The organism is Syntrophorhabdaceae bacterium (assembly GCA_028713955.1).
Classification (GTDB): domain Bacteria; phylum Desulfobacterota; class Syntrophorhabdia; order Syntrophorhabdales; family Syntrophorhabdaceae; genus UBA5609.
The window spans coordinates 311-42,835 of sequence record JAQTNJ010000006.1 but is presented as its reverse complement, the minus strand read 5'-3'; the positions used below and the strand labels follow the sequence as shown (position 1 = coordinate 42,835).

At 50.5% G+C, this 42,525-nt stretch carries 29 protein-coding genes; 22 read left to right on the top strand and 7 right to left on the bottom strand.

All coding sequences use genetic code 11. From position 1 onward, the window contains the following. Window positions 1-283 precede the first annotated feature (283 nt). The 4 genes from PHU49_01350 to PHU49_01335 form a co-directional block, all read right to left on the bottom strand. Window positions 284-916 (bottom strand): NYN domain-containing protein, encoded by a 633-nt coding sequence (locus PHU49_01350; GenBank protein ID MDD5242637.1) that lies wholly within the window; start codon window positions 914-916, stop codon window positions 284-286. A 121-nt stretch (window positions 917-1,037) separates the two neighbouring features. Further along, the gene (locus PHU49_01345) at window positions 1,038-4,472 is read right to left on the bottom strand and encodes a helicase-related protein (protein MDD5242636.1); all 3,435 of its coding nucleotides are present in this window, start codon (window positions 4,470-4,472) and stop codon (window positions 1,038-1,040) included. Continuing rightward, window positions 4,469-5,002, bottom strand: coding sequence for a DNA-deoxyinosine glycosylase (locus tag PHU49_01340; protein ID MDD5242635.1), 534 nt, complete (start codon window positions 5,000-5,002; stop codon window positions 4,469-4,471). The genes PHU49_01345 and PHU49_01340 overlap by 4 nt, the downstream gene beginning before the upstream one ends. A 441-nt stretch (window positions 5,003-5,443) precedes the next feature. Next, on the bottom strand, window positions 5,444-5,758 hold the full coding sequence (locus PHU49_01335) for a putative toxin-antitoxin system toxin component, PIN family (protein ID MDD5242634.1): 315 nt from the start codon (window positions 5,756-5,758) through the stop codon (window positions 5,444-5,446). A gap of 731 nt (window positions 5,759-6,489) precedes the next feature. On the opposite strand from PHU49_01335, the gene PHU49_01330 reads away from it, so the two are divergent. The 3 genes from PHU49_01330 to PHU49_01320 are packed head-to-tail and all read left to right on the top strand — an operon-like array spanning window position 6,490 to window position 13,699. Then, window positions 6,490-7,914, top strand: a complete 1,425-nt coding sequence (locus PHU49_01330; protein ID MDD5242633.1) for a conjugal transfer protein TraH — start codon at window positions 6,490-6,492, stop codon at window positions 7,912-7,914. Window positions 7,915-7,941: 27 nt separating this feature from the next. Next, entirely contained in the window at window positions 7,942-13,248 is a 5,307-nt protein-coding gene (locus PHU49_01325) for a conjugal transfer protein TraG N-terminal domain-containing protein (GenBank protein MDD5242632.1), read from the top strand. Between the two features lie 46 nt (window positions 13,249-13,294). Further along, window positions 13,295-13,699 (top strand): hypothetical protein, encoded by a 405-nt coding sequence (locus PHU49_01320; protein ID MDD5242631.1) that lies wholly within the window; start codon window positions 13,295-13,297, stop codon window positions 13,697-13,699. A 13-nt stretch (window positions 13,700-13,712) separates the two neighbouring features. Here PHU49_01320 and PHU49_01315 read toward each other — a convergent pair whose 3' ends face one another. Then, window positions 13,713-14,561, bottom strand: a complete 849-nt coding sequence (locus PHU49_01315; protein MDD5242630.1) for a PIN domain-containing protein — start codon at window positions 14,559-14,561, stop codon at window positions 13,713-13,715. A 214-nt stretch (window positions 14,562-14,775) separates the two neighbouring features. Here PHU49_01315 and PHU49_01310 point away from each other — a divergent pair, with 214 nt between their 5' ends. Together PHU49_01310 and PHU49_01305 are read left to right on the top strand one after the other, a co-directional pair. Beyond that, window positions 14,776-15,570: a PH domain-containing protein gene (locus PHU49_01310; GenBank protein MDD5242629.1), complete on the top strand. Its 795-nt coding sequence runs from the start codon at window positions 14,776-14,778 to the stop codon at window positions 15,568-15,570. A 78-nt stretch (window positions 15,571-15,648) separates the two neighbouring features. Next, window positions 15,649-16,092: a gamma-glutamylcyclotransferase gene (locus tag PHU49_01305; GenBank protein ID MDD5242628.1), complete on the top strand. Its 444-nt coding sequence runs from the start codon at window positions 15,649-15,651 to the stop codon at window positions 16,090-16,092. Between the two features lie 86 nt (window positions 16,093-16,178). Here the strand turns inward: PHU49_01305 and PHU49_01300 are convergent, their stop codons facing one another. Beyond that, complete coding sequence (locus tag PHU49_01300; GenBank protein MDD5242627.1) at window positions 16,179-17,114, bottom strand: ParM/StbA family protein; 936 nt, start codon at window positions 17,112-17,114, stop codon at window positions 16,179-16,181. A 12-nt stretch (window positions 17,115-17,126) separates the two neighbouring features. Then, complete coding sequence (locus tag PHU49_01295; protein ID MDD5242626.1) at window positions 17,127-17,390, bottom strand: hypothetical protein; 264 nt, start codon at window positions 17,388-17,390, stop codon at window positions 17,127-17,129. Between the two features lie 1,926 nt (window positions 17,391-19,316). On the opposite strand from PHU49_01295, the gene PHU49_01290 reads away from it, so the two are divergent. The 17 genes from PHU49_01290 (at window position 19,317) to PHU49_01210 (ending at window position 42,005) form a co-directional block, all read left to right on the top strand. Further along, window positions 19,317-20,462 (top strand): HNH endonuclease signature motif containing protein, encoded by a 1,146-nt coding sequence (locus tag PHU49_01290; protein ID MDD5242625.1) that lies wholly within the window; start codon window positions 19,317-19,319, stop codon window positions 20,460-20,462. Window positions 20,463-20,580: 118 nt separating this feature from the next. Continuing rightward, the gene (locus PHU49_01285; protein MDD5242624.1) at window positions 20,581-21,855 is read left to right on the top strand and encodes an Hsp70 family protein; all 1,275 of its coding nucleotides are present in this window, start codon (window positions 20,581-20,583) and stop codon (window positions 21,853-21,855) included. Between the two features lie 155 nt (window positions 21,856-22,010). Further along, complete coding sequence (locus PHU49_01280) at window positions 22,011-23,147, top strand: IS91 family transposase (protein ID MDD5242623.1); 1,137 nt, start codon at window positions 22,011-22,013, stop codon at window positions 23,145-23,147. A 303-nt stretch (window positions 23,148-23,450) separates the two neighbouring features. Then, window positions 23,451-24,179 (top strand): hypothetical protein, encoded by a 729-nt coding sequence (locus PHU49_01275; protein ID MDD5242622.1) that lies wholly within the window; start codon window positions 23,451-23,453, stop codon window positions 24,177-24,179. Window positions 24,180-24,243: 64 nt separating this feature from the next. Then, window positions 24,244-25,125 carry a hypothetical protein gene (locus tag PHU49_01270; GenBank protein MDD5242621.1) on the top strand — a complete coding sequence of 294 codons (882 nt, stop codon included), beginning with the start codon at window positions 24,244-24,246 and terminating at the stop codon, window positions 25,123-25,125. Next, complete coding sequence (locus PHU49_01265; GenBank protein MDD5242620.1) at window positions 25,103-25,684, top strand: SLATT domain-containing protein; 582 nt, start codon at window positions 25,103-25,105, stop codon at window positions 25,682-25,684. The genes PHU49_01270 and PHU49_01265 overlap by 23 nt, the downstream gene beginning before the upstream one ends. Window positions 25,685-25,770: 86 nt before the next feature. Next, window positions 25,771-26,724 carry a hypothetical protein gene (locus PHU49_01260; GenBank protein MDD5242619.1) on the top strand — a complete coding sequence of 318 codons (954 nt, stop codon included), beginning with the start codon at window positions 25,771-25,773 and terminating at the stop codon, window positions 26,722-26,724. Window positions 26,725-26,749: 25 nt separating this feature from the next. After that, on the top strand, window positions 26,750-27,415 hold the full coding sequence (locus PHU49_01255; protein ID MDD5242618.1) for a hypothetical protein: 666 nt from the start codon (window positions 26,750-26,752) through the stop codon (window positions 27,413-27,415). Between the two features lie 141 nt (window positions 27,416-27,556). After that, the gene (locus PHU49_01250; GenBank protein ID MDD5242617.1) at window positions 27,557-28,369 is read left to right on the top strand and encodes a hypothetical protein; all 813 of its coding nucleotides are present in this window, start codon (window positions 27,557-27,559) and stop codon (window positions 28,367-28,369) included. Between the two features lie 37 nt (window positions 28,370-28,406). Continuing rightward, window positions 28,407-29,114, top strand: coding sequence for a hypothetical protein (locus PHU49_01245; protein MDD5242616.1), 708 nt, complete (start codon window positions 28,407-28,409; stop codon window positions 29,112-29,114). A gap of 55 nt (window positions 29,115-29,169) precedes the next feature. Continuing rightward, window positions 29,170-29,829, top strand: coding sequence for a hypothetical protein (locus tag PHU49_01240; protein ID MDD5242615.1), 660 nt, complete (start codon window positions 29,170-29,172; stop codon window positions 29,827-29,829). A 204-nt stretch (window positions 29,830-30,033) separates the two neighbouring features. Further along, on the top strand, window positions 30,034-31,560 hold the full coding sequence (locus PHU49_01235; protein ID MDD5242614.1) for a transposase: 1,527 nt from the start codon (window positions 30,034-30,036) through the stop codon (window positions 31,558-31,560). 152 nt (window positions 31,561-31,712) lie between these two features. Continuing rightward, window positions 31,713-32,765, top strand: coding sequence for a hypothetical protein (locus PHU49_01230; GenBank protein MDD5242613.1), 1,053 nt, complete (start codon window positions 31,713-31,715; stop codon window positions 32,763-32,765). An 84-nt stretch (window positions 32,766-32,849) separates the two neighbouring features. Further along, window positions 32,850-33,629, top strand: a complete 780-nt coding sequence (locus PHU49_01225) for a DUF2971 domain-containing protein (GenBank protein ID MDD5242612.1) — start codon at window positions 32,850-32,852, stop codon at window positions 33,627-33,629. Between the two features lie 161 nt (window positions 33,630-33,790). Further along, window positions 33,791-34,447 carry a nucleoside deaminase gene (locus tag PHU49_01220; GenBank protein MDD5242611.1) on the top strand — a complete coding sequence of 219 codons (657 nt, stop codon included), beginning with the start codon at window positions 33,791-33,793 and terminating at the stop codon, window positions 34,445-34,447. A gap of 147 nt (window positions 34,448-34,594) precedes the next feature. Continuing rightward, the gene (locus PHU49_01215; GenBank protein MDD5242610.1) at window positions 34,595-35,020 is read left to right on the top strand and encodes a GNAT family N-acetyltransferase; all 426 of its coding nucleotides are present in this window, start codon (window positions 34,595-34,597) and stop codon (window positions 35,018-35,020) included. Window positions 35,021-35,342: 322 nt separating this feature from the next. After that, entirely contained in the window at window positions 35,343-42,005 is a 6,663-nt protein-coding gene (locus tag PHU49_01210; GenBank protein MDD5242609.1) for a DUF6531 domain-containing protein, read from the top strand. Window positions 42,006-42,525: the final 520 nt, after the last annotated feature.

Below are 42,525 nucleotides of genomic sequence, written 5' to 3'. Positions count from 1 at the left end.
TGCTCTGATATCTGATTTCCTGAGTTCTGCTGTCATTGAATCTTTATCTTTCATTTGCTTTCTCCTTCCCGCCCTTAGAGTCTAAACTATTGGGTAGAAAGTGTCTCACTTATATTGGCACAGAGGGTGATTTCCACTGTGAGCGGCGGCTATTCTTTGCTCAGGTAGTAAATTGTCATCCCACGGCATTGCTATTCCTACTCAAGTTGGAATTAGTCTTCTGTAATCGTTACTTTCTTGTTTACCTTCCTCTAACGTTATTACTCTCTTTTTCTAACAGCTTTCAAGCTGTTTTCGGTCGATAATCTCTCCTATCAATACACTGGTCGTATGCGGTTCGATTTATCTTTACCCAGTCTGTTTTATCAATCCCCCGTTTATTCTTAGATGCAGGGCTGTATGGAAAGGCGCATATGACCTTAATCCATCTGTCAGTTTCGGCTGCTATCCGTTTAACTTCATCCACGGCTTCCGTTAAGTCCTGATCCTGACTAAATATTACGCATATGTCATAGAGATTTTTCCGAGCCAGTCTCACAACGTCAAGTGCCAGTCTAACGTCTACGCCCTTTTCCTGGCCAACAAGAAATGTATAGGGAGACCTGTCCGATAGGCGCACCGTCTGGTTTCGGTATCTTAATGGCCTGGAATATACCTTTACCCCTGTACGTCCCATTTGCGCGAGCTTAGCAGCCCAGAAATGATTCCAAAATGCGTCATCTTGGGGATCCGGGACGCCGGTGTAAAAGTAGACATCATGTAAGGTGCAGTTTAATTGATTACAAACGGCTTTTGACAAGAGAAGCGGGTCATAATTTGGAAAAGAATAACCAAATGCCTCTTTGACAGCATAAAAAAGATTTTGGCCATCAATAAACGAAATAGTTCGAAGAACACTTGGTTGTAACGGCATCATCCCCCCTAAAATAAATAACCCCGCTCGAGTCCTTTCGGCGTGTCGAACGGGGAGCAGATACTTAATTCAAACTTAGTGATATTATAGTCCCTCATATTTGCCGAGTCAATAGAAATTTTTCTCACGAATTTCCCCCATAAGGATTTGCGGGTTCATGAACTTTCATAGGCTGGGTTAAAGCATTTACCGAAAGCGTGTAATGGGCTACTTTAACGACCTCGTGCCATTCAAGTCGTGCCGGGTCTTTTATTGGCTCCTGGAGCTTTGGTTCATTCTTGCAGTCAGTGACAACATAGAGCCAATAGCAGTCCCTGCGGTCTTCGGCAACGCGGCGCTCATTTGGTGTAAGCAAAACGCTTCCCGTCGAACCCCCGATTCCTTTGACCTCAATCAGGCGGAGCTCACCGGAATTGATGTCGAGGCTTGTTATATCATAGCCGAGGTTCTTCTCGTGGACATCAAAGACCTGGCGGCCAAGGTTACCCTCATGTTCCATCACTACACGCATTGCCGTCGCCTCTGTCTCAGGGTCGGGTCTCAGGCTGCGTACATCAGGAGCTTCCTTCTGCGGATGAGAAAGAATGACGATGCTCGTGATCCTCTCTAATGCCTGAAGCGTGAGGGATCGCTGGCGCTGTAATTCATCCCGACGTTTTTCTCTCCTTGCCAGGAGCCTGGCGTGCCGCTCCTCCGCCATTGCAAAACGGCCTTCAGCTCCCTGGGCTTTCCGTTCGATCTCCATGGCTGCATTGCCGATCTCTTCATCCGCCTTTTGGATGAGCTCTGTGAGAGAAATCTCTATATGCTCTGCTATTCTGTCGATCTCGGCAACCCGCTCGTTGCGCACCTCTTCAAGGAAGGGCGTGAACGCGTTCTCATTCACCCAGTCATAGACCTCCGGGAACGCTGCAACGGGGGGTACGGTCTCTGTGACCTTTGCAGGGATCAGATTCCCAAGCATATCAGGCCCCCTCAAGATGGGTTCCCTGTTCTCTCCGATCTCAACGGCGAATAATCGTTCGTGGATCGCCTGACCAAGACCATCGACCACTCGGGCACGGTAAAAATCGATCCTTGCGGGTTCGTCATGCTGGAGAGAATAGAAGCACGCACCTGCGTTGATCGATTCCATTGCTGTCTCGCCGGCATGATGCCGCAGCGCCTCGAACAGGGGATGTCCGGGGGTGATCCATTCGAGGTTGTGTTCTTCTGCAATAGTCCGGTCCGTTGAGCATTTAGGATATTTGTTTGCAAGTGATGGGAGCTTCCAGTCTTCCCTGCCCTCATACTGTTTAAGGGTATGGGGTGTCCTGCCGGGCTCAAAGGTATGGGGCAGACGCGGGACCTCTTTAATACTCAGGTGAGCGTGTTTTGCGGCCTCTTTCATGAAACGAGCGATGGTCTCCGGCACAACGCGCCTCTCCTGGGCCTTCGCGCGCCTTTCGATGAGCATCGCGAGGTTCAGCTTCTTTGTGGCAAGCCCCTCAAGGGCGTTCCTGCATATCTCACGGAACTGCTGTTCGTTCACATTCTTCAATAGCCGTTCCTCGAGGTCGGCATCGCCAAGCTGTCCCGCATAGTATTCACGGAGAACCCCTTCGATCCGGGCGGAGGGAAGTATCTCGCCCACAACATTAAAGACTGCATCATCGTCAAGGGCGTCGCGAATCTCCTGTAGCTTTTCGAGAAGGCGCTGAAGGACCCTCCCCTCGATGGTATTCGTCGCCACAAAATTGAAGATGAGGCAGTTCTTCCGTTGCCCGTACCTGTGTATACGGCCCATCCGCTGCTCAAGGCGGTTCGGGTTCCAGGGTATGTCGTAATTAAAAAGGATGTTGCAGCACTGAAGGTTTATGCCTTCGCCTGCCGCCTCTGTAGCAACAAGCACCTGTATGTCGCCATCTTTGAACTGCTGCTCCACGAAGAGGCGCGTGCCGGGGTCGTTGCGCGATCCAGATTTCATCCCGCCGTGGATGAACCCTACACGGAATCCAAGAGAGGTAATACAGTTTACGAGATATTCAAGCGTATCCTTGAATTCCGTGAAGATCAGGAGCCTCTTCTCTTTGTCGTCATAAAACCCTTCGCTCTGAAGAAGGTCCTTTAGTCTGGACAGCTTTGACTCTGTACCTGATTCCTCTACCTCTTTTGCCTGTCGCGCAAGGGCTTTCAGCTCGTCGATCTCTTCCCTGACCTGTTCCTCGTTGCCAGCGAGCGTTATCGCCTCAAGGATCTGCTCGAGACGGTCCCGTTCCGCCTCCTCCATTTCCTCAAGTTCTTCTTCGGTGGGAAGATCCGGAGGTGCTTGTTTGATCAACTCCTGCGCCCTTTTCAGACCTTCTTCGAGGCGACGTATGCGGTTCTCAAGGGAGTGCCTCATTGCATAGGTGCTTGAGGCAAGCCGTCTCTGGTAGAGGGACATGAGAAAACCGATCGCACGGGCCCTGGGGTCTTCTCCTCTTGCGGCGGCCTTTGCGCTCTGTTGCTTTACGAAACGGGTGATGTCGCGGTAAAGATCGAACTCCAATCCGTCTATCGCAAAATCCACCGTGTGAGGGATACGCTTCGTAAATATCTTCTCTGCGATCCATGAGCCGTCCGGTTGAGGCTCCGGAAAATATACCATTGCCTCTTTTGTACGCCGGAGATAAAACGGGGCACGGCGGCGCTCCATTGCTTCGCGGATCGATCTCACGTCGGCATAGGCATCTTCGTCAAGGAGCTGAAGGAAAAGGCTGAAGTTAATGGGGTCGCCTTTGTGCGGCGTGGCGGTAAGCAAGAGGATGTGGTCAGAGGTATCACGGAGCAGTTCCCCTAAGCGGTATCGCGCGGTTTTATGGGTCTCATCTGATGCCGACATGCGGTGCGCCTCATCGACGATCGCAAGGTCCCAGGGCACCTGACGGAGGCCGGGCAGTATCTCTGTCCTCTTCGCGAGATCAAGGGAGGTTATAACGCGTTTCTGTTCCATCCACTGGTTCATGCCGAACTGGTCCCGGATGTCCTGTCCCCTCATGACGACAAATTGTTCATCAAACTTCTCTTTCAGCTCTCTTTGCCATTGGAAGGCAAGATTCGCAGGACAGACGATGATGATCCTCTCGGCAAGGCCCCTCAGCTTCAGCTCACGGATAAGAAGCCCGGCCATGATGGTCTTGCCTGCTCCTGCATCATCGGCGAGGAGGAAACGGACGCGGGCAAGTTTGAGAAGGAAATCGTAGACTGCTTCGAGCTGGTGCGGAAGGGGGTCAACCCTGGAGATCGAAAGCCCGAAGTATGGATCAAACTCATAGGCGATGCCAAGGGAATATGCCTGGAGGCCAAGACGAAGCAACTCCCCATCACCATCGTACGTAAAACCCTGCTGGATAATCGTGATCGATGCAAGCTCGTTCTCCGTAAGGGTAACCCTCCTGAAACGTTCCGAGTCTTTCCCGACAAGCCCGAGCGTCCATCTGCCGGAACCGTCACAAGAGACCGTCTCGATCCGCATTTGTTCATTGAAAAACGGACCTACAATTATTTGTCCCACTGAAAGGGCTCTATCGTCCTTCATGATCTCTTTTCTCGCTTGCAAGTGAGTTGCTTAATAATCATCCATCGTTCCAGTTTTTCTTCATACGTTAATCGAGTGTTGGCTGAACTTGTGGATGGCAAACGATGATATTGAAGGTTTTCACATCTTTCGCAATGCTTATCGAATAACGTTTGAGATTTTTTTCCGTTAAAAATAATTGATTTTATGTTTGGGCCTTTTTTGTACAATACTTTGCAGTTGTTTGGGATCGCATTTTTAATTTTAGAATCAGTACTGCCCTCTCTGTCACAAGATTTCAGTATGTCCCAAAGTGCTATACAATGTTTTTTAATAAATTTAATTCTGTTTTCGTAGCGGTCTTCTATTTTCTTTCCGAATACATCGTAAAGAATCTTCCAAAATTGATTCCTGGGATTTGCGTAATACTGTCCTTTTTGTAACGCAATTTCACTAGGCATGGTGCCAAGTATCAATATTTTAGCATTCCCAGCGATGATAGGCTTTAAAGATTTTATTTTACTTGGTATGCGAATTGTTCTCCGTTGCAAGTAGTCATTCCTTTACCAAAGCGGCTCATGTCTTATAGCAACTGCAAAAATAATGAGAAACTCAAAAAATGCAATAAATCCATTAAACCCTACTAAAAATCAGCGAAGAGTTAATCGGTTCATCTGGTTTTTCCGGTCTGTCTGGTCACAACAAAAGAGACAAGAGAAACTCAATGAACCAGAGGAACCGTTTTAACCCCTTAAAACCATTCTATATCTATGAAATGAAAAATACAAATAATTTTTTCAGCTTACAGCGGTCAGCAATGATCAAAAGCTATTATACCAAGCAGGACTGACAACAGGGTGTCAGACATGGCAACGGCCGTTCAACGTTCTATGTTCAACGTTCAAAGTTGGCACCGGAGAAACTAAAGGCGGGAGGACCGAGGAGCGGGGTACGAGGCAAAAGGGGCAAGGAGATAAAAATAGTAGGAACTTTTATCCGGCTTTTATAAAGTCGCGTGGTCTCAATATTCTCAATGCAAAGGGCAGGTCCCTTATGTCGAGGAGATCTTTGTCGCCGGTTATGAGAATATCCGCCTTTGCCGCATAGCAGCAATCGAGAACCATATTATCTGCCGGGTCTCTACAAATGACGAACTTCTTCTGCGGGGCAATGAGCTTCGCTTTTGTTACAAGGGCCGCGATCCCTGCAATCAACGCCTTGAACCCAAGTTGATCGATTTTTCCTTTACGAAATAATTCGAGGGGTGTATCGCGATACTCCCGAAGAAGTGCGGGCGATAAATATATATCTGCTTCTGAAAATGCCTTTTTTATTGCCTGTTCCGGGACCCCCCCTGAAAATAAATGCAGAGATTAAGATGCTGGTATCGATGACTACCCTATTTCTTCTTTGCGTATGCCTTTCTCCTCACTATTTTTACCGCATTATCAATATCCCTGATTGTTAACCTTGATCTTTTGAATGCCTCTCCTGCAACCTTGAAAGCTGCGTCAAGTCTATCCTCGGGAGAAAGGATTGACAGGATATAATCTTCAGGGTCAATCTTTTTGGCGACACCTTTGATTTTTTATCACCCCTTAAGGTCTATCTGTAGTTATTCTACATCAAAATATCTTTTTTGCTATATTGGATTTTAACTCCACGACAAGAAAAATACAATCTTTTTAGGAAACGGCAAGCAGGGAAGACTGACAACAGGGTGGCAGAGGAACGAGGGATAAACCGGCTCATGGCAGAACACTCGTAAGGCGTGAGGCGTTAGAGGAAAAAAGCTAAGCTTTCCAAGGGCACGCGTCCACGTCATGGACACGTTCTCAATACGTGTCCAGCAAACTGTATTTTATCGACATGTTATTTTCTCGTGTCGATGATATCGACATGTTATCGCGACGGCAAACTATACAGCGCCGTATTTAAGTAGAGGATTTCTTTGCCTAACACCTCACCGCCGCCCTCCGGAAGTAATACCAATAAGTAATATACGTAGAGACATAAATCCCGTCCGGAGGTGCCTGCCGTGAAGAACGTCATATCAAGAACAGCCATTGTTTTGCCCCTTGTCCTCTTCTGCCTTGCTCCCTGCCTCAGCAATGCCGGCTTCGTCGATGACTGGATCACCCAGAAGACGGAGACCGACGCGGGCTACTTCGAGGGCCAGAAGAGAGGGTACTACACGGGAGGGTCTTTTTCAGCGCGCTGGCCCGTGCAGAACGACTACCCTGTCACCTTCGAGCCTCCCAGGCTGAAGTTCGGCTGCGGAGGCATAGACGCCTTCATGGGGGGCTTCAGCTTCCTCAACTTCGAGTACCTCGTCCAGAAGCTCCAGAGGATAATGACCGCGGCCCCCGCCGCCGCCTTCGACATGGCGCTGAACACGCTGTGCCCCCAGTGCTCGAACACCATAAAGAGCCTTGAAGAGATCGCCAACGCCTTGAACTCGATCCAGCTTAACGACTGCCAGGCCGGGAAAACAATCGCCGCCAAGATCTTAAGCGGCGTCTCCACCGACCCGAGCATAAAGGCCGAGGCCGACAAAGGATACAACATCCTCAAGGGCCTCCATGACCTGCCCCACAAGGTAAGCGAGATATGGACGTCCACGAACAACCAGCCGATAACGCCGACGGCAAGCATGATAGCGGAATGCCCATCCGAGCTTCTCAGGCTCGCGGACCCGGCAAAAAGCATACTCCAGATAGCCGCGGAGGGCAGCAACCTCACCGGCGACACGATAGCGATGCTCAGGGGCATGTTCGGGGACGCGATCTACACCGTCACGAACGGGGACGGCAACTGGAAGTCCATTCCCCCCTGCGAGCAGAACGACCTCTCCTCACTGAACCAGCTTTACACGGGCAACGTCTACAAAAGGACGGACCCCCACGGGGAGTGCAGTCTGATAACCGATGAGAAAAGGAATATCTTCCAGTGGGCGGGCGCCATGGTGGAGGGCATAGCGAACAAGATAGAGGCGAAGGGCGCCCTGACCGCCGGCGAAGAAGAATTCATACGCCACCTCCCTGCCCCCGTCTACAGCACGCTGAAAACCGCCATCGTGACAAACCAGCTTGGCTCGGCATACACGGAACTGAAGGATATCTCCGCACGCGGGTACGCGTACCAGATATTCTCCGACATAACAGGCAGGGTCGCGGGCCTTTTCCGCAGGGTAAAGGTGATAGTGGACAGGCAGGGCGGCAAGGAACTGTCGGGATGCAAACCCGACCTGCTTACCGTCGCAGCCGATGCGTTTTCCCAAAGGGGGATGGAGTACATGTTCAGGTACGCTGCGCTGCTCAAGAGCGACTACAGCAGGGCGCTCAGCGAGAATGTGACGATCAAGGAGATGGGGAGGTTCCATGAAAACTTCGAGAAGATCGCCTACAGGAAGCTCTCGGGTGCGTTTTCTCCGGGAATCGCAAGGAAGGCGCTGGGGAAATAGGGAGATCATCGCGGTCAGAGGGAAGATATGAATGACAGAAGCATAAAGCGAAAAAGCTTAAAGCAGGAAAGCATAGAGCATAAAAGCATAAGGCGGAGAAGCGTTATCAACAGGAAGGGCATCCTGAAGGCCATCCTGATCGCAGCCGTCCTGGCGGTATCCCTCTTCTCGCTGCCCCTGCCGGCAGACGCCTCCGAACAGGAATACTACGTGTACAACGGGTTCGATGCGGTCCTCGGCGCGTTCCAGAAGGTGGCGCTCATATTCGGGGACAACGGGTACAAGACCCTGTTCTTCTCGGTGGTGGTGCTGGGCATCCTCTTCGGCGGCATAGCCGCCATGGCGAGGGCCGCAGGCGGCACGAGGTATTCCCCCTTCGCCTGGGCCTTGCCCGTAGGCATAGGGGTTGTCATATTCCTCGCCCTTATAGTGCCGAAAGGGACGATACACCTCTATGACCCCGTGAAGAACCGGTACCAGGCGGTAGGCGGCGTCCCGGAAGGGATCGTGGTCCTCTCGGGGATCCTCAACAAGGTGGAGAGGGGGCTTGTGGACATCGTCTCCACGGCGGGGGACCCCATGAGCTACCAGGACCATGCGGGGGGCATAGGGTTCGACATGTTCTACAACCTGGGGACGCGCGGCGTTGCGCTCGCCAACAGGAACCTCACGAACAACCTCAAAAACTACATACACGACTGCGTGTTTTTTGAACGCCAGAGGCCAGGGACGGCCCTCACCGTCAACGACATCATGAACAATACGGACTACCTGCCGCTGTTTGAACAGGCCCAGAACCCGTCCATATTCACGGTCTACCACTCCGATGCCGCGCCGGAAGGCCAGACCGTCTCCTGCACGGCGGCATGGACGGCCATATCAGCGGAACTGAACCAGCAGGCGACCTTTGAGAACGCCACCAAAGCGGCGTGTGCGAACATCGGGTTCGACCCCACGATCCCCTCGGAATACACCCGCTGCCAAGAGATAATGACAAACACCGCAAGCTACCTCTGGGGGGCGGCCTACGACGTAACCAGCATCGAGAGGCAGGTCGCGATCACCGAGGCCATCAACGACGTCGTGATATCCGCAAGCCCCGACACCGTGGCGGGCCTCATTGCGTCGAGGGACACGGGCACGTCGTGGCTTGCGGGCGGCATGATGGCCAACGAATACGTTCCCATCCTGAGGGCTGTGCTCACCGCGGTGATGCTCGGGCTCATACCCTTTTACGTCCTTCTGGTCCCCACCCCTATCGGGAACAAGGTATTGACCCTCGTCGCGGGGAGCTTCGTCTGGCTCACCTCGTGGGGAGTCACCGACGCGGTGGTGCACCAGTTCGCCGTGGACTATGCGAAAAAGGCTTACTACGAGGTCGCGAACAACAACCTCGGCATGATGGCGGTGAACGGCTTCGCAACCGCCTCGATGAAGACGCTCGCGGTCTTCGCCGGCATGAGGTGGTCGGGGCTTATGCTTGCGACTATCCTGACGGGCATGATTATACGGTTCGGCGGCCACGCCCTGGCTATGATGGCGGGGCATGTCACGGGCGGGGTATCGGCTGCCGCGTCCGGTGCGGGGGCCGTCGCCGTGAAACCTGAGGCAGGGGCGCAGACGCTGAACGCCCTGGAGACGTCCCAGGCGTCGTTTGCCAATGCAGGCAGCTTCGGCTACCGGCTGAGGTCGGGAATAGCCGCATCGGCCCGCAAGGGATACACGCAAAGGGATGCAGGACTGGTGGGGGAGCACGGTTTCGGGGGATTCCAGAAGATGACCGCCGAAACGGGCCGGTTCGGGATGGAAAGGAACTATTCCTCGATACAAGCGCTGGGCGGAGTGGAGAACGCCTCCCATGTGGGAAGAATGGAAGGCGTGCAGACCCTGGGGAATATCGAACGCACCGTGGGCGCAGCAGGCCAGGCCGGAGGAATTGATAAATTCATTACCATGATGGGGTCGAGGGGCGCCTCCGATGCGGCCGAATTCCTGAAAACCGCGAAGGCGGTGGGAAAAGAGCACGGATACGACACAGACACGCCTGAGGGTCTGACTAAGGCCGCGGTGAAGACCGCCGAGACGAGGGCGGACCTGTCTGCGGGCAGTCTTGTCACCGAGATGCGCAACATGGGGCTTTCAGGACAGGCGAACATGCTGGAGTATTCCGTTGCGAAGAAAATGGGGGAGATGAACGAGATCGGCCCTCTTGCCGATTCGGGTGGCGTAAGGAAGATGCTCGGCAGGTCCGGCATAAAGGGCTCGGGGATCGACGACGGATGGCTGGTATCGCTGAGACGCGATGGCGCCGGGAACATCGTTCAGTACACAGCGAGGTCGCAGGACGGGAAGACGCTTGAGAAATTCGATGGCGGAGTGATCACCTCTAAAACCGCCGTTGATTCAAAAGCAGGCACGTTTGATCTGGAACAGACGGCAAGCAAGGAGGGCAACATCATTGACACCCGTATGCGCGGACTCGTGAAGGAAGGGACGGTCCTCGGCGCGTCTTCAGGTGGGAAGCTGGTCGCCGGCAAGGGTACACAGGTGGAAACCCACGGCGGGCAGATAACGTTCACCGGCGACATGCGGCAGGGCAACAGGACCTTCTATGGAAGGGTGCAGGGAAACCTTCCTGAACAGATAGACCGCGACAACTCCGCCAGGATCATGGATACGATGGCGGAGAAAGGCTCGGGGATCATCTTTACGAACATCGAGAGGGGAACAAGCAGGCAGGATGGAACATTTGTAAAAGAAGGGGTACAGAAGACAACCTATAACGAACATACGGAGACAGGCATATTCAAGGATACAGACCCCAAGACAGGAAAGGAGACACTGTTCTATGGGGTGCGCCACATCAATCCGTCCACAGGCAAGGTGATAGCATCCCAGGCGTCGAACATCCACGACAAGCGCGTGTATACCTCCTACACGGATGAAAACGGCAACAGGCAGTACGGTGTCATGCACTCGGAAGGAAGCGGAGATCATCGCGGCCACGTGTACAGCTTCAAGGCGCTGAGCACCCAGGATATACAGAAAGGCAACTACGCTTCGAGAATGACCCTCTCCCCGCACGGGGAGGTGCTCCATACGGAAGGGAAGTCCGGGCAGGACTTTGCGCATTTCCACAGGACAAAATTCCTTCATGACTCCGAGGCGAGGATGACCTACTCGCAGGGGCTGGCTCTGATAGAAGACGAAAAAGACTTGAGTAACATTGCTGACTGGAAAAGGGCGACGCTATATGGCGCGGAAGGAGCAGATAAACTCATAGGAACAGCAGGGAAGGCAATAGGGGCGACAAGGGCCTTGAAAAACCAGTATCCCGCCCTGCAAAAACTTGACCGCACGCTGTATCAGCGCTCCGATATCCCGTCCGGTGCCGGACCGGCGCCTCTCTTCAAGGGCAAGGGCGGCGGCGGTACACCGCCAGGTGGCGATGCCCCTTCGCCTCCGGCTGCTCCCAGCGGGGTAATCACTTCTCAGGGGACAAGAGGATCTGCGTCGAACATGCCGGCGGGACAGCCGGATTATGTGACCAGGCGATCCGGCTGGCTGAATAACGATAAACCAATGGGCAACCAGCCAATGGGCAACAAACCTTCAGGGAACCAGCCATTAGGCGATAAACCCTCTGGCCCTATGCCTTCCGGCACACAGCCTTCCGTCACACAGCCGTTAGGCAATTCTCCGTTAGGAAGCGGTATTCCCGCAGGAAGCGGCGTAAGAGGCGGATCTCCGTCAGGAGGTAGTATTCCCGCAGGCAGCGGCCCAAACGTAAACAAACCACTTGCACCCGCAGACGGCAAGCCCGGCGCTGTCCGCTCGGGGATACTGCCTGAGACGGGACACAAGCCCGCAACGGGCGTACCTGGTACTGACCGGAACATGAATCTCCTTATGACATCGTCCCTGGCAGCGGGCCAAATGCACGTTCCTTTTACAGGAACAGGAAGCAAAGCAGGTAGCGAAGCAGGAAGCGAAGCAGGAAGCAAAGCAGGTAGCGAAGCAGGTAACAAAGCAGGTAACGAAGCAGGTAACGAAGCAGGTAACGGCAATGCCGATACAGCATCCGGTGCGACTCCTGCGGACAAATCCGTTCTTACGGACAAATCCGTCCCTGCGGACAAACCTGCGGGTAGATCTGTGGACAAGACAGATAAGGTAAACAATCATGCAGATAAAGTAAAAGACCTGTCGCCTGACAGTTATGCGGATAAGCCCGTGAGACCGGTTGTCCGTGAAGCATCCCTCATGCAGGAGGGGCCTGCGCAGGCACAAGCAGAAGAGCCTGTAATAACACCTGCATGGGGAGACAGCAAGGCCAGTACGACGCAAGAGCCTTTTATGCAGGTCGAAGCAAACACCATAACAGCAGCCAAGCCGCAGGATGAACAGGAGCAGCCTGAGCCAACTGATACTACCCATGCAAAACCATTGAACGGAAAACCAGGTATGCAGGAAAGCCATGTTGCGGGTGTATCAGTCGGCAGTGACTATGTTGCAGGCAATGTTCCTCTTGTCGGGGAACCCTTGCGGGAAGAACCCTTATGGGAAAGACCCGTAGAGGAAAGACCTGAAATAGAAATGCCTAGCGACAGGGGCAATGTTCCAAACGATGAACCTGATATCCAGCAGGAAGAACCTGTGGCGGAAGCACCAAACGACAAGACCGGTATTCCTCATAGAGAACCATCGGCAGAGAAACCGATTATCAGGCAGAAGGAACAGAAAGACTCCGACCTGGAAGGATCAGTTAAAAGCTCACCCTTGCAGGAGGTTATACATACGGCACAGGAAAACCCCGTAGCAGCGATACCAAACAACAGGAACAATCTCCCTGATGAAAGACCTAACACCCCGGCAAAGGAAAGAATCACACAACAGGAACCGGTGAAAGAACCAGTGAAGGAAGCTCCACAAAGAAAATCGGCGGTAGCAGCCCAACCGCAAAGCGAACAGAAGCAGCCAACGCAGGCCGTTCATACCACAGGCACGCAAAAAGATATGCCAGCGCAGCAAAAAGACTCATCAGCTTTTCAGAGAGATCCCCAAAGGGCGGGTACGGGTTCCCTTAAAACAGGTCCGGCGGCATCAAGGGGAACAGCCCCTCCGCACATCACATATGTTCCACAGGAAACACGTGGAAGCAGTTCCTCAACGGGCGGCTCCCCCTACCCTGAATACAGCGAGGACTCGCTCTATGTCCGTGGGACATCGCATCAGGACAAAAAAGGTGAACCACGGGATGGGCAGGATCAGCCGGCGCCGGCAGAATACGGAACAGGCGGGGTAAAGACCGTAAAGCCTGGTCCGACAGGATAACTGAATGCAAACGACTGATACGAAAAAACGCTCAAAGGAGGCGAACATGACATACGCGTTGAAAGCCCTTTTTGTCAAGGGCGGGTTGATCTGTATGGTGGACAAAAACTACGCCGACTGGCTTGAAAACATCACACCGGATGACACGCTCGTTAACCTGGCGGACGACGGGCTCGCCGTGATAATAGAAAACCGGGAAAAGCCTGAGAACAACATAATCATCCCGCTGCCTGATGAATTGCTCGACTATTTGATAGACAACAGAGAATTGACAGTATACACGTTCAGCGAAAATTATATTGAAAAACCAGCCAGCAGGACGTTTGAAATCTCCAGGGATCTCCTGTTGGAAGGAAGAGCCATATACAGATACAATAAAATTCAGCAGCGCCAGGAGGGCAGCCGGCAGCAGCCGCTGGAAACCTCGCGCCCGGAGGAGAAACTCTCCTGACAAGTTTCTGAAGTTAACTCTTTTTGCCGTGCCAGACGTTGATGTCGAACTCATTAAACACCGGGTTGAACATCATGTTGTTCAGCATCTTATCGTCTGTCTTGACGTCTTCAGTAGCCTCATTGGGCAGAACATCGCACACCCAGTTCATCACAAGCCCTACGACGAAGACCGTGGGGAGGGCCAACGCAGAACCAATCCCCACATAAGGCTCAGTTTCTTTGGTCAAGAAACCGTTGATAGTCCAGATGTGGCTTACAGCATTCGCCACGAGAAATCCCAATGCTATGAACGGGATCGCAATTATGCTCCAGTACAGAGCAGGCTGGCGATACCAGGGCCTCGGGATGCGGTTCATTATCCCGCACGCCCTCGCCACTATCTTCATATTCCTGTCCGCAGTGACCAGGGTGGTGTCGATACCCTGTCTTTTCATCCACGTGGCAGTGCCTATGACCATGTTGTCCCCTGCGCTGTTAAGCACCTGAAGACGGTCCATCTGCCTATCGGTTGCGATTGCAACGTTCTTTCCGTATTTTTCAAGGTAGCGCGACACCAACCGCGCTCTCGCCGCGACATCCTGTCTCTCGTTGTTCTTCAAACCGTCAAGCTCGGTCATTACGATGCGGGGAAGAATGATTCTGTGTCTTTTTACAACTCTGAGCACCTGGGGGTATTCCATGAGCGCCGACGTGTCGAATACATACGCCTTCTTGCTGCCAAATACCTTGCTGCCAAACGCCATTCCTGCCTCCTTTTTATTTATGGTCTTGCGGCCTTCAAAGCTGCTTGCCGCATTCCGGCCGTTTGTTTGATTGTTCTGTTTCCCTGCTTGACTGTTTTGAGCTTTATGGTCTGCCATCCCTATAATTTATATTACCATATTTTGTAACTTTTTTCAACCGGCCACAGGACATGTTATCCGGGTGATTTACTACTAAATAGTTTATCCCTTGTGACCAATTTGTTTACTCTTGAGTTGGGTCTGAAGATTTTCTCTGAAGATCTTTAAAGATTCTTTTTGAAGGGGAAAAATTAATACCCTTAAAGAACCGAATCAAAAAAGGAGGTCTGCGATGCGTACACAACTCAAGGAAGGAGAAAAGCTCATCATAGAGGTCAGAAAACACTGGATTGTCCTCTCGAAACCCTTTATCGCAACGGCCTGTATGATCTTTGTCTTGCAGAACCTGAGCAAATACAATCTGCTCGGACTGAAAGAGACCCTGCACAAGGTGGGTCTCTGCGGCATAATAATCTGCGCCCTGTATCTCATCTACGTCTGGCTGGACAGGAAATACGACATCTGGGCGGTAACCAACCAGAGGGTCATAGACGAATCGGGGGTCGTAACCCACAAGGCAAAGGAAAGCCCCCTTGAGAAGATCAACAACATCGACGTCGTGCAGACCTTGTCAGGCAGGCTCATGGGATATGGGAGGGTCCAGATACAGACCGCCGCACTTGAAGGGGAGTCCTGGATAGACTTCGTGGAAAAACCGGAAGCCTTGCGTGATGCCATCATCAGGGAGAGGGAAAACCTGAAGGTGCAGCCGGCGCAGGCGGAGGGTCACAGGACCGGGGCCGACACCGCCGGAGAGGTCAGGGAAACCAGGGAGTGTCCGTTCTGCGCGGAGATCATCCTGAAGAAGGCAAGGATATGCCGGTTCTGCGGGAGGGAAATCCCTGAAGGGAAGACTCCCGTCATCATTGAGACACTGCAAGAAAAAACACTGCAAGAAGAAAAACCGCAAGAAGAAACACCGTTCAGTGAAGCCCATGATGAAGCGCCCTTAGGGGAGCCACCCGCAGCGGACGCTCCGGCATACCGTAACCCTCATTCGTGGAAACAAAAAGCAGCCAGGGGGTAACCCATGTACGAAGCAGGCGCCAAGCGCGGGATTGTCCTTATAAGTAATCAGCGGTAGAAAAAATCGAAGGAGGTAATTATGAAAGCAGGAATGGCTGCGGATACATCACACACACTGTTTGTCTATGGCACGTTGAGGAAGGGTCAGGCAAACCATGGCCTTCTGAAAGATGCCCGTTTCCTCGGCAATGCGAAGACTCGGGAAAAGTACGGTCTGTATGTGCTGCCGCACGGCGTACCATACGCGACGTACAACGGAACACAGCTTGTTGCAGTGTCAGGAGAGGTATATAGCGTCGATAAAGTTACTCTGGAGGCGGTGGATCACTTTGAAGGTCATCCGTATGTCTATATGCGCCGGGAAGTCCCTGTCGTCCTCGAATACGGAAGCACGGAATACGGAATCTCGGAATGCGGAAGCGCGGAATGCGGAATCGCGAAGAACGCATGGATGTACTTTCTCCCCCTTGCCGTTCACGGGATTGCAAGACCCGTCCCTTCAGGGGACTTCTGCCGGCCGTGAACATCACAAAAAAACTGAGTCTCATTAGATGGGGGGCATAAAGCCCCCCTTTCCTTGCTCTTTGGCTTCCTTGCTCTTTGGCTTCCTTAATTCAAACCATATATGAGGAATCCCCTGGCGTTTGCGGTCTGAGGTTCAACGACTACGTTCGCCCCTGCTGCTTTGCCTATATAGGACGCGCCTCCGCCTCCGAGGATAATCCTCTCCACCCTGTACCCATTCCTTTCCACGGTGGACATATACTTATCTAGGACAGTCATGATCCTACCCGTGAAGAAGTCGTCAAGTATGCTTTGTGTGTCAATGACCCGTTTCTCCCCCATGTGCGTTATGCTGCCGTCCTTCAGGAGATGTTCCACCAGACCGTCCCTGTCGGGGGAAAGGAAGATGAAGTATTTCCTGGTGTAGGCATCCCTTACCATATCGTAGAGTTCACTGACACCATGCGGATAGGACTTTGACATGTCGCCTCTGTACTTGCCCTCAGCGAAGAGCACGACGTCCATTGTGTGGTAGCCGATGTCCACAACAACTGTTGTTGTTTCGATTTCCTCCGGTGATCCGTTCTCGCTCAGATATGCAAAAAGTATCCCTGCGCCCTGAGGAACAAATTGCACCTCGGAAGGAACGGAAATTCTTCTGCCGTCTTCGCACCTGATATCCAGTTGCCGTATGCTGTTCTTGAGAAGCTGCACCCTTTCCCCGCTGAATACCTGCGGGGGGAGACCAAGCACAATGGTCTTTATATCAGCCTCTACCTCTACCTTCGACAGGCAATGACCGATAATCGCAAAATACTCGTCGGTGCCCACGAAGCTGGGTCCTACCCTTGAGCTTGTTACGGTTTCATACCCTACAAGATAAGGTCTGTCATTCACCCGGATAATCTCAAAGGTCTCGTTGAACGACCTCGCGGGTATGTATCTGCTCACCACTGAAGGGAAGACGTGAACGTTGCTTTTGATCCAGTTGCGGTACACCATCTTTGTGTACCCGTACCCTATGTCGATGCCTGCTACCATCTTTTTGCCTCCTTAAATAGATTTTTTAAAAGCGACCGCTGCCGATGCCCCGTTCCGGGGTTTTTCTTCTTTTACAGATGCTACACTCATCCGCTCCTGGAGGAGCTTCAGCGCCTCGATGCAGTACCCGCCCCTCAGTGCTTTCGGAACGGCTTCAAGAAATTCAATAAGCCCGCTGTGGTGACGCGCGTCGAGCGTAAACCGGTATGCCTTCCTGTTTTTTCCGGCCCCGCCTTTTGGGCCGCCTCCTTTTTTGTCCTTTGTCATATTCTTCATTGCCTGTTTCCCTCCTGAAAAGAGTATTTTAAAACCATCCTTCACAAACCCTGCCCTTACATGGGGCGTTTTTACCCCTAAATAGGGCTTTTTTGCCCTTTAAGAGCATCCTTGCAGGTCGATTCGCGCCTTTTTCACTAAACAGGTATTACTTCCTTGACAAGGCAAAACAAAAATAGTCAACAAAATGCAAATAATGTTAAGTTGGGGCAGTATAACGCGTGACACATGTAATTTTACGTGCAAAGAAACGATACATACAGGCACGGAAAGTCAAGTAAGGGCTTTAGCGCCTGACACATGGAAGAGCAGAAACAAGTAAAAAAAACGTTTTTCAGCATGTTTCCCCATAGATCCCCACGATCTCCCCTGGTTTCCCCACACAATCCCTGGGAAAAGGGAAAACGGCCAGTGCGCTTGGTATGCGTTATCACGCGGAAACGGATGCTTTTTGCCCTGCGGACACCCCTGCCCTTCGCTCTTTCTGTCCTTCATGGGCAATTTAAGAAAATATTGGCGCGGCTGTTGCAGCCCCGGACTCCCAAAGAGAAGGGGGCCGCTTTCTGGTCGCGGTGACTCAAGGAGTCTACAGCCGCGAAAAGGCTTGCCGGGCTCTCATTGTTTTACCCCGCAGATGGGCTTTACCGGACGGGCAACCCCGTAGTCCGGGGATACCAAAAAGGAGGCTCTGCCATAGGTATTGCCTCCGGGGAAAAAAGATCATGCCATATAGAAAGGGTATTTATTTGCTCTACCGGTAGAATGGCGGGTTCCTCCATACGGAAAGTGACACGCCTGAAAAATCTGCGCGTCACTCCCTCAATCTTCAGAAAAAGATGGTAATACTATAGTAGAGACAGTCTTAGTAGATCGACGAATTTATTGTTCCACACCCGACATGCAGTGGTTCCTGTAAGGCAGGGTAGTGCCTCCTATCCAGCGTCATTACAGGGATTTACAAGGCCCTGCATGTCTTGGATGCCCAGTCCCGGCATCCCTGCTAACATTCCTCGGTCCACGGTGGAATGTCTTATTTCAGAGGCAGTGGAGGTAAAGCTCACCTGACGAGTTCGTGGCGCAACTAACGACAGAGATTCACCCCGATGCAGTGCCATAGCTGTGCCCATACGCCGGTGAAGGGAAAAAAATCACCCGTCATGAGGTCATTCCCCCTATCCGGCATGAGGCCCCTTGCGGGCTTGATAACCTGAGGTTTGCCTTTGAGGTTTTACCTTTGAGGTTTGCCCTTGGGGTTTGCACGGGATCTCCGTGACACGTCCGTCGTGGAAGATCCTGATGGAATGCGGCGGTGAAAGCTTTTGGAGTCCGACGCTGCTGGACAAGGTAAAAGCTGAACCGGCGCTGAAGCAGTGGTACTGATAAATCTGCGAAGCTAAGAAGCCCGGAACGAGCTTCATGAAATGAACGCCAGTTCATGCAATGAGCTTCGTGGAGGGCGCCATAGCGAGCATGGCCATGAGGATTTGTCTTCAATGGGACGCACCTGCCAGTCAGTGATGTTCTTATCGGCCCTTAGCGTATCTATGAAATCAACAGTAACGAAAGCGGCGTCCCTGCTCTCGCTCTTATTTAAAAAGGCAAGGAACCTGCTTATCTATAAGGCGAGATAGGGTATGTGGTTCTCAGGGGCAAGCCTGTTAACCCGCAGGAACTCCTGGAATTCAGGCAAAAGTGGTTCCCTTGCCGTTCCTTCACTCTTTTCCATAAAAGAGTATATTCCTTTTTAGTCCGTAATATCAATAAAAACCATTTAGATAGATAGTCCCAGCAAGAATAATGCTTAAATATTTGATAGTTATTTTTATATTGCCTTTTATCGAACACTGGTATAATAATTGTAAATAACAAGTTGGTATATTTATTGTTATCGATAGAACAGGACATTGACTAATGCCTCGTAAACCAATGCCAACTTCGCTCAGGGCCGCCATCTGGCGAGCGCATGATAAACGATGTGTTTATTGTACCGAGCTAGTAAAGTTTTCTGATTTAGACGTGGATCACATAATTCCTCATAGTCTTCTGGAACAGAAGGAGAAATTGGAGCGGCTGAAGGAAGAATATGGGTTGCCACGGGCATTTGAGGTAGATAGCCTCACCAATCTTATCCCGTCGCATCGGCACTGTAATCTTCAGAAACTTGGAAAGGTCTTGCCCAAGAACAGAGCGCTCCATTTTTTATCAATAGCCGAAGCGAAAGCTCTCAAGGCCGAGAGGATAAAAGCGGGAATAAAGAGGCAAATGGAGCAAGACAACGTTACCGTGCTCGTTCAGACGGCGCTTGACGCAGGACTTCTGAGTCCTGGCCAAATGACGGTACTCCTTGCCAGCTACTCAAAGGGACGAAACATATTCGAGATCGTCGAATCCTTGCCATTTCGTGATGAGCGGCTAAAAGGCTTCTTTTCCTCGTCGGACATTGATTTGCTGTATGAACGACCGATCTTGCCACGACCTCATGGTTTGGAGCAACTCGAAATGATACGCGACGCAGGAGAAAAGACAGAAAAGATCTCGGTCGTGTCTTGTCGAGAATGGGCGGAGGCGGTCGAGGACGGTTTTTTCACTTGCAGCACCTATGACATGAAGGAAGAGGCATTCTTTCGAAGGGTCTACGCCATAGTCACCTGTCTGGCCCAGGCCAGAGTTCCTAATGTCAGCTACCTTTCCGATGGGATCGCTAACGTCGATATTCTGCCAATTACAATCCTGCCATCGCTTTCAGAAGAGGGCAGCGAAGAACTTTTGAAGCTGAAGAACCAAGGTGTTACCATGAAAGACTTAATCGAGACTGGGAGGGTGAGAATAATCGAGCGGTCCCCTCTGTCTTTGCGCCTGGAGTTCGACTATATGGGTCTCGTCCTAAATGAAATCATGCGCGCGGATATGGACGGGGACGGCGTAGAAGACTTGCTAATCGGGGAATACGAATATGCCACTGAAGGAACCTACGGTGCCGGGTCTGCACTGCTACTCACGCGGAGTGGACCGGATAAGCCGTTCATGTTCTTGTCAAGTGTGCAATTGACACCGGAAAAGGAACAGCGATAACGAGTGCGTGCACCGGATCGGCAAGAAACGGCGCTTGCCTCCCGGTGACGCCCGTGGTAGGCACCAAATGATGACGGATTGATAGATACCTCGGTGATAAGGTAAAAGGTTCTTTGGTATGGTTGATAAAGAAGAAAGTGAAGAGAGAAGGAAATTCAAGATTCTTCCACTATCGATTGGGATCGAGACAGTTGGGGGTATCTTCACTCCTGTGGTTTTGCGGGGCACGCCTTTACCAGCAAAGAGACACCAAATCTTCACAACCGCGGAGGATGACCAAAAGAGTGTTGAAATCAAAATATATATCGGTGAGCGGCCCATTGCCCAGAAGAATTTGGAAATATCACGGCTACACCTCACCGACCTACCTGGCGGCCCAAAAGGCCAGCCCCAAATAACCTTAAGCATAGAAGTAGCGCAGGATATCTCAATCGAAGGCGAGGCAATAGAACAGCAATCCATGCGAAGAATATCCATCCATGCCGACCAGACCTCCATAAATTTAGATGAAAAACTGATCAAAGAGATACTGCAAGACGCTGAAAGAAGTAGAGACGAAGATCAAGTCGCGCTAAGGATCAAAGAACAGCACAATGAAGCACAGAATCTCATCCACCAAGCTGAAGGAATTCTGAGAGATAAAGATAAGATCAAGATATACGATTGCAAGGCAATAGATCAGGCAGTGGCAGACCTTGGCCTTGCGTTGCAAAGCAACAATTTGGATCAAATCCGAGCTCAATCTAGTAAGCTGAAGAATGTCCTTACAAGTTCCAACCCTTTTGATTTCGGAAACTTCGGAGATATTTTCGGCGACGTTTTCGAAACGCAAACAAAAAGGCGTCCACAAACATCCAGACGCAGTTACGAAACGCCTTCCGAATCATCAAAGCAAAAACCCACACAACGAGCGGCTGCGGAAGGCAGTCCATCGGTAGGCCCTCTTAGACATGATATAGGAAAGATATTTGGCGGCTGCAACTTCACACCCGACCCCAATCTCTGTTTTGTTCTTATGCCCTTTTTGAAGGCGATGGATCCGATTTATACGGACCACATCAAGCCACTCGTTGAATCAGAAGGAGTATCCTGCCAGAGAGCAGATGAGATATTTGGGACAAATCTAATAACTTATGATATTTGGGAAAAATTGAACCGTACTAGGTTTATTGTGGCCGACCTGACAGGTAAGAACCCTAATGTATTTTATGAAGTCGGGCTTTCTCACGCTTTAGGAAAAGAAGTAATACTCATCACTCAATCAATGGACGATGTTCCATTTGACTTGAAATCGTTGAGATGCCTCGTCTATGAGTTTACACCAAGGGGGATGAAGGAGCTTGAGGATAAGCTCGTTAGGACCATCCGTCAGGTCATGAGTTCTGTTCCGTGATGTTTGAATTCAAGGCTGCCTACCAAGGCGGTGAAGCGGATCGTAGCCCTGTCGGGTTACTCCCGCTTACCTTTGCGTTGAACTAAATAAATGGAATAATATCATACAATTACATGTATCATCATAATTATGGGTCAGTGACAGTACAAACGATAATGAAAAGGGCATTTGACGGTTATGAGCGGAACCATAAGCTCCCTTTCCATGTCCGCAAAGCAGCACAGGCTATTATGAAATGCCGAACCGCAGAACTTGGCGGTCATATGCAGGTATGTCCCGAAGGACATTATCACAGGCAGTGGTACAACTCATGCAGACATAGATTCTGTCCTCAATGCAACTGGATCCGGATAGAGCAATGGCTTGAGAGGCAGAAAGAAAGACTCCTCGCCTGCGGTCATTACCATATGATCTTCACTCTCCCCCATGAACTGAATGAACTGTGGCTTTTGAACGTAAAGTCCATGACAAATCTTCTTTTTACCTGCATCAGAGATACGCTCTATGAGTTCTTTCTCGACAAAAAGCACATCGGGGGCAAACCCGGCATTATTGCAACACTGCACACGTGGAGTCAGACGATGATCCTCCATCCTCACATTCATTGCCTCATAACAGAAGGAGGTCTTGCCGGTGACCGGCGGATGAGCACAAAACAGAAGGGATATCTCCTGCCTGTCAAAGCAGTCATGGCTGTATTCCGGGGAAAGTTCCTCGCCCGCATGGATGCCGCCGTTCAAAGAGGACTGATAATCCTTCCCGATGCCATGACGATACGGCAATGGAAGAACCTGAAGAACAAACTTGGCAGGACAAAATGGAATGTCCATATAAGGGAACGATACGACCACGGACAGGGCATACTTGTTTATCTGTCCCGGTATATCAGAGGCGGCGCCATGTCGAACAGACGAATCGTCTCGTTCAATGAAAAAAATGTTGCCTTTGCCTATAAGAATTCCGACAGGTCCAAGCGGGAGAAGATTGTGCTTACAGTAACCCAATTCATACAAAGATATCTTCTTCATGTTCCCTGCCCTTATTCAAAGATAGTTCGTTATTACGGGCTATATGCGCCCACGGCAAAAGATGAATTAAACTGCTGCCGGAACCTGTTCGGCCAGGAAGCAGTCAGTGAGCCAAACGTCATAGACTGGCAAAACTACTGTGAGAAAAAAACATATGACCATCCTGAAAGGTGTCCTGTATGCGGCTCCAGGCTGATACAACGTATGGACATTCCCAGGATTCCCCACTTTACGAATAAAGAGGCGATCCAGAGTGCAGCCTGATCACCACATTACAACCATGAACAACGGGGGGAAAATTATGTCCCTATGTGTCCTCACCTGGAGAAACATTGTCTCTCGACCCGCCATACTCCCATATCAGATCACAAAAATAACGGCGAAGATAATGAAGACCTCTAAAATGCACGCCTGTACGCCCCGCCGATCTGATTCTCTCACCGATGATATCGAATATATTTTCCATAGAAGAGATAAAGGGATATAATGAAAGAGAGTTCAACAAGTCGCTGCAGCCCATCCCCGATAAAACCGGGTCGGGCTGAGCTAATCGTTATATGAGAGAAGATGATCATAGACATTGACAACCGAGAGTCCGTTCAAGCTGCGATAGAACTCATTACTAAAGACTGGTTTGATCCAGAAGAGATTTATATGCGCTTGAAGGCTGCGGGAGAAACCGACTCGTCTGGCTTCTGGAATATACACACCGACATGGTGGCCGCCATGTCATGTCTTCTCGGGTGTACATCAGACGAGTTCCTAAAAGAATGGGATCAAAGATGTATCGGAAACGACACGAGGTTCATGGGATATCATTGCACACGTCACAGTGATAAACGGGTGTTTCTGGAAAAAGGCATTCTTCCTTTGTCCGAAGAAACGGTTAGACTGGGCATCGATACCAGCCAATCAGCGCGGGAAACGAGAATACGAGAACACAGATTTGAGAGGAGCCCGGGTCCATTTTTCCTGCTGAGCTACAAATGTGCCAAGAAGCCGGACAATCACTTCTGTCTCAATGGCCCAGAGATCCTGTTGGGCTGCGTTGGTCAGCATATTGGTGTCGACCCCGCCAAGTCGGTCCCCTTGATAATCCACTGTGTAATACCGTACTCGTTCCTTCTTGAAAGAGACTACTTTACGTTCTGTTTGTTTCTTGCCTATTTCAATTTCTTAGACCCTGAAGACGATGCGCGCGATCTCTTCGACGGCTATTCTATCGACTTACGAGGGCAAGCTCTCGACCCGAGATACATCATAAGGATAGAAGAGCATGAAAAAAACAGCATATAACAAATGGATGGAGCCAACTCCTTACAGTCGTGGCTCATCCTGTTGTTAGCCATGGAGGAATGATATGGGACTCGGAGACTGGTTCAGTACCTTTTGCTCCAACATTCAAATTCAGGACGGCGGCACGATTTCTCAGCGTTACAAAAACATAACCAAACGTCTAAACACCGACTTCTGGAACACAGCATCCGACACTTCACACAGTTTGTATGTCGGTTCGTACGGCAGAAATACTGCCATTCAGGGGTTCAGTGACTTGGACATGATTTTTCAGTTGCCATACTCCGAATACGAGAAGTACAACAACTACAACGGGAACGGTCAATCCGCTCTGTTACAGGCCGTCAAAAAATCCATCGAGAAGACATACTCGACGACAAGCATTCGTGCAGACGGCCAAGTAATTGTGGTTCCATTCACTGATGGGATTGCGTTCGAAGTTGTTCCCGCGTTCGTCAACAAGAATGATAGCTTCACCTTTCCAAACGCAAACAATGGTGGTAGCTGGCAGGTAACAAACCCAAAACCAGAAATCCAAGCAATTAAAGACCGTAATACGACGTGCAATAAGAATCTTGTTTCCCTATGCCGGATGGCGAGGGCTTGGAAACGTAAATTGGATGTTCCTATCGGGGGCCTGCTGATTGATACACTCGCTTACCAGTTCATCGACGGGTGGGAGCATAAAGACAAGTCGTACTTCTACTACGATTACATGTCTCGGGACTTCTTCAAATGGATGTCTGAGCAGAATTCAGAACAGGAGTATTGGAAGGCCCCAGGAAGCGGTCAATACGTCTATGGGAAGGGACTCTTCCAGTATAAGGCTAAACGCTGCTATAACATCGCGAAGGAGGCAATTGCCCATGAAACGGCTATTCCAAAGCAGGAATGGTCAGCGAAACAGAAATGGAGGGATATCTTTGGCACCACATTCCCAGACTAACGACACCGCTGATTCTCGGTCGATTCTTGAGGGGCAGCTACGTGAGTGCTTCGGTCGTGTTGTGTATTCACACAAAACGCACGAGAAATGTGCTGACATCCTTCTTTCACGGCTTTCTCGGATCAAGCTATGGCAAATCATCCTCTCGGCGCTTACGGCGGGTGGTTTTATTGCCGCCGTGTTCGGCGCTGGAAAAATCGGGGCGTTGACCGGTGTTCTTGTATCAACGGCATTACTCGTTCTTAATGCATATACAAAGAATTACGACATGGGTGAGCTTTCCCAGAAGCACCGGCAAGCTGGTGCCGACCTGTGGATTATTCGGGAGAAGTATCTTTCCCTCATAACTGACTTACGGATGGGGGAAAAGCCAATTGAAGCTTTGCAGAAGGAGCGGGATGATCTGCTTCAAGAACTCCATTCGGTCTACTCAGGAGCCCCAAGCACGACCTATCAAGCATACAAAAAAGCGCAGGAAGCCCTAAAGCAACTTGAGGACATGACTTTCTCTGATGAGGAAATAGATGCATTCCTTCCGAAAGCACTAAAGAAAGGCTAACAACGGCATGAAGCGGATCGCCCAAAAAACGGGCTTCCCGCTTATGCCCACGTTAGCTCCATGTAAAGGAGACAGATGATTCCAGTATGACAATAGAATCATTAACGTCCTTAGCAGTTTCTATCGTTGCAATGATTATTTCAGTCATTGCGCTGGTATATACTGCAAAGACATATCTTCTGAAGTCTGGTGCTAACATAAGGGGATCATACGGGTTTTGCTCGGCCAGCCAGGCATGCGAAGATCAATACATTACTAGTATAACATTGGAGAATCTGAAAGATCGGGCAGTTGTCGTTTTCAAAGTATACTTGAGGCTTGGACACAATTACTTTGTTGAAATCGAGGATTTCGAAGATAAGCCGCTGATACTGAAACCATTCGAGGCATACAAAAAGGAATACGATCCTATCGATTTCTACGGAATAAACTTGGATAGGATCGATATTAATAGGCTCTTCAGTAACAAGAAGGTCAAGAAAACGATTGTTCTTTCTACTTCGGATGGAAAATATGTCATAAGTTCGAGAATCGAGTTCTGGGATCCAGTTATTGATTTTTTTAGGAACCACATGACAGCCGTAATACGACCCGTGCGTTCCATCTACAAGGGAAAGTCTTACGGAATAAATGCAAAATACATCGTTGAGTTCAAGATGGACAAGGGAAAAGAGGAAGTTGTGCCCATCTACCCCCGAGATTACGAAATCAAGAAGTTCAAGAGATTTCGTCTTACGAAAGAGTCTTTGGCTTCCAAGGAAGCCTTGGAGGAATATCTGAACAATCAGGTTGGCGAGGCCCTTTTAGACTGTAAAGACATCGTCGTCCACGACATCGAGACTTGGAGGAACGAAGCTTACGAGCGAGATTACAAAACCGTCATTGAAGCACGTTATTATAACTGGTTCGTTTATCATGTTGGTGGGCCAATAATGACCAGGATAAGCAACTACCAATTGAGAAGAAAGAACAGAATACTGCAAAGGCAAAGAGCTAACGAGCGCGTGCAGCGGATCGCCAATAAACCCGGCTCCCGCTGACGCCTTTGTTGGGCAGAGATAAAGAATGAACATTAAACAGAAAATAGAAAACCATCCTTTAGCTTTCATCCTATCGGTTATTGTTGCCACTGCAAGTATAGTATGGGCGATAAGCAGCAACGTTCAGGTTTCCCCGAGGAGTTTCGCACTCGAACAAAAGGAGAAGGCTATCTCTGATTTGCGCCGTGAATTGGAATCGGTTACCAAGAAACTCGAAATTTCAGAAACAGACCGCATAAGGGCTGAGGCATTAGTCAAGGAGCTTAGAACAAAGAATCAGGTGCCGGCCGATTACGGGCCGGATGTTTGGATATACCGTAGTTTTCTTGTTAACAAGACCAATGGCGCAAAGCTCAAAAGCTGCCTATTTGATGATTGCTTCATCGCGGATGTGTCAAAAGTGTACACGTACGAGCAAGATAAGGCGAAGGGGAAGCAGCCCTGCGTGTCCGTGATGGTGGAGTATCCCAAACCGTTATATAGTGATGGTAGCCTTAAGGGCATGGGTATTCAACCCGTCATACTTACGCCTGGCTACTCTGCCTCGGTAATCCGACCTGATTACGACTATAAAGTCTTAGTTGAGTCTGTGGGGTTTGAGGAAGTTCGACTTGGAATCGGTATACGATCAGGTACTTTCAAGAGTCCTGGCGGGAAAAGAGGTTTTGAGATGAAATGGAATCCCAACTGATCTGGAGCGGAACGTAAGTAACCGGCCACCGACGCGTGTTTAACAAAACTGCCCAACAAATAGGTGCACCGGACGTGGCAAAACAGCACGCCACGCCGGTGACCATGGCGTTCGGTCTAATAAACTCGATGGAGGTGATCCATGGCAGAGATAGTAAGTATAAGAAACTGCCCGCATTGCCGAGCAACACATTACTATAAACTTGAGGTAGAGCGTACCATTTTGATGAAATGGATGGGTTCGTTTGACACGCCTGAGCAGCCCCGTACCGTAAAAGTTACGCGCCTTTTTGTTTGTCCAGTAAAGCACGAGCAGTACCAGGGCACATTCTATCTTCAAGATACTTCCTCAAATAGAATCAAAGATGTGAAAGTCATCGACATAGCAGAGGAGGCTGGAAATGACAGAGAGACTCCTAAACTTGAGGACAGGACAGACTCCATCATACCCACTGAAGATGTTACTTTAGTTTCACCAACCAATCAGGCTATCTATGCGGCTGGCAAGTCGATGTTGATCGAGTCTATTGGCGTCGGACGTGAGTTTTGTAAGTTTATGATTGGGACATCAATGAGTGCTATACCTATTTACCTGGCTCTCCTGAAGTTCATTCTGCCCGAGAAATACGTCCCGACTTTTCAGGTCGGGCTTCTCGCCCTTATTCCGCCCGTGCTGTTTCTTATAGCTGGAGTTGTATTCCTCATCGGTTACTTTCCTCAAATAGGAACTGCGTCATTGGATATTCCTGAAGAGATTGAAAAGGAACGAAAGACCTCAGTGCAACGTCGCTATGGATTTAGCATAAGGGGATTTATCGTTTTCGCTGTTGCTGTGCTGGCTGCGCTGATAGTTATGGGATATACGTTACAAATCCCTGACAGGGCACAACAAACCCAGATAAAAGTGACCGAACCAGCCGCTGCACCGAACGCGGAAGGAACCCCGCGTCGGTGAGCTTTTTGTTGGGCATTAAAAATAAGGAGACATAGCCATGATATTCTGGATATTGGGTGCCGTTGCCATTTTTCTTGTTCTCAGATTTCTATGGCGAGCATACACGCATCCTGCACACACATTAGGTCGGCAAGCAGCCAATATGAACTGGAACGTGATTGGACGAATGAACAGCGAAGAAGGTTTTAAAGACGTCTGCTTGGGGCGCGACGGAATAGAAGTACGCATTTCTCACGCAAGGGGGCAGGTTTTCTTACTAAAGCCAGTCCATTCTACCCCTTTCAAGGACTTCGTCGAGTTAGAACGTTGGTTAGCGCGAGAAAAAGTCTCATTGTCTGAGGGTAATGAACAGACCACTGTCCCCCAAGAGGTAAAGGAGGCATTAAGCGCACTTGATGAAGCAGGGCATAGATTTCAGACCGAGGCATTTAAGATGGTCAGACACATGATCGAGAAATCTGTTAGTTCAAATCCTGAAGCACTGATTAGTATGATTCGAGAAAGCGGTGGCCGGACCCCTCGTGAATGGGTCTACAGCCAAATAGGAAACATCGCTGGAGATTTGCTGGAATCTGGTCAGTATCACATCTACAGAGGCGTCCTCAATCCAATGGGACCTGGAAACGACTTGCTGAAAATGTTCGACGCTACATACGATGAACTTCTTCTGCTGAAAGCTGTGGATGCGGACTATGCGAAGGAGCAAAAGGCAGCCCTCAGAAGGGGCCTACAGGGTGTAGGATAGGGCACCGGATGGGCCTTTAACAACAAAATAGCACGAAGCACTCGAGAGGAAAACCGTGAGTGAAGTCTTCGACGACATAATTCGTGAATACATAGACTTCGTGAATCGCCAAGTTGGTGTTTACATGGATGCCCTTGCAGGGTTTGCAGGACACCACACGCGTATTGAACGACAAGTTCACCGAATCAGTCGGCCCATAGATTCTCGTATTGATAACAGTGGACAACGTGTGGTTGTTTATGCCAGCTATGAAGATCCAACACAACCAGACGTGATCCACAACCGCATAATTCGTGCAACTGACTATATAGCTGCCAATTCTCAAGGGGGTTCTAACGAACAGCAACACTCACAAGCAGTCATAGTGTTTCTATTCACGTTTTGGGAAGAAGAGATTAGGCCGCGTTTGGCGGCCTCAAAGGGTGTTGAATTACAGGAAATACGGTCAGACATAATGGGTGACCTGCGCATCCTAAGAAATGTGATTCTCCATTCAAAGGGCATTATACGTTCCGAAAAACAGAAGGACTTGAAGAAACTAAGCGATATGCTCGTTGTCGATCAGCCAGTTCACGTTTCCTATGAAGGCATGCACCGAATATTCGTTTTGATAAAACAGGATTGCGCAAAAATGCTATTTGAATGGCTTGGCGTAAAAGACGCGCCAATTCAACCAGAGGAAATGGTTGATCTCGCCATTCAAAGAAGGAGATGAGTATAGTCTTTGTGAAGAAGGGGCCGGTGTACCTTGCGCCGAACATAATAGGAAAAGTGCCCAACCAGACGTTGGAGCCGATCGCTTACGCTCCGGCTTAGCTTTGCGTTGAGCCTGTAGAAAAAGCTCCAAAAATACCTCCGATCATGGTAGTATTTCTTTAAAGAAAATGATGCGAAAAGCCTGATATCAAGGGGGGAATGGATGGCACGATATAAGGAGTACAACTACCACCAGGGTAAGTTCATTCCCATCTCCTTCGACAAACAGATCCTCCCGGGCACCTTCGAGTATACCCTCAATTACCTCATCGACCACGAACTCGATCTCTCTGCCTTCGATACCCGCTACGTGAATGATGAAACCGGGGCCCCTGCTTATGATCCTGCCGTTCTTTTAAAGATCGTCCTCTATGCCTACTCCCGGGGCATCACCTCAAGCAGGAAGATTGAGCAGTGTTGCAGAGAGAACATTATCTTCATGGCCCTTTCCTGTGACACCCATCCCCACTTCACCACCATCGCCGATTTTATCTCTACCCTCGATGCAGAGATTGTGAAGCTCTTTTGTGAAGTCCTCCTTATCTGTGATCAGATGAACCTCATCGGCAAGGAGATGTTTGCTGTAGACGGCGTCAAGCTTCCCTCGAACGCCTCGAAGGAATGGAGCGGAACCAAAGCGGAGCTTCAGAAAAAGAAAGGGAAGATGGAAGAGGCGTTAAGGCAGATCATGACCCGCCACAAGGAGACGGACGAGAAGAACCTCCCTCCCCAGGAAGAGAAGTACATAACCACCCTCACGGAGAACATAAAGAAGATCCGAACCTTCCTTGCTGAGAACGACGACAGGCCCGGTCAAAGAGGCACGCCCATAAAGAGCAACATCACCGACAACGAAAGCGCAAAGATGAAGACTTCCCACGGTATAGTTCAGGGCTGTGACGGTCTTGCCGTAGTAGACGCAAAGCACCAGATTATCGTCCATGCCGGAGCCTATGGCGCACCCCAGGAACAGGCCCTGCTTCAACCCATGATAGAAGGCGCTAAGGAGAACTTCACCGCCATCGGCGATGCCAACATATTCGAGAAAACCACCCTGACCGCAGACTCAGGCTTCCACTCCGAAAAGAACATGGAGATGCTCGACCGGGAGGGCATAGACGCCTACGTCGCAGACAACCGGATGAGGAAAAGGGATCCCCGCTTCTCCCAAAGAGACCGCTATAAGGAACGCTTCAGGAAAGAGTATGCCGCCTGCTACGGAACCGCCACCACTGCCTTCACCACCCGCTTCTTCACGTTAAGCGAGGATAAGAAGACCTGTACCTGTCCTGCCGGCAAACATCTGCGCCCCAATGGAAGCAGCGTGACGGTCAAAGGGAACAGAGCCGTCAAGTTCAGGGGGCGCGATACCGACTGCCCCTTCTGTGATCTCCGCAGTAAATGTCTCAGATACCCCGACCGTACGAAGACACGACAGGTCTACTTCTTTGAGGGAAGATTGAAGAGCTTCGCCGAAAGGATGAAAAAGAAGATCGACTCGTTATCGGGTCGTCTCATCTATAACAGAAGGATCGTCACCGTAGAGCCGGTATTTGCGAACATCTGCTCTACCCTAGGACTTGATAGATTCACCATCAGAGGGAAGAAGAAGGTGAACATCCAGTGGCTTCTCTACTGTACGGTCCACAATCTCCTCAAGGTGCACCGGTATGGATACGGGTATGCATAAGAGGAAAAGGAAACATGAAGGGCAGACAAAGAAAACGGAATACCGTAGCGGAGAGGTGCTCATTGCTGAAATGAAGTAATGAGACAGGTCGAGAGAGAACGCCTTCGGCCTGACCGAAGGCAGCGGATGAGGAAACACAGGGGAGGAACATTTTGAAAAAGGGGTTTTTCTACAGGCTCGTTAGGCAGCCAATTGCAGAAGGTGATCGAGTGAGGCAAGACGGCTACGAACTGAGATTCCCGTTTCGCCCGACGCACCCCTTCAGCGACGTTGAAGGCGGGGTGGCTTTCCAGTGTGGTGAGCTGACTGTCCGCCTCACCTGGTCACCCCCTGAGGCTATCCTACGAATTGGCCCTTTCCCCACTCACGAGGACGCGGAAACGTTTCTTCCGCGTGTGTGGGGGGCACTCGCTTGGGCAGCCATAACGCGCGGCACCGGCTTCACGGCTGAGATGACTTGGAGCCACCTTACATTCCCTGCAGATCCATTACAAGCTGCCGCGAACGTCGCCAAGTCATTCGGCATGCCAGAGCCGACCGAACCTCTGCATGCGCTCGGCGATGGCGGTCACCCCTGCGTGATTCCAACTGGCAAGAATTATTGTTTAGTCGGCATGGGGGACGCTCGCGCTACCGTCTCAGAATCGTATGCGTTGTTTGGCGCTCCGTTTGTGCAAGCACTGAGCACGGCACAGGCCGAGAAACTTTATCTCGACGAGCGTCTCCGTACCGCAGTTCAGCTCCTCTCGGATTCGCACCGAGAGGTTTCGGGTCGATCTCGATTCCTCACCTACATTATCGCACTCGAGGTCCTGACAGAACCGCAGCAGAAGCATCCGATCGCTTTACGTCTCCTCGACGCGTTCAATGCGACGCTCGTTCACGAGGAGAGTAGCCATGACGTTGACACCGACGAATGGCACGCGATCGAGTCGCTCAGGAGGGAAGTCGTATTTCGTCGCGAGACGTCACTCAGATCGCGGATACGTCGTTTAGTGCTGGACGCACTCGACAATCTCCCTTATGAAGAGTGCCGTCAGCGCGCTCGCGAGGCGGTATGGGCATACGATCAGCGGAGTGCCCTGGTGCATGACGGCAGCCTTCCGCGCAAAGCTCTCGACAAGGCTGCGGGGATCGCACGACGCACGCTCTTAGATGTCTTGAGGCAGAGAGTGGGTTTACCTGTCCTACAACCTGCCGCCTAACGACAGCATGAATCCGATCGTGTCCCTGTCGGGCCACTCCGGGTTATGCGTGTGTTATCTGAGGATGGGGACCAAAACACATAAATGACAAAGAGACTATTGGGACATTACACCAGCCTATTTGGCTTGGAAGGTATCCTTCAAAAGAGAGAACTGAGGTTCGGTCTGTTTGGCCGAACCAACGACCCATTCGAGAACACAGACCCGGAATTTGAGATACGTATTTCCGATAATGTTACCGGGGACAGCAGTATATTTTTCGACGACGGCGAGCTGAGAAAGCCCTTCAGGTTATTGTGTTTTAGCATGTCAGATACAATTGATTATTTCTACAAAAGGCCCAGGATGTGGGCGCAATACGCTGACAATCATAGGGGATGTTGTCTTATTCTTGACAAGAACAAGTTTGATCGCACCTTTGAAGCACTGCAAGTATACCAGTCAAGGAAGTGCCGATCTATTGTACACTACGATCTTCAAGAAAAAGAGGATGAGCTGTCCGCCGCTTGCCGAGATCTCACAGCTTTGGTGCCAGCCGATGGGAACGTTGATTCCAAAAGGGTCACTGATTACCTATACGATAAGCGAAGACTGTTTTTGCATACAAAGATGCGCGATTGGAGGGAAGAGAAAGAATACCGCTACTGCATCTATAGTCGTGTGCAAGACGACATTTTCATTGATATAGCTGGTTCACTACAAGAAATAATTTTGGGTCATAAGGTAAGCAGGTTCTATCAGAGGATGCTCTTCGTCTGGGGAAAAGAAAAAGGAATCCCGGTAAGTTTCATCTTCTGGGAAAACGGTTTTCCCGTTAAGATCGCTCTAAAGGATACTTCTTTCGGCGTTGGCATCTTCAAGTAGACAGGGGGGCCGCTGGAGTTGCGATTTCAAGGAGACAGATAACCAGTAGGTGAACCAGACGTGGCAAAAAAGCGCGCCACGCCGGTTATCATCATGTTGGGCGGTCAATACGAAGTGCTGCTCAGCGGAAAAAAATGAGTCTGAAAGGATAATTTAGCGTGATGAAAATAATCTTCTTGATTGTTCTACTGGTATTTGTTCTGTCCCCGACCGCTTTGCCTGTCAGCGCCGGGGATTATATCATTTCATATGGAAAAGAAACGAGGAGTCCAACAGGCCATGAGCCTTTCATCCGACAAGCCTTTGAGTTGGCAATTAGTGCGGGAAAAAAGGGGAATCATCCTTTTGGTGCTCTGCTTGTCTATCAAAACAAAGCTATCTTGACTGCTGAAAACACGGTTCATGCAGATAGTAATGTTTACGGCCACGCGGAAATCAATCTTATGATAAAGGCCAGACGTGAGATTCCCCCTGAAGTATTGCGAGAAAGCACTATGTACGTCAGCACTGCCCCATGTATGTTATGCTGTTCAGCGATGTGGTATAGGGATATTGCAAGAGTGGTATACGGAGTGTCCTATAAAACCTTCTCAAAAGTGACCGGTGTTGAGGACAAGAGCATTCCCTGCGAAAAGCTTTATCAAGAAACCGGCAAACCGCTTGAGTGGATTGGCCCTGTTTTGGAAGAGGAGGGCATAAAGGTTTTTTACCTTTGGCCGCAAGATTCATCTCAGTCTTCTATTCTCAAGAATTTAGAAGAGCTTGGAATAGTAAAAACCTTGCAACATGGGGACAGGATTACCCCCATCGACAAATAAAAGACGGAAGAATGGGTATTACCCAACAAGCAAAATACAGCGGACGCGCCGGTCAGGTAGCGGTTTGGGAGTAAGTAGCTGTGATACATAGTCTGGGCCACCTTGGGCGGGCCGCTGATTTTGGTTTTATGAGTCTTGAGGACTAACATGATACGTGCTTTTGAATCATCGGACATGAATGATGTCTTGAATATTTGGCTGGAAGCCTCAATCGGCGCACATGGCTTTGTTGGAAAGGAGTTTTGGGAATTAAGAGTTGATGATATGCGTGAAACATATATTCCAGACTCCGACACTTATGTCTTTTCAGAGAACGGAACCGTTAAGGGCTTTTTCTCGCTCCAGACAGATACCTTGGCGGCAATGTTCGTGTCCCCTGATGCCCAGGGTAAAGGCATCGGGCAACAGTTGATGAATAAAGCAAAATCGCTGAGAAGAAAATTGAATCTCACCGTGTATCGTAAAAATGAGAAAGGCATTCAGTTTTATAGGAAATGTGGATTCAACCCCGTGATGGAAAGAGTTGACCAACACACTGGGCATATTGAAATCTTGATGGAGTACAGCTCATAACAACCGCATGAACCGGATCGTGCCCCTATCGGGTCACTCCCGGTAAGTTTGTTGTCGTCCTTATAATGACAATACACTGAATAGACTTGCGAAATATATAATAACTTATATAGTACCCTTATTGTCTATACCCATCTACATTCCGGAACGATATTTCCCTTGACAAAATATTCTTCCCTTTGATACAAAGAAGATATTCCAACAACAAAATCTGTTGTTAGTGGGGGCACCATAAAAAATCCCGGTGAACAGTAAGCCTTGATCGTCAGCACCTGAGCTTCGTGCGTACTCCCCATGTCATTCCAACCCGAAGGAGCATGACATGGATCACACAGGTTCAAACCGTTTACACGGTTTTGCAGGGTTTCTTAAGAACTTCGGATCTCTGACCACAATCGTTGCTGCATTCATTATCATGTTGTGTGCATGTTTACCGGTTCACAGCGCCACGTTCACCCAGGAGACAAAAGAAAAGATCCTTAATGCATTCTATTCGGTACGGGTTCCCTTCCTAGAGAACACTGGCCAGTTGGGCGACTGGAATGTGAAGTACTACACTAGGGTATTTGGCGCCGGATTCTTTATCACTGGGGACGGGAAGATTCTCTACTCCATCTCCCGGAAAAAAGATGGCGATGGTGTACGGGTACTTACGCTCAGCGAGGTTTTCAACGGCGTCACTTCGTTTCTTGGTAATGGCGGACAGAAGTCAACGGTGAAGGCCGCTGAGATTATAGGGAACATCCCTTCAATGTGGACCGGCGGCATCCCCTCATACGATTGGTTAGTCTTCGGCGACATATCCAATGGCATAAGTCTGGAACTGGTGGCTTATGGAGGAGGACTCAATAAGTTTTTCGTAGTTCAACCTCAGGCAAGCATCGGGGACGTGAGCATCCGGATAGAAGGTACGCAAAAACTCTCTGTCACTGCAAGCGGGGAACTCGCTATTGAGACGGAGGCAGGGGTTGCCACATTTTCAAAGCCTCTCGCATACCAGCAGGTGAACGGTGAGCTCAGGTATGTTGATGCAGTCTACGAGATATTCAGCGATGGGTACGGGTTCAAGGTGGGACAATACGATACAACAAAAGAGCTCATCATTGTCCCGTCTCTGTTCTCGATGTATAATGCCGCTGACGGGGATCTTCCTGCCGTGGAGGTCGATAACGGCGGCAGTATCTACATCGCCGGCAGTACAGCCTCTTTGAATTTTACCTCAACCGGATATGAGGGGAATACCGACGCTTTCATTGCAAAACTCGACAATACTCTCACGTCCCTCATGACCCTCGGCGGCACCAGCATGGATCAGGCGAGTGTCGTTGCCGTTGACGACACAGGGAATGTCTATGTTGCAGGCAGCACAATGTCTCCGGACTTCCCCGTTGCAGGGGATGTGTATAATACCGCCTACGGAGGTAACGGGGATATTTTTGTATCAAAGCTCGACGCAGACCTGCTCAGCATGATCTCCTCTTCATTACTGGGAGGCCCAGGAGAAGACAGGGTTACTTCGATCACCATCGACGAAAACGGCAATATCTCCATAGGCGGCCTTACCACATCGAGGAACTTTATGTCTCCCACCGGAACTGTTTCAGGTTCGCAGGACGGCTCATCTTTAACCTCCTTCAGTATTACCTTGGGAGCCAATCTCAGTTCCTACCTGTCTTCCCAGTCAGCGAACACGACTCAAAAAACATCGGGAACATCCTCCGTCCAGACAAAAGAGGGAACGGATCTTACGAAACAGACAGATTCATTGGTGCAAGAAAGCAAAGTAGCAGGACCGGGCTGGCGTATGACCATTGCGCAACCAGTAAGTATTGAGGATGCCCGGGCATATTATGCCGCAAAACGGGCAGCCATCGCAGCCAAAAAGGCATCTGCCCCCTTAAGGCTTATGTCCTCGGGGGTCGAAGACGTCACCCCGGAGATCCAGGCGCTTGCCCGCGCGCTTCATTATGATCCAAAACTCATCTATGACTACGTCCACAACAATATCGACTACGTTCCCTATTTCGGCTCCCTGAAAGGGGCAACGCTTACCTACCTCGACGGCAGCGGTAACGATTGCGATCAGGCATCCTTGATGATCGCCCTCCTGAGGGCAAGCGGGTACACAGCCTGGTATGTATACGGGGCGGCATGGATGTGGGGGGCGGACCTTTCCAACTGGCTGGGAGTGGATTCGACGGATTCTGCGGTAGGCAATACATTGGCGCTGGGAGGAATTCCTCTTGATCAGCCTTTATGGAATGGATCAACCTGGCTGGGCCGCGTATGGGTGAAGGCAACGATAAACGGGACGACCTATGCCTTCGATCCTGCTTACAAAACATATAGCTATGCTACAAAGATCGATATCGGCCAGGCCATGGGGTACAGCCGGAGTACTGTAATGACAGGCGCCACATCGGGTGCTACAGTGACCGGTGATTATGCCCAGAACATGAACGAGACAAACATCAGAAACCAACTAACCGCCTATGCTACCAACCTGGTCACTACCATCAGGAGCCAGTACCCGAATAAAGAAGTCACCGAGATTATCGGTGGAAGGAATATCATCCGGACAAATCTGACAGCATATCAAACAGAACCATCATTTTTTATGTATTACGAGATAGAGTCCTGGCAGGATACGGTTCCTGAAGAGTACACGACTACGATCATTGCAGAGCATTGGAATCAGGACAATACGGCTATGGACTTCAGCCACACCTTTAAAGCCTCTGAGCTTGGCGGTTCCCGCATTACTCTCACGTACAGCCAAGCCGGCAGTAATTACTACGCGGAGCTTCGCCAGGATGGCGGTTCGCCACTGGCATCGAGCGCCCGCGCGACCACACTCGATGCTGTCAATCATCTTCATATTTCAATAGATCATCCCTATGCTTACGATCAGGGCAATTATGCTGACGACTACAATATTGATTGGACAGTCAAGGGCGGCAGGAGCTACGCTATTGCCTATAACTTCGGAGGGGTATCGAACAAACTACTGCAGAAGCGGCAGCAACAGCTTGAGATATACAGGGCGCAGGGACTGTCCGATACTTCGGAGCCGGTCCTCGGGGAGACCCTCAACATCATGGGCCAGACCTGGCTCAAGGAAACGGCAATGGTGCGGAATATGCTCTCAGCCTTATCAGATGTTGTAGCCGTTACGCACCACGCTGTCGGCGTAATGGCGCAGGAGCAGGGATATTACATAGACGTGAAGGCCCAGAGAACCAGTTACTCTTCAAAACACTCTGTCACCGAAGATTCTATTGCCCATTTTAAAAACCACGGGCTTGTGCTCAGCGCCCTGGAACATGGTATACTTGCTCAAATGATGGGTTCGACCGCAGCATCGACCATGAGCCTCTTCCAAGTCGCAAATGCGACGGGGAGAAAGGTCTTCTATGCAACGAGCTCGAATTACAGCACCGTGGTCCGCCCCCAATTGCAAAACTATACTACAGCCGAACTCGATGATTTTCAGGCCCAGGTAAACGCCGGTAAAATACTTATCCTCCCCGATAACGGGCAACTTGTCTTGAACCAGTGGAGGGGAAAAGGCTACATCTCAAAATATTTTTCTGCTTCTGAAGGATATATGGGTATGATCATTGGAGGCAACTACTATGGGGGATTCAGTTCAATTATGGGATACGTAGACCCGCTTGTGGTGGCCAATATATCTTTGCTGAATTTTATCTCAATCCCAATCCCCGATACCATAGGTCTGCAACTTACCCAAGCAACCCCGTCTGTGTCCAACGAGCCCGTTGATATGGCGAGCGGCGCTTACCTGTATGACAGGACTGATCTCGCCCTTGGCGGCGGGGCGCCCCTTGGCCTCGCTTTCGCCCGTTCCTACAACAGCAATCTCAACCTCTCGAAGAGGAGCCTCGGATACGGCTGGACCCACAACTACGATATATACGTGAACCCCACGAGCCATGGGGAGCCGGTCCTCGGGGTACGCCAGCCCGTCGATGCAGCGGGCATGATCGCGGCCCTTTATACCTGTCTTGATATTCTTAAAAACCTGGATACCATCGAGGCATGGATGACGGCATCCCTCGCCTCCAAGTGGGCGATAGACCAGGTGATCGACAATGCGGTCACGGTAAATATCGGCAGCAAGGTCATGGAATACATCAAGCTGCCTGACGGCACCTATGCCCCTCCGCCGGGCATCACCACGAACCTCGTCAAGAACGGGAACGGGACGTATAGTCTCCTGGAACGGATGGGTACGCAGGTCAACTTCAACTCTGACAACAAGGTCTCCCAGATCGTCGACATAGACGGGAACACCATAACGTTCACCTATACCGGCACGAGCCCGGATACCGTCCTCTCCACGGTCACCGACGCCTTCAGCAGGACCCTGACGTTCAGTTCCTCATCGGGGAGGATCAACTCGGTCACCGATTCCAGTTCGCCTGCCCGGTCCGTGTCGTACGGCTACGACGCGAACAACAACCTGACAAGCTATACTGATCCTGAGGGCAAGGCATGGTCCTACCTCTATGCCGACCCGACAAACCACAGGATGACAGGACTCAGGAACCCCCTCAACGTTACCATGGCTACCAATGCCTATGATGCCCTCGGGAAGGTCACGACCCAGACCGTTCCCCGCCAGAGCGGCACCAATGCGGTCTATAATTTCTACTTCTCCGGCTTCATCAACTCCGAGGAAGACCCGGACGGGAACAGGATCACCTACTACTACGACCAGAAGGGCAGGGAGTACGCCAGGAAAGATGCCCTCGGGAATCTCATATCCAAGGTATTCGACGGGCAGGACCACACTGTGTCTATAACCGACCCGAGAGCGCATACTACGGACTACCTCTATGACGGCAACCACAACCTGACGCGGATCACGGATGCACTCTCCTACCAGACGAACAACACCTACGAGTCGTCAGCCCCTTACCGCCTGACCGACACCACCGACCCCCTGTCTCACACGACCAGTTTTGCGTACAACAGTCATAACCACCTGCTTTCCACCTCGGTCTATCCCTCCCAGGGCGTTACCATAACGAACAGCGCCACATATTATACGAACGGGTTCAGAAACACCGCAACCGACGGAAGGAGCATCACCTCGACCTTCACCTATGACGCCTACGGGAATCCTGCCACAACTTACACAGCTTCCCATCCCGCAATAACCTACACCTACGACACCATCGGAAGGATGACGGAGCTTAAAAACCAGCTCGACTGGCCCACAAGTTTCACCTATGACAAGCGGGGCCTCCTCCTCAGTATTACCGATCCCCTCTCGAAGCAGACCACCTTCGCCTACGACAATGCGGGGAGACTCACCGCGAAGACCGACCGCAGGAACCATACCATCTCCTATGCTTATACCCCCACCGACAAGATCGGCATTGTTACCTATCCCGATTCGTCCACGGTCTCCTTCACCTACAACCAGCTCGACCAGGTTGCCTCCATGACGGACCTGATCGGGTCCACAGGCTATTCTTACGATGCAGCGGGCCGTCTCGCCTCCATGACCGACCCGCACTCCTTTGTGATCGGCTATACATACGACGAGGCGGGCAACCTCTCGGAACTCACCTACCCCGGCAACAAGACGGTATACTACACCTATGACGCATTGAACCGCCTCTCCACGGTGACGATCGGCTGGATCACCCCGAACCCCACCGTCACCTATTCATATGATGAAGCAGGCCGCATGACGGGCTTCACCCACTTCAACGGGTCAACCGTCACGTACACCTATGACAACGCAAACCGACTGACCTCCCTCGTGAATCGGAAGTCCGATCAGGCGGTCATCGCCTCCTACTCCTTCACCTTGGACGGAGCGGGCAACAGGACAGGCATCATCCAGACCGAACCGGACCAGACCCTCCCCGGCATGGGAAGCAGCATCTCTACCTACAACCTCCAGAAGAACAGGCTCCTCTCCTCGGGAGGAGATAGCTTCACCTATGATGATGAAGGACAGATCGCAACGGGATACGGCTCCGCCTATACCTTCGACTACGAGCACAGGCTCACCGCGATCGGTTCGTCATCCTCCTTCTCTTACGACGGGAGGGGCAACAGGCTTGAGGCCATACGCGACAGCGTAACCACCCGCTACATGTACGACGCACAAGGCAACCTCATAGCAGAGGCCGACGGGAATAACGAGATTACCAGATACTACATCCACGGGGCGGGCCTCCTCGCCATGGTCACCCCATCCAATCAGGTCTACAGTTATCATTTCAACGGAACGGGCTCCACTATCGCTATGACCGATGCTGCCCAGGCAGTAATCAACCAGTACCGCTACGATCCCTTCGGGAACATCATTAATCAATCGGAGACAGTATCCAACCCCTTTACCTTCGTAGGGCAATACGGCGTCATGACGGAACCCAACGGGTTCTACTACATGAGGGCACGCTACTACGATCCCCAGGTGGGGAGGTTCATAAGTGAAGATCCTATAGGATTTGATGGAGGGGATGTGAACCTCTATGGGTATGCGGGGAATAATCCGGTGAACCGAGTTGATCCGAAGGGTCTCTTCAATATCTTGTTTGGTGGTGGAGCAAGCGTTACTGCCCCCACGGGTTTTGACATAAGCGGAGGTATTGTTGTAAATCCTGGTCTCTTCGGCCAAAAAGCTGATGTAGGCGTCCTTGGATCGGCTGGGGTGGCTGGAGGCATCAATGTATCGGCAGATGCATTTATAGGCATCGTACGGGGTGGCATAGAAAATGTTAGAGGCCTGACATCTAATTTCAATCTGACCATTGGCCCTTTGAGCCTAACTGTTTTTGTTGATCCTAAAACGGGAACCATCATGGGAGGGACAGTAGGTATCGGACCAGCAGCCACCCCCGCGGGCGTTTCCGTTTCTTTTCCATACACTGGGCACATTACGGCCAGAGACATTTTTTCTCCAACTTCTACATCTGCACAATCTCGAGGTTATAGCAAGTGAGGCCAAACTATACACTTAGAACAAAATTTCATATCGCACTTTTTCTGTGGTTCGTAAACGGATTGGCATTAGGACTTGGAATTGTTTACGTATCGAATCATTTCATTATCCCATTGCTCTTTCTGATGCTCATTATTGGACTCTACACTATTTCTTTGAAGTGTCCACAATGTGGTAAGAGGGCTTTGTATAACCCTTTTACTATATTCGGTACAACGGTCTGGATTTGGACTGCCTGGATACCCAAAAGGTGCACTCAGTGCGGCAAGAACCTTGAGTAGACAATTAATATGAAAAGGGAAAAACATGTTACTGAAATGTTAACATACTCCGATGGCGAGCAAATAGAACATGGATGCTTATCCGGCAACCTCATGGCAGAGGCCGATGGGGATAACGAGATTACCAGATACTACATCCACGGGGCGGGCCTCCTCGCCATGGTCACCCCATCCAATCAGGTCTACAGTTATCATTTCAACGGAACGGGCTCCACTATCGCTATGACCGATGCTGCCCA

Excerpts from the sequence above, each read along its gene's own strand:
- PHU49_01350 (MDD5242637.1), bottom strand. The coding sequence starts at position 916 with ATGATGCCGTTACAACCAAGTGTTCTTCGAACTATTTCGTTTATTGAT.
- PHU49_01285 (MDD5242624.1), top strand. The coding sequence starts at position 20,581 with ATGGTTGATAAAGAAGAAAGTGAAGAGAGAAGGAAATTCAAGATTCTT.
- PHU49_01295 (MDD5242626.1), bottom strand. The coding sequence starts at position 17,390 with ATGAAGAATATGACAAAGGACAAAAAAGGAGGCGGCCCAAAAGGCGGG.
- PHU49_01250 (MDD5242617.1), top strand. The coding sequence starts at position 27,557 with ATGGCAGAGATAGTAAGTATAAGAAACTGCCCGCATTGCCGAGCAACA.
- PHU49_01300 (MDD5242627.1), bottom strand. The coding sequence starts at position 17,114 with ATGGTAGCAGGCATCGACATAGGGTACGGGTACACAAAGATGGTGTAC.
- PHU49_01280 (MDD5242623.1), top strand. The coding sequence starts at position 22,011 with ATGAAAAGGGCATTTGACGGTTATGAGCGGAACCATAAGCTCCCTTTC.
- PHU49_01210 (MDD5242609.1), top strand. The coding sequence starts at position 35,343 with ATGGATCACACAGGTTCAAACCGTTTACACGGTTTTGCAGGGTTTCTT.
- PHU49_01260 (MDD5242619.1), top strand. The coding sequence starts at position 25,771 with ATGACAATAGAATCATTAACGTCCTTAGCAGTTTCTATCGTTGCAATG.
- PHU49_01290 (MDD5242625.1), top strand. The coding sequence starts at position 19,317 with ATGCCAACTTCGCTCAGGGCCGCCATCTGGCGAGCGCATGATAAACGA.
- PHU49_01345 (MDD5242636.1), bottom strand. The coding sequence starts at position 4,472 with ATGAAGGACGATAGAGCCCTTTCAGTGGGACAAATAATTGTAGGTCCG.
- PHU49_01245 (MDD5242616.1), top strand. The coding sequence starts at position 28,407 with ATGATATTCTGGATATTGGGTGCCGTTGCCATTTTTCTTGTTCTCAGA.
- PHU49_01325 (MDD5242632.1), top strand. The coding sequence starts at position 7,942 with ATGAATGACAGAAGCATAAAGCGAAAAAGCTTAAAGCAGGAAAGCATA.
- PHU49_01220 (MDD5242611.1), top strand. The coding sequence starts at position 33,791 with ATGAAAATAATCTTCTTGATTGTTCTACTGGTATTTGTTCTGTCCCCG.
- PHU49_01320 (MDD5242631.1), top strand. The coding sequence starts at position 13,295 with ATGACATACGCGTTGAAAGCCCTTTTTGTCAAGGGCGGGTTGATCTGT.
- PHU49_01310 (MDD5242629.1), top strand. The coding sequence starts at position 14,776 with ATGCGTACACAACTCAAGGAAGGAGAAAAGCTCATCATAGAGGTCAGA.
- PHU49_01275 (MDD5242622.1), top strand. The coding sequence starts at position 23,451 with ATGATCATAGACATTGACAACCGAGAGTCCGTTCAAGCTGCGATAGAA.
- PHU49_01225 (MDD5242612.1), top strand. The coding sequence starts at position 32,850 with ATGACAAAGAGACTATTGGGACATTACACCAGCCTATTTGGCTTGGAA.
- PHU49_01315 (MDD5242630.1), bottom strand. The coding sequence starts at position 14,561 with ATGGCAGACCATAAAGCTCAAAACAGTCAAGCAGGGAAACAGAACAAT.
- PHU49_01235 (MDD5242614.1), top strand. The coding sequence starts at position 30,034 with ATGGCACGATATAAGGAGTACAACTACCACCAGGGTAAGTTCATTCCC.
- PHU49_01255 (MDD5242618.1), top strand. The coding sequence starts at position 26,750 with ATGAACATTAAACAGAAAATAGAAAACCATCCTTTAGCTTTCATCCTA.
- PHU49_01215 (MDD5242610.1), top strand. The coding sequence starts at position 34,595 with ATGATACGTGCTTTTGAATCATCGGACATGAATGATGTCTTGAATATT.
- PHU49_01270 (MDD5242621.1), top strand. The coding sequence starts at position 24,244 with ATGGGACTCGGAGACTGGTTCAGTACCTTTTGCTCCAACATTCAAATT.
- PHU49_01305 (MDD5242628.1), top strand. The coding sequence starts at position 15,649 with ATGAAAGCAGGAATGGCTGCGGATACATCACACACACTGTTTGTCTAT.